Below are 57,671 nucleotides of genomic sequence, written 5' to 3'. Positions count from 1 at the left end.
GGAGGAATTCGAGATAACGGACTTGCCGAGCCGGATACTTCGGGTTCTCCCATTATCAGCGCCGCGTCATCCAATTGTCCCGCCGCACTGGAGTTATTGATTTCTTTTGGATACGATATTGACGAACTCCAGCCGGATTACGGATATTTGAAAACACAGCCCACTCCCAAAATGACACCGATCTTAGCGGCGATTCGAAACGGGGCCGTTGATTGTTATCGTCTTTTAAGGAAGAAAAATGCGAAGTTGAAAGCGGCGGATGGAATCAAACTGATTCGCTCTGAGATTGAACAGTACTATCCGAAACTTTTGAACAAAAAAGGAAAACTTTCCGAAGATGAACTTCGTTATAAGGAAATCTTCATCGATCTCATGGAATTCAAAAAGATCCAAGAAACTTCCAAGTGAGTCTTGGATCGAGGATCCGCTCTAAAGCCCAAAAATCAGAAAAGATTTCCGGTTTATAAAAATATAATGTTTTTTGTGTGAGTTCCTACGAATTACGTCGCGTCCGTTTTTTGTGAGAATTGGAATCTTTCTCTAAGATTGAAAAAAGTATGAGTTCCTACTTTTTCTACCTTTAGATAGGCCTATAAGACTGCAAAAAGCCCTCCTAAGGAAGCGCCTCGTCCGTAATCGTATTTCATTTATAGAATATAATAATAATTTTATAAACCAGAGCTCCCATTCTTGCTCGATTTTTTGGTTGAGATCAAACGATTCTTCTTGGTTGGATTTTAAATTTCCGGGGGTTGTCCTTTTATTTTCAAAAGTATGAGTTCCTACTTTTGAAAATAAAACGGGAGTCTTAGGTTGTCGGAAAGAAATCCGGTTCCAGAATTCTCGGGCAATACTGAAAGATCGCGCTGAGATAATGTCTCGCGATCGAATGAAAGATCCATTCTCCCGCGTTCTTGAGAGAATCTTTGAACTCCGGAATGGGATAACCTTTTCTTCGAAAGAGAGAATCCAGATCCCAGTCTTCTTCTCCGGGAATCACTTGGATCTTGAGCATCGCGTAGAAGGAATGATTTTCAGGATCGTAACGAAAGACGAGCGAACGGGACGCTAAAGGGTTTCGAATCGTAAAGGTCGCCCAACTTCCTTTAGGACCGGATTCTCCGCCGCTCAGAGAATAGAGTTCATATCCGTGTTCTTTTTCTTCTCCAAAGAATTCCTTAAACTCTGAGTAAAACGCCTCCGAAAATTCCTTTTGTAGTTTGCGATTGAGTTCGGAATCGTCGGACATATTTGGAAAGATTTTTTGCCCTCTCCTTTCTGGGAAGTCTTTTGGAAATGAAGGAGTTCCTACATTCGAAGAATTTCCGAAAAGCCGGCGTCCTTTTTTAAGAAAAGTATGAGTTCCTACTTTTGAAAGAAAACAAGGAAGAATCAAACCTCCTTTACGATCCATTCAGGGAGTTCCCACATTAAGAGAATCTAGTGAGAACAAAGACTTCTTCTTTCAAAGTATGAGTTCCTACTTTCGGATTGTTTTAGGAAGATTTTAGCGTTCTCAGTAAAAGTATGAGTTCCTACTTCCGGATTGTTTTAGGAAGATTTTAGCGTTCTCAGTAAAAGTATGAGTTCCTACTTCCGGATTGTTTTTAGGAAGATTTTAGCGTTCTCAGTAAAAGTATGAGTTCCTACTTTTTAGAGAAATGTCGAAAACAAACAACGGAGTTCCGACCTCTTGGTCGCAAAACAAGGTCCCTGTTTTCCATCCGCAAGGGACAGGAAGGCCTTGGTCTGGTAAAAAAAGAAGCGCCTTTCGTCTCTTAGAACGCCCTTTTACCAGACCGAGCGGGAATCCGCGAGGCCGGACTCGGCCCGGTCCGCCCTCTTAAGAACGCCTCTTCGTTTTCTCCGCGTTTGGCGGATGCGGCCAAAATTTATTTCTTTGTCTCCCCGAAGAAATCGGATAAAATTCTTGCTGATTTTCAAATCTCGGATTCCATCAAATCCGTCTTTTGAGAGGAAATTCATGAGTCAAAAAACCCACTTTCGTTCTTGCACCCTCTGCGAAGCTATGTGCGGCTTACGCATCGAAGTAGAAGACGGTAAAATTTCCGCGATCCGCGGCGACAAGGACGATCCTTTCAGTCGAGGTCATCTCTGCGCCAAAGGCCCCGAACTCAAAAATCTATACGAAGATCCCGATCGTCTTAAATTTCCTCTCAAACGAACCCCGAACGGTTGGATTCAAGTTTCCTGGGTGGAAGCCCTTTCGGAAACCGCTAAGGCGCTTTTTGAAATTCAAAATAAATACGGGAACGATTCAGTCGCCGTCTACAACGGAAATCCGAACGTTCACAACTACGGCTCCATGCTCTTCGGTCAGAGATTTTCCAATCGTCTTAAAACTAAAAATCATTATTCTGCGACTTCGGTGGATCAACTTCCTCATCAACTTCTTTCCTATCTTATGTTCGGTCATCAGCTCCTCATTCCGATTCCGGACATCGATCATACGAAATACTTTCTCATCTTAGGCGGAAATCCCTTCGCTTCGAACGGAAGTCTTATGACCGTTCCCGACGTAAAAAAAAGATTAAAAGAACTCCAGGAAAGAGGAGGAAAGTTCATCGTCATCGATCCGAGAAAAACGGAAACCGCAACCCACGCGGACGAACACGTTTTTATCCGCCCGGGCGCCGACGCTTTTTTTCTATTAGCAATCTTGCATGTTTTCTTTGAGAAGAATCTAGTAAAACCTTCTTCTCTTTTCGATTCGAAGGATCTTTCTTTCATTCACGATCTCGCTTCGAAATATTCTCCCTCGAAAGTGGAAAAGGCGACCGGTGTTCCCGCGTCGACCATAGAAAGAATCGCTCTGGATTTTTCCTCTTCCGAAAGCGCGGTCTGTTACGGAAGAATCGGAGTCTCCACCCAGGCCTTCGGCGCTCTTTCCCAGTGGCTCATCAATCTTGTGAACATTCTCACCGGTAATTTGGATAAGAAGGGAGGCGCAATGTTCACCCTCCCCGCCGTCGATCCGATCGATCCAAAAGGCGCGTTGAAAAGTTCTCCCGGAACATTCAACACGTTCCAAACAAGAGTGAGAAAACTTCCCGAGTTCAGCGACGAACTTCCGGTGGCCGCCCTCTCGGAAGAAATGCTCACTCCGGGAGAAGGACAAATCAAAGCCTTCGTAACTTCGGCGGGTAATCCGGTTCTCTCCACTCCGAACGGCGCCAAACTTGAAGAAGGTTTGAAAAATTTGGAATTTATGGTCTCCGTCGATTTTTACATCAACGAAACCACACAACACGCGAATTACATTCTCCCTCCGACTTCCGCTTTGGAACACGATCACTACGATATGATCTTCAATGTCTTTGCGGTTCGCAACACTACGAAATACGCGCAACCGATCTTTGATCCGGAGCCCGGGATGCTTCACGACTGGGAAATTTTTACCGATCTCACAAAAAGACTCGAACTTTTGAGAGCAGGAAAGCCGCTTCCCGATCAACTGATTACTACCAAACTCGGACCTTCGACGGTCATCGATTTCGCGCTTCGAACCGGACCTTACGGTGAAAAAGGAAAACACAATCGAATGCTCAACATTCAATTGTTAAAAGAAAACCCTCACGGAATCGATCTTGGTCCTCTCATGAGTTGTTTTCCGGAAAGACTTCTCACCGAAGACAAAAAGATCCGCCTTCTCCCCAAACCTGTGTTAGACGACCTTCCGAGACTCGCAAAAAAATTCGAAGAATGGTCCGAAGGCGAAAAAGGAAAAAACTTTCTCCTCATCGGGAGAAGACATCTTCGGAACAACAATTCCTGGATGCACAATATGCCGAAACTTATGACCGGAAAAAATCGTTGTACTCTTTTGATCCATCCGGACGACGCGAAGAATTTAGGAATATCCGAAGAGGAGGAAGTCCAAGTGGAATCCAGAGTGGGAAGAATTTTGATTCCTACCGAAATCACGGACGAGATTATGCCCGGGGTTGTAAGCATTCCGCACGGCTTCGGACACGGTAAGAACGGGGTTCGCCTGAACGTCGCCAAACAATTCGCGGGCGTAAGCATCAACGATCTTACGGACGAGGAATCTCTGGACGAACTTTCCGGGAACGCCGCGTTTACCGGGATTCCGGTAAACATTCAAAAAAAATAATATTCTAAATTTTAAGATTCTTATCTTTTTGGGAAGTTTTGAATCGGATTTCTCTTTGAGAATATAGTAAGAATCGGATCGGATTTTTATTTTTGGATTTTCCGGTAAAAAATCCGTTTTTATACGAATCGAATGCTTTTTTTGAAAACTTTCGTTTTTTGATTCGTAGGTCTTTACGGCTTCGCTCTTTGATGGTTCGAATGAAGTGTTTTCTTTTCGATATCGACGGAACTCTGATCCATTCCCATTCGGACCACAATCGATTCTATCGGGAGACGATCCGGGAAATTTTAGGTTTGGATCCGGAGAAAATTCCTTGGGAAATGTTTACGAACATTACGGACGACGGAGTCGTTCAGGACGTCCACAGACATCATTTCCAAAAAGAAATCGAAGACGAAAAATTCTCGATCTTCAAAGAAAGATTCACGGAAAAGATTCGAAGCTCGGTCGAAGAAAATTCTTCCCTTTATCCTGAAATTTCAGGCGCTAAAAAATTCTTAGAATCTCTGGAGATGAAAAAACTGCCTCTGGGAATCATCACGGGAAGTTGGCTGATTCCCGCTCGGGTGAAAACAAAGAACGCGAAGATTCCGATTGAAAGATTTCCGATCTCTTCCAGCGAGGATGCTCAGAACAGAAACGGAATCATTTTGAAAACTCTGCAGAAACTCAAAGCAGTTCATTCGGTCGAAGATTTTTCCGAAGTGGTTTATTTTGGAGACGGCCTCTGGGATTGGAGAGCGAGTCAAGAATTGGGTCTTAGATTTATCGGGATCAACAGTATGGAAAATGATCTCTTAAAGAAGAATGGAGTTCCGACCGTATTTCAGAATTACACGGCGCCGGAGAAAATCCTCCGGGAGATCGGTGTTCTTTGATTTTTTGTGTGAGTTCCTACTTTTTTCAACAAAGAATCGAGGGAGTTCCCGCGTTCTTTGGTAAAACAAATCATTCGTGAAGAAAAATGGCAACGACGCCCATCGTAAAATTCGTAAAAAAGTATGAGTTCCTACTTTTTCAACAAAAGCGCCCGTCCAAAAGAAGGGCAAACGCGGGAACTCCCCCTCTCGCGATCGTAATCATCCCGTCCGATTCGAAAAAAGTAGGAACTCATACTTTTCTCAAAAAACGTCCCTCAACCGGGAGGAAGAGGAATTCGATCCACTTCTCCGGGAACGACTGGAAAACGTTCTTCCTTCCATTCTAATTTTGCCCTTTCGATTCTTTCCAAGGAAGTCGAAACAAAATTCCACCAGAGATGACGTCTCTCGGGAAGAGGAACTCCTCCAAGAAGAATGGCGCGCACACCGTCCTTCGAGGAAAAAGAAACGGTTTCCCCCAAATCAAAGACGGCCATTTGTCCGACTTCGACCTTATTACCGTGAACTTCCAAACTCCCGCGAGAAACGTAAAGAGCGGATTCTTGATCGGAAGGAATCTTCCATTCTCCTTTTGCGCCGGCTTTTGCCTCTAAGTCTCCGTAAAAAAGAGAAGAATAAACTTTCACCGGAGAACGTTCTCCTAAAAACTCTCCCGCGGCAAGACGTAACTCCCAGAGATCACCGGAGAGAATCGGAATCTGTTCCCGATCTAAATGAAAAAATTCGGCGTCCACTTCTTCCGATGCTTTGGGAAGAGCGACCCAAGTTTGAATTCCTTCGAGAAAAGAAAAATGAGGATCCAACTGAGAACGTTCGCTGTGTGCGATCCCGGAACCCGCTGTCATCCAATTGACTTCGAAAGGACGAATAGGCACCTCGGTTCCGATGCTGTCCCGATGAAGAATCACTCCATCGTAAAGATAAGTGATCGTCGCAAGACCGATATGAGGATGCGCGCGAACTACAAGTTCCTTACCGGTAAGAATCGGAACAGGGCCCATGTGATCCACAAAAACAAAGGGGCCTACGTGACGCGCCTCGAAGGAGGGAAGAATTCTTCGAACTCGGAAATTATCGCCGAGGTCTTTGAGAACTGAGGAGATGATTTTCATAGATAGAACTTAGACTTTCTTATGAGAACATTTTGAAAAGGAGGATTTGAAAGAAAAAAGGAATTCCCCGCTCTTACCCGGAACGAAACTATTTCCTTACTTCCGCTTTTGCAAAATTGATTTCTTGCGAACAATAAAGATTCGCGTGCGCAAGTTCCGTTTCCGCCTGCGACTTCAGCCATTCCGCGTCCTTCTGAAACTTCTCGTTCACGAGATCGTAGATTCTTATATCTGTCGAATCCGAATGACTTACGACGTGATTTTCCTCCTTTCTGAATTCTTTTCTCCAATTGAGGACAAAGTCCGAAAGTTTGTTTTTACGAAAGGAAGAAAGGTTTTCTTTTGCGGTCTCGCAGTTTTGAATCAATTCTTCCACGGCGGCTTTTGCGATTTGATCCTCTTTTTTCTCCCGAATTTTTCGATAAGCGATCGTGATCAAACCCACGGTCAAAACCGTTTCCACGGCTCCCGGAATCGGAACGATCAGCGCGATCAAAACGGCCGCCACCAATTGTCTTTTGACCGAAGTGCTGTTTTTCTCCAGCTCCAATCCGTGTTTTTTAATCTCCTCGATTCGTCTATCAAAACGCTCCAGAAGAGGTCTGTGGACTTTTTCCTCGAAAAGATTGAGCTTCTCCTCCGCTTCCTTGTATTTCGTTTTCACTCCGATCTTGGAAGAAAAAACCTGGCCGTCCTGATTGATGTAACCCAAAAGAATTTTCTGATTCGGAGGAATCACGGACGGTTTCTCGCGGGGAAAAGTATAACATCCGCAAAAAAGAAACAAGGACAAAAAACAGAACGCCTCCGCCCTCGTTTTGAATATAAGTATATTCAAATTTAATAATTTTCGCATACTCTTTCTCCCGAGCGTAATCTATCCCCTAAATTCGAATCTAAGAATGGTGTTTTCTCAAAGATCCGACCGCGATCCAAAGACTCAGCGCGGTCAACGCGGTTCCCATCCAGAGAGGCGCCTCCGGAGAATAAAAAGGCGCGTTCTTTCCGGTAAAATACGAGAACAGTCCGGTCATCAACAGCGGACCGATGATCGCGGTGACGCTCGTCAAACTCGTAAGCGCCCCTTGTAATTCTCCTTGTTCGTTCTCCGGAACCTGAGAAGACATGATTCCCTGCAAAGGAGGCATCGCGATTCCTCCAAAACAATAAGGAATCAAAAACACGAACATCATCCAACTTTCCGTAGCAAGCGCAAATAACGCGTATCCGAGTCCGCTCAAAGTCAAACCCAAGTAGATGCTCCGATTCTGACCGAGCACCGGAAGAATCAATCGAATCAGCACTCCGAGAGTAAGCGCATAAACGAATCCCACTACGCCGAGGGAATACCCGACCATCTCTTCGTCCCACTGAAACTTTTCCATCGTATAATAATTCCAAGTTCCCTGAACTGCGTGGGCGGCCGTATTGATTAGGAAAAAAGCGGCCACCAATCCTAAGATCATAGGATAACGTTCTAGGCTGAGGAGAGAACCGATCGGATTCGATTTTGTCCATTCAAACTTCCTTCGATTCTCCTTGGATAAGGATTCCGGTAGAATAAAAAATCCGAAAAGCCAGTTGATCAGAGTCAGACCTGCGGCCGCCAAAAAAGGTGCCCTGGATCCGTACTGTCCTAGAAGGCCGCCGAGAACCGGACCGATGATAAAGCCGAGACCGAAGGCGGCTCCTAAGATTCCAAAATTAGCCGCCCGTTTTTCAGGCGGACTGATATCGGCGATGTATGCGTAACCGGTCGTAAAACTGGCGCCCATTACGCCTGCGATCACGCGCCCGACAAACAGCCAAAAGATGGAAGGAGCAAACGCCAAGAATAAATAATCCAAAGTAAATCCGAACAAGGAAGCAAGAAGAACCGGTCTTCTTCCAAATTGATCGCTCAGACTTCCCACAAAAGGCGCGCACACAAATTGAACGAGCGAATACGCAAACATCAGCATCCCGCCCGTAAGGGCGGCGTCGCTCAACGAACCGTGGGTCAATTCCTGAATCAATTTCGGAAGAACGGGAATGATGATTCCGAATCCGATCACGTCGATAAGAACGGTAACAAAGATAAAACCTAAAGCTGCGGGACGTTTGGCATTCATAAGGAACACTAAACAAATAATAAGCAAGCGATCAACAAAAAAATAAAAAAGTAGGCGGAAACCTAAAAATCGTTTTTCGTGAAAGCGCGCCGAACGAAAAAGAAGTTTCCGAAATCCGTTAAAAAGAAATTCAATTTTTTGAATTCGATGATTTCATCCTATGATCCGCACCTTTGACAAAGAAGAATTTTACAAGATCTGCGATCGTTTGTTTGAAATCGATTCGGATCTACATTCTATTTTTTTAAAATACGGTTATCCGCCTTTTTGGAGTCGAAAACCGAATTTCGAAACTCTGATCCATATCATCTTGGAACAACAGGTCTCGCTCGCTTCCGCAAAGGCCGCGTTGGACAAACTCAAAAAAAGAATCGGAAACGTAACCGCAAAAAAAATCGTTTTGTTAAGCGACGCGCAACTTCGGGAATGTTACTTCAGCAGACAAAAAACGCTCTACGCGAGAGAGCTCGCGAACGCGGTCCTTTCAAAACGGATCGTTCTATCTCATTTGGCCGACCTTCCGGACCAATCGATTCGGACACGGCTCACTTCCGTAAAGGGAATCGGAAACTGGACCGTGGACGTATTTCTTTTGATGTCCCTTCATCGGACCGATGTTTTTCCGATAGGAGATCTTGCGTTGCTTCAATCTCTAAAAAAAGTCAAACGACTTCCGGCGAAGACACCTTCGGAAAAGATAATAAAGCTCGGAGAAAAATGGGAGCCTTATCGTTCGATCGCAACGATGCTTTTCTGGCATTCTTATCTCGAGGAAAGAAAAAAGGTATAAAAAAAGATTTTCGATTTTTCGTAAAGCATGGTCGTCGATTGGTCCGATTTCTCATCCGCTGAATGTTTCCATTCTTATTTTTAAACATTCGAAGGATAAGAATTTTGTCCGCAGTCCATTGCGTTCTAAGGTGATCTCGAGAAATAAAATTTTATAAGGGATCTCATTCCCGCTTTGTGAAAGAATTTAGAAAATTCTCAAGTGAAACGTTGCCCGCTTCGGTGAAACCTTCGATTCTTAAAAGAATTTCTTGTTTTCCGTCGAGAACAAACACCGTAGGCAATCCGTTGATTTTCGCCTGATCATAACTCGAAGCAAGAGGATCGACTAACGTCTCGGTTTCTTTTTCCAATTTTAGAATTTTAGAATATTCTTTCCCGGTATCAAAATCGTCCCCCACAAAGACGATCCAAAGTTTCACCTTATGACCTCTTTGAGAAAGAAGATTGGCTTGTTTGGTAAGACGCTGCAGGATCGGAACCTGTTCTTTACAAGGTTTACAGGTAGAACCCGTAAAGTTAAGAATCAGCAAATCCTTTTTCGAAAATTCCCTGAGAGAATCGGAAAGAACGATTCTTTCCTTTTTGAGATTGTAAAATGCGAAATTAGAAAGGGGTTCGGACGACACGGTTCCCCAAGAAGTTAGGAAAAGAATTAGAATCGAGAGACTTTTTTTCGAAATCAAGAGACGCGGGCCTTTCCTTCCATCCGATTTTTTACCGTTCCAAAATGTCTTTTTATAGAAGAAAGTAAATCTCATTTTAGTAGATTCAAATAATTGTTTACTTTTCAAATTTTCGAAATCATTCTATACAAAAATAGGGTGATCAAGATGAGCTTATGGTTTCCTTTTCTGTTTCTTTTTTTATGGATGCCCTTCTCGATCTTTGCACAGGCGAAACCGTCTAAAATTTATGTCCATAAATTGACCTTGGAAGGAAATCTCAACGCCGGTTTGGAAAACCGTTTTAGAAACGGAATCATCAATTCAGTCCTCCACAACTTCGAAGGAAAATATACGATCGTGGACGACGAATCCATGATCATTCTTTACAAACAAGTCGAAGCTCTTCAAAAGATGGATTGCTCGGATGAGATTTGCATCAAACAGATCGCCGACGCGATCGACGCAAACGAAGTCATTTCCGGAACGATCTCCTCTAAAAACGGCCTGATCTATGTATCTCTTCGAAATCAAACGAGAGATTCTAAAACTTTGTCTTATTCCATCAAGTCCACGTTTCAGATGGAGTTTCCCGAGTTTCTTATGGATTACTACGCCGGAGAATCGGGAAGAAAACTTTTAGATCCGAAATACAATCCGGACTTCAATCAAATTCCTGCGTCCGCGAGCGGAAACATGAGCGTCGCGTTTCTAAAAATCAAACCGGTTCCAGGGACGAATCTCAATTCTATGGAATTTAAAACTTCCGATAAAATTTTAGAAGGAGTTCTGGAAGAAATAAAGGAAGAATTGGATCAGGCCGCAAAATACGCGCTTTCCAAGGACTATTCGGAATCTACCGAGATTTACTCGCGCATCTTACACGCGTTCGACGATCGACTCTCTGAAGAATCGCGCAAAAAATTAGGATCGTTTATCAGACAAATTCAAACGAGCATCACCAATAACTACAGTTTGGAATATAAGGAAAAGATAAACGACTTAGACCGGAATCTTTTCGAAAACAAAAAGCAAACTCCGGAAGATCTCGAAAAGCATCTAAACGCCTATGTCTTGTTAGCCGAAGAATACTCTTCAAAAGTGCCCGAAAAACACAGACAAATTCAAATCCAACAGAGCATCCAGGAAAGAAAGGATCAGGTGGAATCCGCTCTGTTTTCCTTAAAGGAAAAAGAAGCCGATCAGGCTTATTCGATTTTTGATTTTTCTCTCGCCTCCAAATTGTATGAAACACTTTTGAAGGATCTCTCTTCCAAAACGGGGAACCAGTACAAATCTTACAAAGAAATCATCCAGAAAAAAGCGGAGGTTTCGGAAAAAACCGGCCGGTCTCATCTTACGAATCGTTTGGATACTCTTTTTCTTCGAATCGAAAAGGAATTTACCGCGGAAGCATTGTCTTCCACGGAAAGGGAAAAGGAAGAACATCAAAACGCGATTCACGAAGCGTTTCGGGACGGAATCGTGACCTTGGCGAAGTCCGAATTCGCCGGTCTTTCTCAAATCGAAAGAATTAAAAAAGAAATCAGAAGAGTGAATCAAAAACTCAAAGAGCCGATTTCTCTTCAAGAACAATTGAATTCTCTTTTGCACGAAGGTTTAGAAACGCAGAATCCGACTCAGATCATCAACAGTCACCAGCTTGGCGCCGATTGGGAATCCAAGACAGGACTTTTCTGGGGTTCAGCAAAGTCCAAGTTAAAGGACATTTTAGAGACGGCGGTCAAACTTCCGAATCCGAACGGTGAATTCAAAAAACTCCTGAACATTCATTTTGTAGAAAACCAGACAACCCTCGGCTCGTCCGATCAAAAAACATTCAACTTATCGAATATTCCAACTTCAGAATTCGCTAAGAAGAAAACAAAAAGACAACCTTCTCAAAAGGAAACGTATTGGGAATCCGCGAGAGGAAGTTTTAACTGGTATCAAGCAAGTCAGATCTGTAGTTCGAGGGACCTTCGTCTTCCTACGATTGAAGAATTGGAAGATTCTTACGAAAGCGGAGAAACCGAATCCTGGACCTCTAACGACGAAGACAAACGATACTGGTCTTCGTCGATTTCGATGGGAGAAAACGGGGCCTATAATTTGGATGTTTTCAAAGGTGAGATTCGTTGGGACCATTTGAGCAATTACGCCGGGGTTCGTTGTTTGAAATAGGCCGATGACGTCCGATCTTTGTTTTGGACGAACTAAGAGACTTTTCGTTTTAAATTTCCTTTTCCCGCATTTCCCGGAAAGGGAAATGCGATTCGTTAGTCGGGAAACCAATCCCTGTAGTCTAATACGTAAAAAAGGGAGGCAGGATCGGTTTGAAGCCGACAAAATACCCGATTGTCAAGTAGATCGAGGTGGAGGATATAGCTGTAATATCTGTGAAAAGTGGGAGCTCCCGCATTCACAGTTTCCACGATAGAATCTCCAACTCCCAGCTCTTCCAACCAAAGCAGATAATTAAAGAGATAACAACGGGAAACCCCGTGAGCCTGAGCGAGCATTCCTAAAAAAGTCCAACTTCCGGCGCTCAAACGGATATTGACCCGTTTCATTTTTCCCTTTCCGGGGCTCGACTGATACAATGTCCTCCCCGCCTTTTCTCCAAGACGGTTCGTCGCAGTCAGATATTTTCCGTAAGTCCTCAACAAATAAGGAATCTTTTTCGGTAGAACCTTTGCGTTTTTTTCACACCAGCGATCCAAAGTGCTCTCAGGAATCAACAGAGTTACGGTTTCCATCCGATCCTCTTGGAGCCTAGAAGAGATCTCTTCGTCTTCTCTGAAAGTTAAATATCCCATATCCCTTACGGTTCCCAACTCCTTCCAGAGAACGCGCTTTCGGTCAATTTTTTTCAAAAATCCTATTATTTTCCAGAAATTCCTTCCCGACAAACCTTTCACGAGGAATTCCTTTTTCTCTTACAAAGACAGCGCCACGTTCGCCGTTCGAACAAAATCGTCTTGAATTTTCAAAACTTACGGACTTCCGACTTTTAATCTTTCGAAACGGATTCGACTAAGGCTCTGCCGCATCTTCAAAGTTCATCAGGCAAAAAATAAGGGAACCCTCTTCGCGCAAAAGAACATTCAAATAACTGCATATTCCTTCATCCAAAGGGGCGGAACCTGCAACCACTCGCTCGATCGACTCGGATCGGAATTCGCAAAATATCGACCTCGCCTAAAAAAGAGTCAGCTCACCCGGGCTCATTTTGATTTTTTCTTCGCGTGAGCGGGCTGAAGGGCGCGAAGCGTCCTCGAAGAGGACGAGCGGGAATCCGCGAGCCCGTAAGCGCGCGACTCGAAGCGCCTCCTTAAAAACAATATTCTAAATAAGGAATATTCCGCGAGAGGCACGCCCGAACTTATACCGAATATATCATTCTTTCCCGCATTCAAATTCGGTTAGAAAATTCCTTCTTATCGAATTGCCCAAAGCCCGTTTTAGACGGGCCCCGTTTCGATTTTTTTCTTTCATCGAGGAAAACTCAAATCCTGAGTTGTTTCGAAGTTCCTCGGCAAAATGTGATCCTTCTCGATGCAGATTTTTTTTGCGCCAATCTAAAGGAAGAATCTTTCATCGTTCTCAAAGCCTGCCGCAAGTTACTCGTTTCGATCGTTCTACAAACGCAAAAGAATCGGATAAAATAACCGTTTGACAGTCAGCTTTTCCGGTTTGAAATGGAATCGAGGCACAGAATTGGAGTCGAAAGAATCTTCTAAAAAAACATCGGGTTGGCTGCTTTATATCGCAGCCGGGATCCTCTTATTTTCCGCACTCATCTTTCTCATCAGCAAATTCAATCGAACCGGTCTGGAAGAAAAAATCGCCGCCGGCAAACCGATCTACTTTCTATTTCATGCCGTCGGCGATTCCGAAGAATACGAATTCGGAATCTTAGCGACCCTCTTTCCTTCGAACAATCGTTGCGCTCTCTATTTCATCCATCCGATCACTTCTTTCGACGACCCGGACGATTCTCTCGACCTCCTCAAATCGGGGGCAAAGTCTTCGGTAAAAAGCGCAGTCACCGATCTCATCGGAACCAAACCTCATTATACGATCAGCCTCTCCGCTTCGAATTGGATTCGAATCGTGGATCTCCTCGGCGGCTTGAGCATCTACATGGACAATAGGACCGTTCGAAATTCTTCCGAGTACAATCGCCAGGACGGGGTTTATACGATGTCGGGTCAGGACGTCTACGACTACGCTGTCACGATGGATAAAAAGGAGAATCTGGATTATCTGGATCGTATCAGCCGGGAAGAAAGCGTCGTCCTGACTCTTTACGAAACTCTAAATCAGAGAAAAGAATTCCTCACAAACCCTCTTCTGATCTTCGCGCATAGCCTCGTAGAAACCGACCTTTCCAAAGAAGATTTTATCAGCCTCGTCAAGTTCGTTAATTCCAGAAGAATTCAATTCGGCATCTCCGAACTTCCGGGCGAACCGCTCAATGACCCTAAGACAAAAAAAACTTATCTCAAAACCGATATCGCGAGAGCCAGAGTCGCCTTTCGTAAATTTTCAAAGGACATGAACTCGGACGTTTTCGCCGACGCGGAATTCGGAAGAACCGAAGTTTTGAACGGAACCGAAGTGGCCGGCCTTGCAAAAGACGTGCGTAGCATTCTTTCCGATAAAAGAATCAAAGTTTTGGCGGCCGACAACGCTTGGAAAAAAGGGTTTCCGAAAACCGTTGTGATAGACCGCTCGGGCAACACCGCGATCATGGATAGAATCTCTACCGTTTTGGAAAAAGCGGAAGTGCACCACGTATTGAGAAAGGATCAGGGCTTGGACGCTACCGTCGTCGTCGGCTCCGATTACGAACCGAGAAAATAATTTTCATGAATTCCGCTCCGAAACAAACACCCACTACCAAAGAAATTCTTCAGATCATCCACGACATCATGGTGGATAAAAAATGCGAAGAGATCAGCATACTCAACTTGGAAAGCGTCAACAGCTATCTGAGCTATTTTGTGATCTGCACCGTGAACTCCGCCGTTCAGGCAAACGCCGTCGCAAGAGAAGTAAGAAAAACATTAAAAGAATTTAAACTTTCCCACAAGGAAGCGGACAAAACCGGGACCTCTGCGACATCCGGCTGGACCCTGCTCGACTTCGGTGAAATCATCATTCATATCATGACTCCCGAAAAAAGGGAATACTACAATTTGGACAGACTCTGGCGAGACGCCAAGAGAATGGAACTCTAAAGGGGATTTCGTTCCTTCCGGATCGGTCGATCGAAAATGATTTTTAACTCCGCCGTCTTTATTTATTTTTTCCTGATCGTCTTAGCGGTCTGTTATTTTTTCGCCGCTAAAAAAACTTCGAGAAGAATTCAGAATATTTTTCTCCTAATCGCTTCCTATACTTTTTACGGATGGTGGGACTGGATCTTCCTGATTCTCATCATCTCCACTTCCGTTTCCAACTTTTACATCGCACTCCTCATCGAACAAAAAGAATCTCCCAAGATCCGGGGCTGGCTTTTGTTTTTGGCGGTCGTCATCGACATGGGAATGCTCGGATTCTTTAAATATTATAATTTCTTTATAGAGAACCTCGGTATCGCCGTCAAAACCTCCGCCGGACTTTTCGGAGTGGAAGATCCGACCCTTTTTCAAGACGCCACTTTTTTACAGATCATTCTTCCCGTAGGAATCAGCTTTTTTACGTTTCAAACCCTTTCTTACGTGATCGACGTCTACTTTCGTAAACTCAAGGCGGATACGAACCTAATCGATTTTTCCCTTTTTGTCTGCTTTTTTCCTCAGCTTGTCGCCGGACCGATCGAAAGAGCGGGAGACCTCCTTCCGCAGATCAAAGAGGACAGAAAGATCAATCTGGATCTTTTTTACAAAGGTTGTCTCTTACTCCTCGTTGGTTACTACATGAAAACCTATGTGGCGGACAACCTCGCGGAGCTGGTCAATCTCGTTTTCTTGGACAATCCTCTGATCTACAAGTCGAATCCGGATTTAGCCGGAGGCCATTCCGCGATCCATACGATCCTCGCTTTTATTGCGTTCTTTTTTCAGATCTATTGCGACTTCGCCGGTTATTCTTACATCGCGAGAGGCTCGGCGTTCCTACTCGGATTCAACCTGAGCGAAAACTTTATCACTCCGGAATTCAGCGTAAACTTCAGAGAACTCTTTCGGAGATGGCACGTTACGCTCAACCGCTGGTTCACTGACTACGTTTACATCCCGTTAGGCGGAAGCAAGGTAAGCAGGCTTTACAATTTTAGAAACCTCTTTATCATCTTCGGGCTTTCCGGAATCTGGCACGGAGCGAGTTGGAATTTCGCCTTCTGGGGTTTGTGCTGCGGACTTTATATCGTTCTCTACATGATTTTTCGTGAACCCTTCGACCGACTCAAACTTTTCGCAAAGACCAAATTGCCGGTCCTCAATCACGCGTTCTTTACTAATGGCTTTTTCTTCTGGTCCTGTTTTTTCACGACGTTTATGTTCGCGATGACTTCGATCTTTTTCAGGAGTTACGATGGAAATCACGCCAAAATTCTTTTCTTGGGAATTTTCGAAAACTTCTTCACTCTCAGGGGTCCGAACGATCAAATCAGCGTTTTAAATTATTTTACGGAAATTCTGAAAGTAATCGGGCCTCTCCTCGTCTGGGATTATTTCCATTTTAAGAAGAATTCTGTTTTCTTTATATTCGAAAAACCTGCTGTGATTCGGATTCTTACCTATTTATTTTTCTTCTACTGTATAGTTCTGAAAGGTGTGTTCGGCAAAAATGTCATTTACTTCGCTTTTTAAGAATAAAGTCGTTTTAACCGTTCTAACGATCGTAATCGGAGTGGAACTTCTTTCCCGATTCACAGATATCTATTTTTACGAACATACGGAAGTATTTTTAGTAAATAACGTTCGAAAAAAAATGGAATCCGGAACTTTGAACTTCAAAGGTCTTGTTTTCGGAGATTCCAGAAGTATGTCTTTGATCCCGTCCAAGGAATCGAACGTCTATAACTTCAGCCTTCCCGCCATGGGAGCGAGATACTACCCTCACTACCTCTCCAAGTATCTCCGGGCCGGAAATTCAAAACCCGAATTTATCCTCTTCGCATCCAGTCCCGGATTGATCGCCGCGGGTTACGGAAATCCGATCGTGGATCCTGCGCTTATCAAATACGTTCAACCGAACATGGGTCTTCCCGAATATTTAGAGACCCGTTTTGTTTCCGGTTTAACATATAAGAATTTCGTAATGGAAAGCGGTAAAGAAAGTATGCAGAAGACGGTTTCCGAAATCAATTGGAAATTCTTTTCGCATAGGATTCTTCATCTTTTTTCCATAGGAGAAATGTTCGATCAATACAAAGGACCGGAGTTACTCTACGTCCTTTCCGCTTCGATACCGAACATATTCTCCACGTATCGTTACAGAAAAGCGCTTCTCAACGTATTCTCCTTTGAAAATTACAAACCGGCCGAAACGACGATGAAACTCGACTGCGGCTGCGAAGAACTCTATACTCCTCAGTGTATGGCTCCGGAAAGCAACGTTCGCGACAATCGTTGGATCGCGGATAAAATCTCCTTTCAAAACGGGGGTTTGAATATTTCGGATCGTATCAAACCGCAACACGCCCTTCTCTACCAGATGAGTCAGGACAAACTCAAAGAAGAAATCCTCGCTCCCTATAAGGAAGAACCTCTATTCGATTTTTCGGCCTTTGAAGATTTTCTAAAATATACGCAGGCCCAAAACATTCAGGTGATTTATCTCGTGATGCCGTTTCCGGATTACATCGAAAATACGGGATACTTTCAAAAATTCTGGAAAGCCTTCGAACCTCTTAAGACGAAGTATCCTCATCTCAAAGTGATCGAATTCGAAAAACCTTTTTTAAAACCGGAGTTTTATTCCGATCAAATTCACTTGAATTGCCGGGGCGCGAAGGTTACGAACGAAATGTTTCGAAAACTTGGATATTGAAAAAGAAGAATCCGTTTGTTTCCACTTTTGAACCGGAGTAACCGGCGTTCCGCCTTTCGGAACACCCGATCCGAAAAGTAGGAACTCCTTCTTTTTCAACTCCACGGCAAAACCAAGTTCCCCGGCAGAATGCGGGAACTCCTTACTTCAGCTGTTTTTCCAGTTCTTCAACGGAACTTGCGGGGAGTTTGCAGGAAAAATTCTCGCAAACGTAAACAAGCGCCGAACCTCCGCTGTCCCGACCCGCAAAAAGAGAAGAAAGTTTTCCCGCCTCTTCCACTTCGTCCTCGTTGATCACCGCGATCGCGGCTCCCGGGAGGTATTTTTTTTGAAGCGCGGCCAAGAGTTCCTTCCCGGAAGCCGCGTCTTTACGAATTAAAACGATCTCCTGAGAATGATTCTTATACCTCCAATACGCGGAAAGCATATACGGATAACTGAGCGCATGCGTGGAAAGTTCTTTCGTGAAATACAAAAAGATCGACTCAGCGATTCCGCGATAACGATCCGAGTCGACTCCGAGCGAAGACAAACGAACCAGCGAATCCGCCAAAGAACTGTTAGCCGAAGGTTCAACTCCGTCGTAACCGTCCACACTTCTTCTCAAAAGATTTTCTCCGTCGTTTCCGGTATCGTAAAAAACCCCGGAAGGAGAACGAAACAAACGGATCGCATCTTCCATCCACTCCACGGCGAGTTTCAAATAACGAACCCCGCGTCCCGCCTCGAAAAGAGAAATCGAAGAGGAAATCATCTCCGAATAATCATTACTATATCCTAATATACCGGATTCTCCGTCTCGAAAACGACGCAAAATTCTTCCTTCTTTCGAGATAAGATTTTTTTCCAGAAAAGAAAACGTTTCTTCCGCGAGGGCCAGAAATTCTTCCTTCTGGAACGCGGTCCCCGCTTTTACGAGGGCCTTGACATACAATCCGTTCCAAGAAGTAAGAATCTTATCGTCCCTGAGAGGACGGATTCTTCCGCTTCTTCTTTCTAAAAGTTTTTTCCTTCCCCTTTGCAAAGCGGTTTCCACTTTTCTTTTTTGTTCTTCTGTGAAACTCGCGGTGCCGATCCGAAAACGTTCGTGCAGAATATTCTTCCCTTCGAAGTTTCCGCCTTCGGTGACATTCCAATATCTTTCCAGAAGATCCGAATCTTCTCCGCAGACTTCTCGAAATTCTTTCAGATCCCAAATATAAAAGAGACCTTCTTCCCCTTCCGAATCCGCGTCTTCCGCGCTGCAAATTCCTCCTCCAGGAATTCTCATATCACGATGCAAATACAAAATCACATCCGTCGCAAACGCCTCCGCGGGAATCTTGGATGATACTTGGGAACATTCCACGAGCGTTTCCAAAAACAAAGCATTGTCATAGAGCATCTTTTCAAAGTGCGGAACGAGCCAGTGATGATCGGTAGAATAACGGCAAAGACCTCCTCCGATCTGATCGGAGATTCCTCCTTGTTTCATCGCGAGAAGAGTATCTTCCGCCATTTCCAAAGCCTTTTTGTTTCCGGAAGAATGATGGTATTTCAGCAAAAACGAAAGTCCCATACTCGGCGGAAATTTGTTAGTATGATTCGTTTTGAATCCGCCGAAATCAGAATCGTAATATCCTTCATACAATGCAAACCCGGATTCAAAACAATTCTCGGAAGGAAGATCTCCTTCCGCTTCGGTTGCCGCGCGGGTTTCGCCGGATTCTTTTAGATACTGGGTCAACTCGGAAGAAGCAGCAATCAACTCTTCCCGTTTTTCTCCCCAGACCTTGTTTAAGATATTCAAAACTTCTAAAAAACTCTTTCTTCCGTATTTCGGCTCCGGAGGAAAATAAGTTCCGCCTGTGATCGGCTTTCCCTCGGGTGTCAAAAAAATATTGAGCGGCCATCCGCCTTGCTGATCCATCGCGTGCAAGGCGTCCATGTAGATTCGATCGATGTCGGGTCTTTCTTCTCTGTCTACTTTGATCGATACAAAATGAGAATTGAGAAAATCGGCTATAGTTTGATTTTCAAAGGATTCCCGTTCCATCACGTGACACCAATGACAAGTCGCATAACCTATCGATAAGAAAATCAGTCGGTTTTCTTCCTTTGCTTTTGCGAAGGCTTCCTCACCCCAAGCAAACCAGTCCACCGGATTGTACGCATGTTGTTGGAGATATGGACTTTTCTCTTTGATAAGTCTATTAGCGTTTCGCTGATTTAAATTCATTGAATTGTTCCCTTTTAAACTCCTAAAACTCATTTTTCGATTTGTAAAAAACTTCCTGAATTCAACCATGTCCATTAAGTAGGCACTTACATGGACCACAAAAAGGAAAGGACTCGCAGAAAATTCAGAAATATTCTCATCTCCGGAACCATCCTTTTTGCGGCGATTCAACCTGCTACTTCTCAGGAATTTAAAGCCGACGAAGCCTTCATGGAAGAAGAAAAAAAATCTTCCGAAGGGAACCTAAACGATTCTAGAAAGGTACTCCGTCTGACGCTCAAAGAAGCTGTCAATTACGTTTTGGAAAAGAACATTACGATTCAAAACGCAAAAATGGAATACGTAAAAGCCGATGGCGGCGAATTGAAAAACGAATCTCAATTCACTTGGAATTTAATCGGTGGAATTACGGTTTTCAAAACCACTCTTCCAAACAACCGAAATAACGTCTTCTTAGGAACCAAACAAAGTCAGGACAAAATCAGCGTCGGGATCGAAAAGAATTTCAAAACCGGAACCTACGCAAAATTAGAAGGAAGTACGACCCGTTTCGATACGAGCGCCTTTGAAGATCCTGCGTCCACACCCTCAAGTTTGTCTTCCTTGGCGATCCCTCCTCAGTACACGAGCGCGCTTACGATCACACTGAGCCAAGAACTCTTAAAATACGGATTTGGGAAAACTCAAAAAGACAAAGACGCAATCCTGAGACAAAATACCGTCATCAAAAGAGAAGAACTGATCTATACCCTTTCTCAACTGGTGGTTCAAACCCTGGTTCAATATTGGAGTTTGAACATCTACGATTCCAACGTAAAAACCTTGGAAGAATTGGAATCCAACACGAGAAACATCCGCGATTTGACCGCGAGAAAGCGGAATTTAGGCCTTTCCGAAGGATTTGAGGTCAATCTCTGGAGTTCCATTCTTTTCCAAACCGCGGGGAATTTGGACAAGGCAAAAGTTTCCAGAAGAGAAGCCGAAAGAACTTTGATCCGAATTCTAAACGCGGATCCTTCCTCTAAAATCGAGGGAGTTACCGATCTTCAGGAAACCGTTCCCGCGGATTTTAACGTAGAAAAAGATTATCTCTACGCGCTCGATCACAGAACCGATCTAAAAAATCTTCGCAAACAAAGAGAAATCGCGGAACTCAACCTAAGAATCAAAGAAGCGGAAGACATGCCTTCTTTGAAAGTTTCCGGAGCTTATTCCACAAGAGGACAAAATATCGTCGCTCCTCAGCAGAATATTACGGACACAAATCGAGGAATTGCTTCCTTCAAATATCCGGAAGCCTATGCTTCTTTTCAATTTTCTTATCCTCTTTGGGACAAAGGAATCAAAGCCGATATCCGAAACGCAAAACTGGACGTTGAGAATTTACAAAAAAAAGAAGCCGAACTCAAACTCTCCATCAAAGAAGAATTAGAAAATCGTTATGCTGCGATCGTTTCCGGAAAGGACATCTTCGAAGGCGCCAAAAAAAGAAGAGACGAAGCCAATCGATATTACAGAGGTCTTTCCGAACGTTTTAGACAAGGAAGATTCACCGCGGTCGCGGTTAAGACGGCTCTTGACAATTTGATTCAAGCGGAACTTCAAGTCGCTCAGACAAAAATTCAGTTGAACATCGATATTCTAAGATACGAACTCGCGAAAAATCATATCTTTGAAAAGTTCGGAGTGGATCCTCAGGAAATCATCGATCGTCTGATGAAGATGGCCGATTCCAAACAGGCGAATCTGGATACGACGGCTCCTACAAAGTGAGCCGATTGTTTCCGATCGTCTTTCAATTTTCATCTCCGAACAAAAATCATTTCCCTTCACCCGAAAATTAGTTTTTAAAGTATAGGTTTTGGCCCGTCTCCCCAATCCTCGAAATACAAGATTCGAAAGATTTGTCGGAACTACGACGGCTCTTCTGTAAAACTCGCCCCCGCCCGAATTTCGGGCGGAGGGAGGATGAGCGACTCACAGGGAGCGAATCATTGAGGTTCGGAGGCGGAAAAAACGGAGAGACTTTCTATATCACAGAATCTGAATACTCTCAAGAACAAATTTTGCAGCGATTCTTCTGTCGGAACTCCGACAAAAATCCAGAGTCAGATCCTATTGATTCCAAAGAGAATTTTCAAAACTCAGGTTTTAGGTTTTGAAACAGGTTCTTATTTGATCGCAGTTCCGAATATATGGGGTCGGATCGGCAAAAAGATCGTCGGCAACGTAAGACTTTCGATTTTCAAACTCGAAAAATCCGCGTTCCGAAGGGTTTGATCCGTATCTCTGTTCAGATGACAGCCTTCAAAAAACCAAAGCCATGGCCTAAATACAATTCTTTGAATCCGCTCGATCCAAGATCCCTGTTTCGCGGCAACGTGTTCCAAGAAGATCAACCTGCCTCCGACTCTTAAAACACGTTTGATCTCTTTCAAAACCTGATCCGGTTTTTCGACGGTACAAAGAACCAGACTGCATACGACCGCATCCACGGAAGAATCGGGAAACGGAAGTTTTTCAGCGGATAAATTCATCAGTTTCGTATGGATCGAATACTTCTCCGAATTCTTTTTCAAAAGAGAATGCATTCCCTCGTTCGGCTCCACCGCCAAAAGAGTTGTGCCGGGATTGAAATATCTTAGGTTCGAGCCGACCCCCGGACCCAACTCGACGATCGTATCCGGCAGATCTTCAAAAAGAATTCTTTTTATCTTCCGGTATTTGTAGTGCATATATCCCTGAAGAGTTTGAAAAAAGTAGGCGTTTACGAAACTAAGAGTCGGCGTTTTTTGGACACACATGACGGGCCCTCCCATCCATTTTAGAATATTATGATTTTATATTTCTTTTTGATTTTCCGGATTCCAGTTCCCGGGAACCATCCATAACGCCTCGGAATACGCCACACATTTGCGGTCCTCAATCCGATAGATCGCGGTCCCAGGCGTCCTCTGCCTGCGATTCCTTCCTATTTCCCAGGACAAAATCGCATACGGAACTTCCGTGAATAAACTCTCCAAAATTCTTCCGCGCAGTTTTACGAGAACGATCATCGTCGGATCCACGTAAGAGACCGCAAAACCTCCGGGACAATCCAACGCCGCCCACACGATTTCGTTTCGAATTTTTCCGTCCGCTCCGCCTAGATCCTTCCAAGGGTTCCAGAACGCGCCGTGAAGATGGCTGAAACCTTTTTGATCCGCGATCTTCGCGGCAAATATTCTCATACCGTCCTCGTGATTTCGTTTCGGACCGCATACGAAACAAGTAGGAAAAGGATGTCTCTGAAAACCCAGGTATTCCTCTTCCGGATTCCGAATGTCTTCCAAGATGGAAGAAGTCAACTCTGGAACATCCATAAAGAATTCAGGATCCTCCTGAGCTTCCGCGATGACCGCGTCGGTTTCTTTACTCAATAATTTAATTCCATTCGTGCCGGAATTTAGAGAGTAATACAAGGTTTCGTTCAACGGACCGGGCGATTTGATTTTAATAACCGCCGCGTCTTTCTGAATCGGATTCGCCGTAATTCCCGCGATGTATCCCCCGTTTCCGCTCTTAGGAGGGCCGCAGTATTTTTCGTTGATCTCGATAGTTTCAAAGTTAAAAGTGGATGAAGTTTGTTTCATAAGGATTTGTGTATATTTCGAACGGGATCGGTCAACGTAATTGATCGAAAGAAGAATCTCCGATGTCAGTATTTGCTTTTAGTACCAAGTATTTTTAGGAGTTCCGTCGTATGAGCGTACAACCCGAAAAAATCGTACACCTCCTCTCCGGTATTTCGGAAAGGATCTTTTTTAGTCTTTCTTTAAGTTACAAAAAGGAAGGATACAAAGACATAAGCCCGCCTCAAGGAGCCGTCCTCTGCGCGCTTCGCAATAAGATGCCGGAGTCTATGACTTCTATCTCGAAGAAAGTTTTCAGAGATCGATCGACCGTGACACAAATCGTAAAACGATTGGTCGCTAACGGTTATGTGGAACGGTTCAAAAATTTGGAGGATTCGCGGATTTCCGAAATCATCTTAACCGAAAAAGGAAAAGCCGCGAGGGCCGCGGTGATTCGTTCCTCCCGAAAGATGTTCGCGAGAATTTACAAACACACTACTTATGATGAAAGAAGAATCCTGATTTCACTTCTAGAAAAAATCGATTCCGGAAACTGACATCTCTTGAAAACGTTTTCTGAAATAAATTTCCAAATTAAAAAACGGATCGTTAAGCTGCTCGTTTCGATTCTTATCTAAGACCAGTCCCTAAATCCGGAAGGACCGAAAAAATCCAGTTTCTAAAAGTAAAATCCTTTGTATGAATCCCGCATTTTAGATTTCGCAAAACGCGCTCAACCCGATCCGAAAAACGACGTAGAAAATTCTAAGCTCTCGGAATCTTTGGCATCTCGAGAGGATGCGATTCCCCTTCTAAGGATTTTAAAAACTCGATCAGATCTTTTTTTTCTTCCTCGGTGATCGCCGCCGGTTTCAAAAGGGGATCCTCTATGGAACCTTTCGAACCTCCGCTCACAAAATGATTCACCACGTCTTCCAACTTTTTGAATTCACCGTTGTGCATGAATTCGTTCTTTTTACTGACGTCCCTCAAACTAGGAGTTCGAATCTTTTGTTTGATCCCTTTCAGTCCGGTAGTATGCCGAGTCGAATCCGAAAAATTCGGTCCGTTGTGGCACTGATTGCACTTTGCCTTATTCATAAAGACGTCCATCCCGCGTTTTTGAGAAGAGGTCAAAGCGGATTCTTCCCCCATCACGTAACGATCAAACTTGGAATTTTTCGAGATGATCGTTCTCTCAAACGCGGAGATCGCTTTTACGATACGATCCATGTTGATCCCGGGAGAACCGAAGGACTTTTCGAAAAGTTCCCTATATTCCGCCACTTGATTGAGTCTAGCGACGATCGTCTTCTCGTCTTTAAGCATCAACGCGGTGTGAACTCTTTCTTTTACGATTTCTTCCAGATCGTTCGCCTGCGGATCCGTAAAAACGTCCTTATACAGAGCAACGTTTGTCAAAGGAGGTGCGACGGATTTATGAATTTGATTTCTAGGAGCGGAACTTGTCTCCGAATTCTGTATTTCCACGGAATGACAGATCGCGCAGTTCGTATCGCCTTTGAGAGAAAGTCGCTTATCAAAATAGAGCAGCTTTCCCAATTCCACCTTGTCCTTGTTGTAAGGATTGTTGCTGGGATGAATTACGTTCTTTACCACGAAACCTTCCAGTTCCGCTTTTTGAACGGGTTCTTTGCAGGCCAGGAGCGCGAGCGACAAATAGATTCCGAAAAAAATGGACAAAATCCTAAACATGTTGGACCATCCTGGGTCAATGGTTTGAATCCCAAGCTCATCTGTCAATTCGAATTTAGAACAATTCTAATTACACATTCAGAAAAGGAAAATCGGCCGATTTTCTAAAGGAAGAATCTAAGAATCTCGTTTCGAAATTTTTTCTTTCCCGTCACGAACCGGCCTTGAAACGCGTCTTCCTTTTGAAACGGAGGCGGACATGTCGCAAACCCATAAAGTTTTGATCGCGGGAGGAGGTTACGCTGGAATCATCGCAGCCAACCGTCTTGCTAGAAAAAAACTTCCCTTGGAAATCACTTTGATTACCGCAAAAGAAGAGTTTCAGGAAAGAATCCGAAATCATCAAGCGCTCGCGGGAACTCTCAAGAAACAATATTCAGTACGTTCCCTGCTGCACGACAAAGTAAATCTGGTAATTTCTAAAATCGAAAAAATCGAAGTTCAAAAAAAACGGATCGTCTTAGAAAACGGGAAAACACATCCCTACGATTTTTTGATCTATTCCCTCGGGATTTCAGGATCGAAAGTTTCCAAATTTACGGAACAATACGTGCAACTCACGGAGCCGGACGATTGCGGCAGAATGTTCGGAATTCTTAAAAAAATGAAAACCGCGAACGTCACCGTTTTGGGAGCCGGACTCAGCGGAATCGAAGCAGCTTCCGAACTCGCGACACAATTCCCGGATATTCAAATCACGCTCGTCGACGCGGATATCCTCGGAAAAGGATTTTCTGCGGAAGCGATCGTTAAAATAAAAGAATTCTTTTTGAAAAACAAGGTTAGATTATTAGAAAATTCTAAAATTCTAAAATATGAAAAAGATCGGCTCGTTACGATCGAAGGAAAGACGATCCTCCACGACGTCTGCATATTGGCGAACGGATTCTCCGCCTCTCCGATAGGAACGGCCGCGGGTTTGAGAACCAATCCGATCGGTCAGGTTTACGTGAACTCGTTTTTGGAAGTGGAAAATCATCCCGAGATCCTCGGAGCCGGCGACTCTGTGCAGATCGTCTCTTCCGGTTACGATCACCTCAAGATGGCTTGTGCGACCGCGCTTCCGATGGGAATCTACGCCGCGGAAAGATTGTCCTATCGACTGGGAACAAAATCTAAAAAGGGAAAAGATTCGTTTTCCCTCGCTTACTTGGGTCGAAACGTGAGCTTGGGAAGAAAGGATGGAGTCATTCAAGAATCGGAACCTGACGATTCTCCGACTCGAAAAATTTGGACTTCCAGAAGCGCGGTCTGGATCAAAGAGTTGATTTGTAAATTTACCGTGTTGTCTTTTCGTTTGGAAAAAAGATTCGACTTTTATTTTTGGAAATCCTTTCCCACTATCAAAGAAGAGTTCCGCGCGGACGTTTTGGCGACTCCAACGGAGAAATGATCTTGGACAAACTCGGACAATTTTTAGAACACAAAACTCTCGTCTTCGGAATCGCTTATCGTATGACGGGAAGCGTCAGCGACGCGGAAGATATCGTCCAGGAATCCTTTCTTCGCTGGGAACGTTCCGGCAACGAAAACATTCGGTCTCCGAAAGCCTTTCTTTCCACGATCGCAACGAGACTTTCCTTGGACATGCTTCGAAAGGTAAAAAATAAACGGGAGACCTATATCGGCCCCTGGCTTCCGGAACCGATTCCTACGAGCTCGGATACGGAAGAACCGGATCCGGAAACCCTGGACCTCGCCTTTCTTCATCTATTAGAAAAATTGAATCCGATTGAAAGGGCCGTCTTCATTTTAAGAGAATCCTTCGATTTGGACTACAAGTTGATCTCCGAAGCCGTCGGGAAAACGCAGGACAACTGCAGACAAACGCTCAAACGCGCGAAGGATTCCCTCAAATCCGGAAGAAAAAAGTTTTCTCCCGATAAGGAGACGAAAAGAAAACTGCTCCATAGTTTTTTACTCGCTGCTTCGAAAGGCCAACCGGAACTACTGCTTCCGTTTCTAAAGGAAGATATCGAACTCTGGTCGGATGGAGGAGGAAAAGTACACGCCGCTAGGATTCCTCTTTTCGGGAAGGAAAGAATCGCGTCCTTTCTTATCCGCACTTCGAGAAATAGACTCTTCTCCAAAACGGAATTCTTCTTTACCGAAACGAACGGATCCGAAAGTATCATCGTCTATCATCGGGATCGGCCGGTTTATCTCAGAAGTTATCTGATGGATGAAAACGGAATCTCTTATATCTATACGATGATGAACGAGGACAAATTCTCCGCTTACAAAGATAAAAACGACCTGCTCGAAAGAGGAATACTGGTCCCTCTCGAATTCTTCCTTCTTTTTCCGAAGTCGGCTTCCGCAAATCGTCAACCGCCGGTTTGGACCAAACCTCTTTTGAAACTCGTTCACTGGGCGATCTCCCGAAAAAAGTAAATTAACATAGGATAATCGAATTCCTCCGTTTTGAAACTCTTCGAACCTTGACATTTTTTATTTCCCGATTCAGAATTCCTGAGTATGAAACTTCGAACTCAAATTTTTACGATCTTTTGGATCGGACTCGCGATGATCGTTTGTTCGGGAGGACAGGAAATGCAAACCGCCGCTACGGAAAAATCCACAATCCAATCGGAAGAAAAACCTTCCGGAATATTTCAGAGCAGACAAGGTTCCATCGCGTATTGGATCCGTGGAAAAGGAGAAACGTTGATTCTCCTTCACTCCGCAGGTCCCGGTCACGATCATAGGGACTTCGACGCGGTCGTTCCCAAGTTGTCCGAATCCTTTCGTGTGATCAGCGTGGATTGGCCCGGTCATGGAAGTTCCGGATTTCCGAATCCTGTAGATTCCGCCTCCGCGGTGTCTTACGCGGATATTCTTCCGGAACTCGTGGAACTTCTCGCTCCGAAAGGCGCTGTTCTGATCGGTAATTCCCTCGGAGGTTACGCCTCCATGAGAATTGCATTAGATAAGCCTAATTTAGTAAAAGGTTTAATTCTCGTGGATACCGGCGGGATGAACGATCCCGATTTCAAAACGAGAATGTTCGTCAAACTCATGAGTAGTCTTTGGTTTACGGGAGCGACTTGGAACGCATTTCCGAACTATTATATCAAAGTGGAGAATCCTTATACAAAATCGATTCTTACGAGAATCGAGGAACGGAAAAGAGTGGAAGGTTCTAAAAACGTCCGGGCCGCGATCTGGAAAAGTTTCTCCGATGAAAGACACGATCTCAGAGAAAAGGTAGCAAAGATCACGGCGCCGACTCTGATCGTCTGGGGAGAAATGGACCCTGTGATCGTGCCGGAGCTGGGAGAAAGGCTTCACGACAAGATCAAAGGTTCCCGGCTCGTTTTTTTAAAAACGGGACACGTTCCTTTTGCGGAGGATCCGGAGGGATTTCTCGAAGCTGCGATTCCTTTTCTGAAATCGATTCGTTAATAAGATTTGCCAAAAACTCCTTTCGAACTTCACTGAAGGGAGTGGCTGATTTTCAAATCAAAGAAAGCGATCCGGAATGGTGGATGATCTATGAAAGGGTCAATTCTATGTCTCCGATTCCAAAAGAAGTCTGGTCCCAATCCGGAATCGTATATTCTGTCCGTGAACTTTCTTACGGAGACTTTCTCGTCAAGCAGGGAAAAATTCCCACCGAATATGCGTTTGTTTTTTCCGGGGTTCTGAGGGAATACTATCTCACTCCGAACGGCGACGAGTACATAAAGAGTTTTAATTTTCCCGGAGAATTTACCGGTTCCTACTTCGATCTTCTTTCAAAACAACCGTCCACTTGCAACATAAGGGCCATCACGGATTGTAAACTTGCCGTCGCCGACTTTGAGAATCTGAATTCTCTTTTTGAAACTCATATCGCTTGGGAACGTCTCGGCAGGAAGGTTGCGGAAAATCTTTTTCTAAAAAAGGCGAAAAGGGAATACGAACTTCTCGCTTTGGACGCGGAAGCGAGATACAACATTTTAAAAGAAGCATATCCGAATATAGAAGATCTAGTTCCGCAGTATCATATCGCTTCTTATCTCGGAATCACAGCGGTTTCTTTGAGCAGAATCCGTTCCAAGTCGGGTAAAAACAAAAAGACAGATTCGAAATAGGTGGAATGTCGGAATTATATGAATCGAACGGAAAGACAAAATTCTAAAAATAGAATCTTAATTTGATATATTCTAAAATTTGAATGTTTTTTGCGGGAAGCTTTGATACGTCTCGCGCCGTGTGCGACTACGGCAATCGCGAAAAGCGAAACATCCATTCACGGGTTTGAAAGGCCTTTTTTGTAAGTGAGCGACTTTGTCCCAAGAAAAAAGGGGAAGAGTTTTAAAAGATATTCGTTTTGCGGTTTGTATAAAAAAGGCGCTCGATCTTTAGGACCGGCGCCTTGACTTCTTTGGAATAAAGTCCTACCTAACTTGTATCGAGTAGAACTTTATTCGAATCGAAGGTTTACTTCGCGGAAGCAGCCTCACGAATCACGTAAGCCGCAATCTCGTTTTTCTGAATCTGAGTCGTTCCTTCGAAAATACAAAGAATCTTCGCGTCTCTCATCAGTTTTTCAACTGGATATTCTTTCGTGTAACCGTAACCGCCGAAAATTTGAACGGCATCCAGAGCGCATTTCATTGCGGTTTCGGAAGCGTGAGCTTTTGCGATCGCGGAATATTTCGGAAGTCTCGGGTCTTCAGCGTCGGACATTCTCGCCGCGAGATAAGTCACTTGGCGGGAAGTTTCGAGACCGATGGACATATCGGCTAACATGTGTTGCACGGCTTGGAAACTGGAGATCTTGGAACCGAACTGTTCTCTTTGTCTCGCGTATTTGGAAGCGTAGTCGAGAGCCGCTTGAGCGACGCCGACGCCCATTGCCGCGACGTAAGGACGGGAAGCGTTCAGAGTTTGAAGAGCGTAAATAAAACCTAAATTTTCTTTTCCGATCATGTTCGCTTCTTCAACGGCACAATCTTCGAAGATGATCTGACGAGTATCGGAAGCGCGGATTCCGAGTTTGTCTTCTTTCTTACCGACGGTCAAACCCGGAGTGTCTCTCTTAACGTAGAAACAGCTGACTCCTCTGGTTCCTCTTCCTTTATCGGTATATGCAAATACGGTATAAGCTCCGGCGCTACCGCCTCCGGTGATCCATTGTTTTGTCCCGTTGATCACCCACTTGTCGCCTTTTTTAACGGCGGTGGTGCTCATTCCGGGAACGTCTGAACCTGCGCCAGGCTCGGAGAGGCAGAAGGAAACGCCGTATTCTCCGTCAACCACAGGCTGAAGCCATTTTTTCTTTTGCTCGTGAGAAGCGCCTTTGAGGATAGGAAGGATACCAAGACCGGTATATCCGAAACAAAGAGAGATACCTAAGCATCCTCTGGAGAGTTCTTCCGTAACGAGACACTGCTCTACGGAACCGAGTCCCCAACCGCCGTATTCTTCAGGGATCGTGAGACCGTTGACTCCCAATTCTCTTCTCATACGATTGATGAGTTCTTCGGGATGTTTATTTTCTTCGTCCCAGTGAATTGCCACTTCGTGAGTGATTTCTTTTTTCACGAAATTGCGGATCTGGTCTCTGATTTCAAGCTGCTGTTCGGTATATTCCTGGTACATCGATTTTTTCCCTTCTTACGAGAGTGTTCTGATCCTACTTTTTTTTTCACAGCGATTAGATCAAACCAAAATATGGGTTAAAAAACCGAGTTCATACTCGTTTTACGCGTTTTTAATAATTTCAAAGTAAGAATATATAAACCGATAATTCTCCCGTCCTTAAAAAAAGAAGAATCAACTCATAGCGCCATTCTTCCAAGAACGAACGTTCTGTTCCCGACCGTTCTTGGGGTTAGTTTGGAAAAATATTTTGATGTCCTCATTGTTTCAAACCGATTTCAGATTACTTTTTCCTTTTTCATCGTCTCGATTTCGTCTTGAGAATAACCGAGAGAATTATATATTTCGGAATTATGTTCCCCATGAGAAGGAGGATCCAAACGATACGTCACGGGCGTCGCAGAGAAAGGAAAAGGCGCTCCGAACTGAAAGTAATCCCCGAACTGAGGATGTTTTTTATCAAGGATCATACCCCGCTCTTTTAATACGGGATCCTTGCTAACTTCTTCCATGGTTTTCACCGGAGTCAAACAAGAGTCTTGATTTTCAAAAAGAGAATCCAGATCTGAATACGTTTTGGATTTGAAGAAGGAAGTAAGAATCTCCTTCCACTTGGAGAAGTTTTTTTCCTCCGCCGGAAATTCTTCCAGATGTTTGTCCAGGCCCGATTGACGTAAGAATGTTTTAAAAAACATATCTTCCAGCGCTCCGAGAGCGACCCATCTTCCTTCCTTGGTCTCATAAACATTATAATTCGGTAATTTACCGGAAAGAAGCTCGTTACCGCCCTCCGGATTTTTTCCGGTCGCGGCAAAAATTCCTCCGTATAGGGAAAGAAACGGAAGCGAAGAATCCATCATGGATATCGCAATCTTCTGTCCCTTCCCCGTTTTTTCTCTAGCATAAAGAGCCGCTAAGATAGAGGAAAGCGCGGTCATCGTACCCCCTCCGATATCTGCGAGTTGATATCCCGGAATCTGCGGAGTTTTCCCTGTTTGCGAAAGAACCCCCGAGAGAGAAAGATAATTTACGTCGTGCCCGGCAAAGTCCCTGTATTTGCCTTCCGTGCCGTATCCGTAGATGCCGCAATAGATCAAGCGGGGAAATTCTTCTTTGAGGTCTTCGTAACCCAGACCCATTTTGGAAAGACCGTCCGGACGAAATCCTTCCAAAAGTATATCAGCATTTTCTAATAATTTGAATAGAATCTCCTTAGATTTTTCCTTTTTTAAGTTGAGAGTGATCGCTTTTTTATTTCGATTGAGCATCAAAAATAAGGAAGGAGCTCCGTTCGCCTTCTTAAACATAACTCGAGTAGCGTCCATGGCTCGGGGATTTTCAATTTTGATTACGTCCGCGCCCATATCTCCCAAATACATGGAGCAAAGAGGACCGGGAAGCAGAAGACTCAAGTCGATTACCTTAACTCCGGAAAGTGGACCTTTGTTCATTTCAATCGTTCCTTCTAAGAAAATTCTATTCCCATATAAGAAAAAAGTTCCGAAAGAGAAACCCTTTTTTCTTTCTCATTTTTCTTTTCTATGGGAACCGAAAATCTCCGACTCACCTTTTAGAAAAAATTGCATTGCTCTAAAAAGAAACAAAATCCGCGTTTTGAATTGGAAATAAATTGCTGGAAACTAAGACGAATCCGTATATATTTGCAATCATCTTGGTAACTAAGATGTATAAAATTCTAATTCTCCTTCCTTTCATACTTTTCTGTTCCTCCGAATCCACATATAATCCGAGCGTTTTGATGAGCCGAGCCTGGTATGAATCCACATTCTTAGATTGTGTGCTCAAGGATTGTCTCGCGTGTAAACTCAAAGTTACGGGCAATCCGGTGGTGACGGTTTTCGCCGGAAACGGAACCGCCGCGAGCATCGACGGAAATTTGTCGGTCGCGTCGTTCAACACTCCCTTCGGAATCGAAGTGGATACTACCGGAAATATCTACGTTTCCGATCAAACCGCAAATCTGGTTCGAAAAATCGATTCCAGCGGAAACGTGACTACTTTGAATAGCGGCGGGTTCACGTTAGGCAACCCTTCCGGAATTAAATTCGATCCGATGACGGGCGATAAATACGTTACGTGTAAGAGCAATGGACAGATTTATAAGATCGATTCCAACGAACAATTCTCCTTATACGCCGGAAGTCCGACGGGAACGTCCGGAATTCAAAACGGAGATCGTTCGACGTCGCTCTTCAACGGCCCCTTTTTTATGGATTTCGATCGGGAAAGAAATTTATACGTGGGAGAATTAAGCAATCGTGATGTTCGAAAAATCAATTTGAATTTCGGAAACGTAAGTACTCTTTCGGGAGGAACCTTGGGATATCTGGACGGGAACGCCGCGACCGCACAATTCAAAGCTCCATTAGGAATCGCTTATGATCGAAACGACGACGTCCTCTTAGTCGCCGACTTGCAGGACCATCGGATTCGACAAGTGGATCTGAAAAATCAGATTGTTTCCACCTTGATGGGCACCGGAACCGGAGCCAGCGTGGACGGAGTTCGCACCAACGCTTCCTTCAACGCGCCCGCATTCATCTCCTTGGATAACGGAGGTTATATGTTCGTTTCCGATTCCGGCTCGAATCAAATCCGAATGGTGGATCCTACTTTCAAAGTTACTACGATCCCCTTTTCATTTATCGCCGTCGGCGCAGTTAAAGTGGATTGCCTTCGTCAAAGACTGCTCGTAGCGGACAGCAGCGCCAATAAAATCTATCAAGTGAAGTTTCAATGAGTTTGTTAAGCGAAGTCGAATGTTCCGAAATTTTTGACCCCGATCGGCTTCCGATAATCGCCCTCGATCGGAACAATCGGATAAAATATGAGAAACCGGGAACTTTCAGCCTGAAAGACGGCTCCGGTTCAGAGAATTCAACTTGAAACAATAAAAGAAGAATTTATACGCGATCAATAAAAGAAACCGTTATCAAGACTTAGCTTCGAACATATTCGCCGCACAAAGCCAAACACCGGCGAGAATGAGAACGATACCGGCCCATTGCGTCCAAGTCAGCCTTTCTTTGAATGCGAACGATGAAACTATCAAGACGATGATAAAACCGGCGCTTGTAAAAACCGGATAAGCGAGAGAAAGTTTAAGTCCTTTTCCCAAAACAAAACGATAACCGAGAAGAGCCAAACCGAAAGAAGCAAGACCGCCGATAAAAATGGGATTGAAGACGACTTGCAGAATCCCTTGAATTCCTTCCGGCTTCGAAGCCTCGTCGCCCAAAGAACTCGCCTTAATGAGAATATTGGCCAATGCGTTGAATGCGAGAGCGATGATAAAGACGAGAAGGACTTGAATCTGCATAGAAGGCTCCGGTTTTGACTTTACGAAAACCACTTCACCGCAGGAGTTGGAAAGATCAAGGTCAAATCTCTCCGACATGCTTAGAAAAACATTCTCCTTCCGAGGACTTACTCTTTCCTATATCGACACGGCTCCGAATTCTAAAACGAAGCAAACGATTCTTCTTTGTCACGCGAACGGATACAGCGCCCTCACTTATAAATTCTACATAGAAGCTCTTTCAAAAACGCATCGAGTCGTCGCGCTCGATTTCGCCGGACATGGAGAATCTCAATCGACCTTACGATTTAAGAACTGGTATTTTTTTAGAGATCAAATATTGGCTCTTATCGAGTCGGAAAATCTTTCCGATCTGATCGGAGTCGGACATTCTCTGGGAGGAGCTAGTTTACTTTTGGCTTCTTACAAATCGCCCGAGAGATTCAGGAAGATCGTAGCGAACGATCCGGTCGTATTAGATTATTTGAAAGTAACCTATGCCTGGATATTTCACAACCCACTTGCAAAAGTCGCGATCAAAAGAAGAAGGGAATTCAAAGACCTCGATACGGTTCGTAAGATCTACAAGAGAACGCCGTCCTTTTCTCGTTGGGACGACGCGATCTACGAAGACTATATTCAAAGTTGCTTTCGGATCGGACCCAAAGGGGAAGCTCTTCTTTGTTGTGTTCCCGAATTGGAAGCGAAAATTTTCGATTCGATCAGCTATCTCAGTTTGTTTCAGTATGGAAGAATCAAAACGGAAACTCATATTACCATTCCGGATCCGCACGAAGTCTGTTCACCGGAAGGCGCAAGAAGAATCGTTCGAGGAAATAAAAATTCCACTTTGGAAATATGGCCCGGAGCCACTCACTTTTTTCCCTTTGAGGAAAAAGAAAAAACCCTACAACGTATTGTAGGGTCCATATGATAACGATCGAAGACGGCCCGATTTCTTTAATCGAAACGTCTTGATTATTAATTTATTCTTATTTTCCGCCGAAATAGATCGTGTAATGAAAAGTCGTATTCACCGCTCTGCCGCCTAACGTTCCCGACACGTTTACGTTTTCTTTAAGAACGCCTTTAAACTTTCCGGGAGAATATTCCGTCTGATTGTATTCGGATTCCATTCTAGTGAATGTAATATCGAACGCCGGATACTTTTCGTCGTTCACGGCGTAATTGGAGGATTGGATCCGATCCGTTCCCGAAATCACGTTTTTCAGATTTGTTCCTGAAATGGTTTGAACCATTTTCATGTGATAAGAACGTATTAAGGTACCATTATATACAAAAGCGACCGGAATCGCGATTCCGTCCTTATCGACTGCCGCTCCTGCGGTATTCTCCTTACAATTATCGTAAGTCCAAGTCAGGTTGTCTCCGTCCGTAGATCCTCCGTTAGACGTAATCGTCCCTTCGATCGATTGTGTTCCTCCCAGTTGACAGGCTTGAGCAGTAGCGGCCGCAAATGGATTGTAGGAAGGATTTACGTCTTCAAGACTTCTCGCGGCGGAATTGGACGCATCCGCAGGAACCGGATAAAGTGCGGAAAATAATTTTTTGACTTGATCCTGGGTCTTTTGTTCAGCCCCTACGTGCAATAAAAGAGCGAGTGTCGTAATATCCTGTTTGTCATCTTTTTTTCCTTGGTTGCAGGAAACCGTTCCCATCAAAACTGCCGCAATCAAAATGAACTTAATACGATTCATAATCGTTTCTCCTGTAAATAATCTGTGAGTTACTACGGAGTTCGATTTTCACTTCGCCATTTTTTTTATTCGGAAGATTCCGAAGTTTTTTTGCAAAGACAAATCTTCCGAAATATGACTTCCCGGAACAATGATCAATGGCAGATAACGTTTAAAAAAAGAAGATGGCTTTTTGAAATAACACCGCGGAGCTGCGGTTACTGAAACTTCAAAAAGATAAAAGTGAAACCGAAACGGACATGAAGAGGAAAAAAGAATACGGCAATCCGGGAAGCAAACCGGAAATTCAGGAGCGAAAAAAGTAAACGCTACCGAAAATGAGAACCACGAGAATAATATAAATATTCATCGGGCTTAAGAGGAAGTTTTTTATAATCATGCACTAGACTACGTAATCTTCCCCCCGACTACGCCAACTTTTTTAAAAAGACCAGGTAACGGACAAAGAGGAAGATCGCCCGCCGTCCGAAGTCGAAAAACGAACGCTCTTCAGATCCCCGCCCAAAAGATTCGAGTTACTGAGATAAACGTCGATCGCAATCAGAGATAAAAAAGCGATTCCGTAAAATTCTCTCTGCGAGTAGAAGTCGGATTTTTCCATCAAGTGGTCTTTATTCGTAATCACGTAGTTATGTCCATCCATAAAAAGATATACGAGTCCCAGGCCGTTATTTGTCCTGACCCCAGCAATATAAGGGATATAACTTTCCTCGGAAATCCCGGAAGGCGGATTGAAGAATTGTTTCGGTTTAGCAAAGAACTCAAATCCTCGATATAAAACGTAAAGCTCGGAGAAGGCAAGAATTCCTCCCGCAATCTGCGTCTGACGTTCCTCCGCAAGCAACATGGGAGACCAACCCGGAACGAGAGCTTGTAAGGTGCGAGAGGTTTTGGATCGAAAAAACGGAGTTTCTTTCGGAGCAGTAACGATCGTATCTTCCTTTTTTTCCGGCTCCGGCAGAGGAAGAATAGGAGGAGGAGATGAAGATGGCGATGAAGAAGAAGGCGGATTCAAGTCTTCTAGAGGCTTGCTTTCCGTGGCAACTTCCACTTTCTGCGTTTCCTGTTTCTGTTTGGCTTTGGGTTTCTTCGGAGTTGAAAATTCAGGAAGAATCGAATCCACCTTTGAAAATTCAATGACTTTAGTCACAGACCCGACTCGGAATTCAACCAAATTGCCATTCTTCATCTTGACTCCACTGGCTCGGATACGTTGTCCGTCCTTAAGTACGAGAACATCCGATCTAATTTCGGAAATGAATATAAAATTGAATAGGAATAAACCGCATATAAGAGTCCGATGACTTTTTAATTTAAGGCAAAAAAGAAAAACTGTGGCGAACATCCATTCTCCATACGTAATATTTTTTAGAAGCGTTCCACTGCGAATGAGTGAAAGTTTAGACAACGTCGAATACCTTTACAAGAGTTATTATAATAAACTTAAGTTTTTCTTTCTTAAGTCTGGAATTACAACAGAGACCGCGGAAGAACTTTGCCAAGAAACTTTTATAAAGGTTTATAATCATCGAGAAAAGTTCGATCCGACCAAGGGATCGGAGAACACGTGGGTCTACGCGATTGCGAGAAACGAGCTGACCGATTTTTTCAGAAGGAATAACAAAGAGAAGAATATCGTCGAGTATTCTTCTTGGGAGAACTTGGTTTCTTCCTATGATACATCGGCGCATAAGAAGCAAGAGGAAAAAATTCTAATGGAGAAGCTGACAAATTCGATCCGCATGTTGAAAGAACCTGAAAAATCGATTGTTATTCTTCATTGTATTCACGGTAAATCGATCGCGGAAACCTCTCTTCAAACGGGGATCGCACAGAGAACCGTTAGTCGGCGATTGGTATCCGCGTTGAGTTTGTTAAAAGAGGAATTAAAGTCGCTTGGAATCGATAAAAGTTGGTTAGACGGGGTTCAAGGATGAAAGAAGATTCCAAACAAAATCTAACCAGAGCTCTGGATCCGAAAATTTCGAAAGAAGAATTCGCCGAACTGATGAAGGATCCCGCGCTGCAAAGGGAATATTTTGAAATCATCCGGATGAAAACGATTTTAAATTCTCTCAATCCAGACGATTTTCCCGTCCCGAAGAAAATTTCCTCAATTCCCTGGAAGAAAACCGGAGCGTTTTTAGTCGCGGCGGCCGGCGTTTTCATCGTATTCGGAATATTCTATTTTTATAAAGTACAAAAAAGCGATTTGACGGTGATTAGCAACCTAAAAGCAACTCACGGAATATGCGAGCAGAACACGTCTTCGGATCATCGGATCGGATTTCAAACCAAAGAAAACTCTTATTGCGACCTAACGTTGGAAGGAATGGGCGCTTTTTCGATCCGCATTTTTCCGAGCACTCGGTTGATCGTGGAAACAGATTCCGAAAAATTAAAATTCAATCTCATGGAAGGTTCGATTTTATTTTCCACGGTTCGGAAAAAAGAAGGAGTAACCGTCGAAACGAATAGCCCGCATATCCGTTCGGTTCTGCTTGGAACCTCGTTAATGATTACGGCAAACGCGGACAAGGAAAGAATTTTTTTGATCGAAGGATCCATCCAAGTGGAAGCGTTAGGCGTCACAGGAAATTCAAAACCGACTTTGATCAAAAGCGGATCCATCGCCGAAACCGCAAACTGGAACGAATCTTCGAAACCGGAAGAAATTCAGATCCGGATAAATTCTATTTCTCCAAAGGAAGAATCGATTCTGCAGTCGCAGTTTGAATCGATGAAACGAATCCAAAAAAGCAAGGATTTCATAGGATATAAGGCTGAGGATTTAAAGTCGATCGAAACGGTTCACGAAGGTGAGAAGTGGTCTAACCGTCCTTATGTTCAAATCAGATCCACGGATGGAAGCGTTCAAGAAGGATATTTGATCGAAATCGGAGACTTCTATTCGATTCAAACGATCGACGCCGGCTTGATTCGAATGCCGAAGACTTCCATCTCCGAAATCTCCACGATCCGAAAATAAACTTGTATCGCAAAGTTCCGGAAAAAGTTTCGTGATCCGTTAACGTTCGTTAGGTGGTATCCGGGACATTTTTTTTGCAAACGCCGCGTGTTCGACCGGATCGATGGGTCTGAATTTTATTTTCGTGCTCGCGGGGTATTTCCCGAGATAGTTATCGCCTTTCCAATTATTTTTGGGGCGAATCGGACGTGGTACGAAATTCCCTCCGCAATTCGGGCAAATCTCCGAGAGAAATTTCTCGTAACAAGAAACGCAAAAAGTGCACTCGAAAGAACAAATGACCGCTTCAGTCGATTCGGGTGGAAGCGGCTTTTCGCAGTTTTCGCAAATCGGTCTTAACTCTAACATACATTCAAATCCCGAGGGTCGAAAAGAAATATAAAGTTTTTTTTCGAATTTAGAATCAATAGCAAAGAATCCGGAACAAACAATTGTTAAACGACTTTGAATTTTAGAATTCGTTTTATTCGGAGTCTACCGAAATCTCTTGATCGATGACAACCAAAGAATCAGCAATTCGGCTCACGGCTTCATAGAACTCCTTTGTGACTCGAATCCCTTCAACATCCGTCCTCATTGCATCGATCGTATCTCCGATAAAGGAAAGGAGCGCGTATGGTTCCCTTTGATTTTCGATCAGACTTCGGATGAGTTCGATATTTTCTTCGTACATAGTTCCTTCCGTCTCCTTTTGGCCGATTTCATAGAGGTCGGCATCGCAAGTCTTCTCAAAGTTGAAATGAAATGTTTTTTTTAATTTTTAGTTTTCATAAAGAATGCCACTATTAATATTGGTTTATCATTAGCAATTATTCTAAACGATGTCGTACAATCGTCTGAAAGTCGGGATTCTTCTCATTTTGCTCATCGGCTGGGTGGGAAGAGAGATCCATACCCACTCCGAAAAAGAATTTCGCACCATAGCTTCGGATTCGAAATTCGAGTCTCAGGGGGACGTAAAACATTCTCCTTCTTGCCCGATTTGTCAGTTCCAAAGAAATATTTCCTCTTTGTGGAATCCCGATTTTCTGGTCAGGGAATCTTCCTTAATTTTCTCAAAAGAAGAATTCTCGTCAACAAACGGGCCGACCCGCTCATTTACGTTATCCGAAATTCAGCTCGGTCGAGCGCCTCCTCTTGGTTTCTCAATCTAATTTTTTTCGTTTGATTGAGGACTTTGTCCGGGAGCATCCGCTTGAAAAAGCCATTACATTATTATTTTAGAATATTCTTATTTATTATTTTTGTTTCTCCGTTTTCCGTCCATGCTTTGGACGTAATTTTGTCAGGAACCGTGAAAGACAAGGAAGGAAATCCGATTTCCAACGCAAGGATTCTGATTCAAGAATCCCGAAAGAGCGTCACGACCGACGAAAAGGGAGAATTCGTTTTGGATCACGTTACTCCGGGGAAATATACTTTTTCCGCAAGTGCGAGAGGATTTCAGTCGGAGACGATTTCAGTCACGATCGGAGAAAAAGACGAAAAAATTCAATTCACTCTGATCAAAAGTTCTCTGGATGATTTTTCGATCAACGTAACCGCAAAATCCACTATATCCGATTTTTTAACCTCGCCTCAGCCGATTACAGTCTTAACCGGAAGGCAATTGGACAGACAAAGAGGCGAAAACGCGATGTCCGCAATCAACAACACGCCCGGAGTTTCCAATCTTACGACCGGAGCCGGAACCTCCAAACCGATCATTCGAGGTTTGACCGGTCAACGCGTTTTGGTCATGACCGACGGGATTCGCCAGGAAGAGCAACAATTCGGAGACGATCACACAGTAGAATTAGATTCTTTTAATATTCAAAAAATTGAAATTATTCGAGGTCCCGGAAGTCTTTTGTACGGCTCGGACGCTCTCGGAGGCGTTGTAAACGTCATAAGAGACAAAGCTCCTCTTTCCGGAGAAGGAGTTCCGAAGATGGCGGGAATTTTTAACTCCAACAGCTATTCCAACAACAAACAAGACGCAGGCAATTTCGCCGTATTCGGTAATATTGACGGTTTCGGCTATCGTGCCAGCGCTAACACCCGTAAGGCGGGAAGAATAACGACTCCGAACGGAACGGTTCCGAACACGGGAATGGTGGAACAAAACAAAAGCGCCTCCGTCGGTTTGGACGGGAAATGGGGAAATTTCTACTTGGATTCCTTTCAAAGAGAACAAACGCAGGACCTGTTTGATAATCCGAACGAAAATCCCGGATCGACCGTCTACCAAAAGCTCAAACACGAAAAATCGCATTTCCATTCCTTTTTTATTTTGCCCGCGGGAAACATTGAACTCGATCTCTCCTATCAAAGAAACAATCGAAGGGAAATCGAATCCAAGAATAAGCTGCTTCCGATCAAAGATACGCTTTTTGACGATTCGGTCGACAACTTCGAAAAGGCCTTTCAGTATTATCAAGTCACAGCTCGAGATAAACATCAAGGGTTGAATCTATTTTTGGACACTGCGACCGCGGACGCCAAATTTCATCACAAACCTATGTTCGGAATTCTTAAGGGAACCGTGGGAGTTTCCGGATTGCAGCAAACAAACAGGACGATCGCCTCCGAAGCGTTGATCCCGTCCTACGGAATCGTAAACTTAGCGGGTTTCTTTTTGGAAGAATTGAAATTGGGATCCGTTACCTTAAGCGCGGGAGTGAGAGGAGATAAAAGATCGACCGATATAAAAAACAACGCTGCGTTAGGCGTCAATGAACAGACAAAGAATTATTATGCGACAACGGGTTCGACGGGACTTGTCTGGAGAATCAATAAATCTTTTTCTTCGATTCTCAATTACGGAAGAGGATTTAGGGCCCCCACTCCGTTCGAACTCTTTTCAAACGGAGTGCATGAAGGAACGGGAAGATTCGAAATCGGGAAGGACACGCTCAAACCAGAATATTCGAACAACCTGGACTTCTCTCTGAGATACGCCTCTTCTCGGATCCAGACCGAGATCAGCGTTTTCCAGAATCACATTCAAAATTTCATATATGCGGCGAGCATCGCCGAGATCGACTCGGAGTCCGGACTTCCGAAATACAAATATAAACAGGGAGACGCCGTTTTGAAAGGAGGGGAATTCTCCGTCCAAGCGGAATTGACGAAAAAAATAGTTCTCTCAGGCGGGATCGATATCGTTCATGCAAGAAATCAGAACGACACAAATCCGCTTCCTAAAACGACTCCGAACCGGGCGAGAGCGGGGCTTAGATGGACCGAAGATTCCTTACTTGGGATGAAGAATTTCTATTTTTCGATCAACGGAAGATTCTACGATTCTCAATACCGAGTGGATCCGAAAGAAACTCCTACAAAAGGCTACAATCTCACGGACATAGGATTGGGTTTCGAATTGCCTTATTTCGGAGACGGAACCTCAAAACCTACCGTCGATCTGAGCGTCCAAAACGTATTCAATGTTGCTTATGTAGATCATCTAAGCCGTTACAAAGAATACGCTCTGAATCCGGGCGTGAACGCGATACTAAAAATTTCTTTCCCTTTTACGGTCGTTCAATAGGAGAAAAATCATGAAAAAGTATATTCTAATATTCTTAATTATTCCGATTCTCTTTTGCCAAAAGGACAAGGAAGAACACGACAAAGACCAAACGATCCGCCTTCTTGCAAGCGCCTTGAACGAAACAAAAGCCGATTGTGTCTATTGCACCGATACCCAAGCCTTTCAGGGAAACTGCACCTGCTTTACTCAGATCCCAGTTTGGAGCTGCCAAGGTTACTCTCAAGGACGGCAAAAATCGAATTCGGTCAAAATATCCTGCGAGGATTTGACATCTAAGGGATTATGGACAAACGGAAAACCGGAAGGCCAGGAGGAAACAACGGAACCGATTCCCGCAAAATCCTGTACGTATTTAACCTGTCCTTTGGAGGCTTACAGAGCGGCTTTTACTTCGGACTCGCTCTAGAAAAAATATGTCCAAGGAGGGACTTGCGCCGAGTCCCTCCTTGGAAGGATCGATTTCATTTCTCGCGTTGAACTTGCAAATGCAAGAGGTTCAAAGGTTACCGTCTTTCGATCCGACTTCTTAAAACAAAAACGAACTTTTGTAAACGTTCAATTCTTTGAAACGGAACCGCTATCGTCAAAAGAGTTCGATTCTTCTTTTTATTCTTCATAGGATAAGAATTAAAACCCGGCTTCTTTGCAAAAGTTTGAAAACCGGTTTACAAATCCGAGTCGACTGAAGAAATGAAATCCGAATTTCAGAAGAAGGATTCAAACGTTATGCCTTATGTAAACTTGCAAGTCGCCGGTCCTCTGACTCGGAAACAAAAAGAGGAAATCGTAAAGGAATTTACCGAAACTCTCGAAAGAGTCGCCGGAAAACCGCCCGAAGTCACATACATCGTAATCGACGAGGTTTCGAGAGAAAACTGGGCGAAAGGCGGAAAACTTCTCGAGTAGAAATTCTACTACGTTCGCTTTCGTGTCGAAACGTATACGTTTCCGAATTTAATTTCCGAGTTTTTTAGAAGTAGCTCGATCTTTTTTGAAGAGGAGTGCGGGACTTCCGGTCCACGAAAAAATCTATGTCAACAATCCTATTCTCCATTTCCAAACTTGCAACGCTGGTATTGTTCCCGCTTCCTTTGACCTTGCTCGTTCTATTGTTCGCCGGGTTCAAACTCAAGAGATGGAAGGAAAAACTTTCGATCGTCTTACCCGTATTGTTTCTCTGGATTCTTTCCACAAGCACCGTCTCACAAAAGCTCATTCAATCTTTGGAAATTTATTATCCGCCGGTATCCGTAAGCGAAGTTCCGAAGGCCGACGTCATCTTGGTGTTAGGCGGAATGGTCTCCACTCTGAGCCGCCACGACGAACCCGTCGAACTCAACAACACCGCGGAAAGACTTACGGAAACGATTCGACTCTACCAGGCGAAGAAAGCTCCTAAGATTCTTTTTTCGGGCGGATCGGGAAATCTATTCTATCAGGAAGTTCCCGAGTCCGAACCCGCGGGAAGATTTTTGAGACAACTGGGAATTCCGGAATCTTCTTTGATCTTAGAATCCAAAAGCAGAAACACGGCGGAGAACGTCGCCTTTACGATGGAGTTACTGAAGGAACGCGGCTGGAAGTCTATCATCCTCGTTACCTCTTCCTTCCACATGAAACGTTCGGTCGAAAATTTTCAAAACAAGGGGATCGAGATCATACCTTTTCCCACGGACTTTCGAGCTCAAAAGGCCGTCCTTACCTTGGACAATTTCTTCCCGTCGACATTTTGTCTCGAAAATTCAACGATCTCAATCAAAGAATGGATCGGAATTTTCGTTCAAAAGATTCGAAACTCCTGAAAGAAGATTGGAATGAAGTAAAACGGGGATATTTCCACTTTTCTCCTTCCGTTGTCTTTGTTTTCATGGTCTAAAACAGAAACTAGATCGGAACTTTTAACGATGAACATCAAATTTACGGTCCTCGCCGGGATCATTCTTCTTTCCCTCGCTTCCATCGCATATTTCTCATCCAAGGAAACATCTTATACGCTTCTGGACGCTTCCGAGTTGGCGGCTTCTCCCGCTCGTTACCAAGACGACCTCTTGCGAGTCAGAGGATTTGTAAAGTTAGGCACCGTTGTCCGCGAAGGCAAAACGGCAAAATTTATCTTAGAATTCAATGATAAACAAATACCGGTTTTTTTCACCGGCGAAACTCTTCTTCCGGACGCGTTTAAAGAAGGCACAAGAGCGAGGGTCGACGGTTATATGAAAGACGGAGTTCTTGTTTCGGATCATGTGGAAGCGAAATGCGCGTCCAAATACGAAGCCGAATATTCGGAAGAAAATAAATAAATTTCTATCGCCCTAAAAGCGAAAGGACAACGGACTTTTTGATATGAACGATTTCGGCGCTCTTTGCTTAATCACTTCTTTTGCAATTCTTCTCTTTTCCATATTACAAACTTCTTATGGAATCTGGAAACAGGATCGCCAAGCGATCGAACTGGGAAGATACACTTTGATGGCGAACTCGGCCGTCATTCTCCTCGCGTTTATAGTTCTTTTGGTTCAACTTTTCAGAACGGACCTTTCCAATTATTACGTTGTGATGCATTCCAACGAACACCTTCCCTTGTTTTACAGACTCACGGGCATTTGGTCGGGATCGTCCGGTTCCCTTCTCTTTTGGAATCTTTTGCTTTCAATCTTTACGTTCATAGTCCTTTGGCAGACGAGAGAATTGGTCAACGATAGAATCCCCGTGATGAATCTAACGTTAACCGTCATTAGCGCCTTCTTTTCGTATCTCGCGGTTTTTTACTCCGACGCGCAGCCGTTTCGGGAATTCCAGCCTGCGGCCGTCGCGGGAAGAGGACTCAATCCTCTCTTGCAGCACTGGGCCATGGTCATCCATCCGCCGATTCTTTACGTCGGTTACGTCAGTTTTGCGATCCCGTTTTGTATCGCGACTTCAGCGCTCATCACGGGACATCTTTCCGAAAACTGGTTTCGATTTGTAAGAAGATGGACCATCTTCTCCTGGTTTTTTCTTGGAACTGGAATTCTTCTCGGATCAAAATGGGCGTACGAAGAATTGGGTTGGGGCGGTTATTGGGCATGGGACCCCGTTGAAAACGCTTCATTGATGCCCTGGCTTTTATCGACTGCGTTCCTTCATTCCATGATCATCCAGGAAAGAAGAGGAATGTTAAAGTTTTGGAATATGCTTTTGATCATCCTCGCTTTCCATTTTTGTTTGTTGGGAACCTGGATTACGCGAAGCGGGGTTTTGGAAGGTCCTCATAGTTTTTCCAAATCCACGATCGGAACTCCGTTTATCATCTTTATCGGACTCAGTTTCGCATTTTTTATCGGCTTTCTGATCTATCGAAGAGATGCGTTAAAACCGGAAAGAAATCTGGAAGCGATGACTTCAAAGGAAGGAAGTTTTCTGTTTAATAACTTTCTTCTCGTGATCGCGACTCTCGCGATTCTTCTCGGAGTATTTTCCCCTCTTCTATACGGAAGAGAATTTAAGGCTCCATGGTTCAATTCTTGGGGAGTTCCGTCCGGGATTCTTCTGATTCTACTTATGGGATCCGCGCCGCTGCTCGCTTGGAGGAAAGGAGCGGACAAAATTTTCTTTTCCACTCTCTTCAAACCGTTGTTAGTCGGAATTTTGGGAGCCGGGGCTTACATTCTTTTTTACACGCAGAATTTTACGATCAGCGATTACAGCCTTGGTGACGTGATCGGAGAAATTTATTCCGTGGTCGCGGTCGGTCTCGGAATTTTTACGATAGCCGGAATCGCGCAGGAATATCACAGAGGAATCGTCGCGAGAAAGACGACTTATCCTTCTGAAAATTATTTCTTTTCCGGATTTAGAATGCTCTTAAAAAACAAAAGGAGATACGGAGGATATCTCGTTCACTTGGCGATGGTGATTCTTTTTATCGGGTTTGCGGGGAACGCGTTCAAACAAAACACTTCGATTAAGTTTTTTTATTTTTTAAACGCGCCAGAGAACAACGAAATCGTATATTCCAGTCAAGACACGGGAGTCCTTGGAAACTATCAGATCTCGGCGAACACTCTCAAGATTAAACCTCTCGTGAACGGCGACGCGAACAACGGACTCAACATTCAGAACGTGATCGTATCTCACGAAGCAACCTTTCAAGTAAAACGTCATCTGAAAGATTTTTCGACGATGGTGACCGAGAGAAGATTTTATCCTCAGATCTCCCATCTCAGCGGAGATTTTGAGACTCATATTCCCACGAGCGAGCCCGCGATCGCGTCGACTCCGAAGGAGGATCTTTATATCCAACTGGGTGCGATCGAACATTCGGATCTTTCGGATGAAAATCCGGATCTTCCTCTCCTGTTTATGAATTATCTTTTTACGAACTCGAATCAACCAGTACGCAAACTGGAAAATTTCAATCGTTTCCCGAGACAGATCGTCGCCAACTTGGAAGTCTGGGTAAACCCTCTAGTTAAATTTATCTGGGCGGGCTCCTTACTCTTTTTCTTCTCCGGGCTTTTGATTCTTCTTCCCATAGGAGAATCCAGAAATTGAACGCAGTATTTTATAAAACTTTAATATTCTTTTCGATTGTAGTTCTGTTTGTTCTGAACGGCCAGGTTTTCGGAGATTCCACCTTCACCAATCTGAGCGAGCCGGACCAGATCAGAACGTTTCACGAAGTCACTTCCAGAATCCGGTGTATCTGTATTCCCTCGATCACGATCAAGAGTTGTTCGTTTAACAATTGTACGGTTTCTGCAAAGTTGAAAATTTTCATAGAAAATCGGATCGCAAAGGGAGAAAGCGCCGACGTAATCGTTGACAAGATGGTTCACGGATTCGGAGAAGAAGCGCTTCAGGATCCTGTGATCCGGAAATTCGTGGAAGCCGGAAACACGGGGATGGCGAACTCCGTGGTTTTCGGTTTTGGCGAAAACATCCTTGCTACTCCGGATTCCACTTGGATCAATTTGAGTTTGTGTCTTGCGGGCGTTCTTGGAATTCTTTTTATTTTCTTATACATAAAACGTAAGAATCCGAATTCTTCCAAAACGGCTGCGCCCGATTCTCCGAAACAGGAGACGGAAGCATTCAAACGATATCTTTCAGAAATTGAGGAGAAACAGAAATAATGGATCTTCTACTCGTTCCGTTTTATATCATCCTGGCCGGAATCGTCGTCCTTCCGTTTTTTTACGTTCGTTATTCTATCGATTTGAAATCGAAGGATTTAGAATCCGAAAAATTGGAACTGATCAATCGAAGAGAAGTGATTTTAGAAAATCTAAGAGACATCAAGATAGAATTCGATACCGGCAAACTCACCGAGGAAGAATTTCAATCCATCTCCAAAGGAATCGTGAAAGATTTGGAGGACTTCGACGAAAAGATACGAACGATCGCACAAAATATTCCAAGACAGAATCCGACCGCTCCTACTCCCAACGAAATTCTTACAAAGTATTGTCATGAATGCGGATTTAAGATCGAGATTTACGGAGCTAAATTTTGCCCATCCTGCGGAACCAAACTGATCGTCTGATAAGAATCTTTTCGAAAATAGTTTCGATTTTTATAATATTCTTGTGTACGATTTCGTTTTCGAACTGCCAAAGTAAAAATCTCAAACTCCAAGGCGACCTCGTCCGGTTAAACGAACTTCCTTTTTACGGAGCTGGCTTTTCCGTCTCCGCCTCGAAGGTGGACAAAGAGGATTTGGAAGGACTTCGAAAAGATCTGAAAAACGAGCTCTCATCCAGAGCTCCGAAAGACAGACTGGAACGATGGAAAGAAATTTCGGAGTTGAATGGTTCCGAGGGGATTTACATCCTTTTTCAGATCGTTCCGGAAACAAGAGTGTTACCCGAGTTTTTAGTCTTTCAATTTTTATTAAACGAACAACCTTCCGAAAGAATCTGGCCTTACTATCTACAAACCATCACCGCAAAAGTTAGGAACGCGCGCTTTTCCGCACTCCCCGCCTACGGCGCGGTTGGATATCCGTATTACGCGGTTCCGCCCGGAGTATATCCTTCCGGCGCCCTCCTCTACGATTCCGACGTAACGACGGACACGGAACATATCTATCGTTTTTTGGTTCGATTCCCTAAAAATTCATTTTATCGCGATTCCGATCGTAAAAATTTTTTCCAAGTAACAACACCCGCAAAGTCCATTCTCAAATTTGAATATTAGATTTTTAATATATTTTTCAAGAAATAATCTTTCTAAAATCCCTTCCTTGCTTTGAACTTTACTACAAAACCTAGAAAACTTCGAAGAATTTTGCCATGCCGATTTTAATCTTTGTGCGAGTTCCTACAAATTGAGTTACCTCCCGCGCTATGCGATTTCAAATCGTTCCCTATCATTCAAAATCGGCATGAGTTCCTACATTTTATGATTTCGGGACAAGCACGTAACTCAACATCCGATCCGAAGTAAAAAAAACCATTCCCGATTTTTCTTTCGCGAGCGAGGCCATAAACGTTCCATCTTTTTTAGGAAAGGTCATATCTTACCTAAAGTTTCTGAGAAAAAGGATTCCATTTTTGTAAAGTACAAACCGCGGAGAACAGTTTGTCGGAACAACTACAAACCGCGGAATTCCTACTTGTCATTATTTGTTTTTCTGATATGGCTGAATTTGCGGAAATTTCCCGCGAGCCCGCCTCCTCCACCCAAAACTCAGCGCGGCGCTCTCTACGGATCGCGCCGCAGGGTGGGGCCCGCGACTTTTACGGAGGACTTGTCGGAACTACGACGGTAACTCCGATTTTACAGGGCCGGCGCGCCGTTCTTTCCGAAATATTCCCGATCCAACTGTTTCTCTACGTCTTCCTTTTTCCAATCGGCATAGGAAAGTCCATAGAGCGTCTTTCGATAGGCGTCCACCGCGAAAGGATAACGAAAGTCTTCGGCAAATCTTGTCTTAAAATTTCCGCGTCCAAAAAACATAAAATCGAAAACGATCTTCCATCTCTCTCTGGTCCAAATCTCTTCTTCGCTTAACAATCGGACTTCGTAATAAAAACGATCGAGTTCTGAATTCTCCAACACGGAAGCCGTTTCCTCAATGTATTCTTTATAACCTCTCGGCAAAAGTCTTATGTAATGACCGGGAAAACCCTTTCCGGGTAATCTCGCCAGAAACGGGTCGGTGATTCCCAAAAGATCGATCCAGTGGATCTCCGGTCCTCCGTAAAAACCCGCCAAACCGACGTTAGTCGTAATCTCTACGTCCCGAGCGACGGAAAGCGTCTTTGTATCGAAAGTATCTCCCCCTCCTTTCTGAATTCTTGCCGCGCCTTTTTTCAAAAACTCTTTTAAGTCGCTACTCGTCCGAGAAATGCGGATCTTGATCGCATATTCTGCCCAAGGATGAGATTCAGGGCGAACCCCTCTCAAAAAATTCTTCAAGGAAACATTATCCTGATAGGACGCCCTCTCGTCCACGACGCCTTTTTCCACGCGCACTTCCTTTCTCTGATAAAAATAACGAAAAGGAGAATTCGGATGAACCAAAAAAAAGACAAAAACCGCAAAGCCGGAAACATATAATATTTTTATAATGCTTTCGGAATTCTTCTCGAAACGTTTCGACAAAAAGAGCGCTTGAGAATAGAGGGAGACGATCAGACAAGAACCTAAAAATCTTCCCGCCATAAAGTCTCCTCCTATCCAGAGGAGATATAAGAATACGGGCAAAACGCTTCCCATTCCAATAAAAAGAATTCGGTTTTCTTTTTTTTCGGAAATAGATTTTCTCCATATTCCGGGAATCGTTTCGAAAAAGATCATACAAAAATGCGAAAGAAAAACGAAACTCGCAATCGGATCCCATTTCAAGCTGACTCTTACGTAATTCCAACCCGCCGCGATCCTTTCCGAAAGAGGAGAGATCACATTTGTCTTCGCATAAAACGTGTTCGGAAATATGGATCCATAATATACGATCGAAAACAATAGAAAAAATAGCCAAGGCAGAAGTCCCAAAACTCCGTTGCTTAAAAACGAAATCCGTTCTTCTTTCGAAATTCTAAAAAAAAGAATCATCAGAGGAATCATCAAAAGAAGAATCAAATCCAATCGTGTCAGCAGAATGAGCGCGGTCGTAAAACCGATCCTCAGCCCGTCCATTCCGGAAATGCTTTTTTCGGAATTAAAATACAAAGAATAAAATCGATTTAAAAATAACAGAAGCAAAAGAAAAGAAAGAGGATTTTCCAACCCGGAAGTATTATAATCCACGAATATTCCCGAAGAGAAAAGAACCAAAAAAGAAACGGATACGATTCCGACATAAATTCTAAACCGAGAAAAGAAAAACACAAACGACGAAAGAAATAAAATTCCGCAGACATAGGAAAGTAGATACGCCGAAATCGAAATCTCACCGATCAAAGCCTGAATCGGAATCAGCAAAAACAACCATAGAGGATGTGTGTAAACCTGAACTCTCTCAAGCGGATTCCATCGAAGTCCGAATCCGTTCAGAAAATTGTCAACGACTCGAAACGTGATGAACGAATCGTCCGAAAGCCAGGCGCTCTCATAAAATAAAATCGTATAAAAGGAAATAAAGAGAAAAAGAAGAAAGGACCTCCGGGAAATTCTTTTTAAAAAAGCAACCCCCGGAAAATTCATTTTTTAAGAATGGCGTTTACGAAGTTCTTCCACGATGTCCTGCAAAGAAAGACCTTGCTCGACCAACAAAACCTGAAGGTGAAAAAGTAAATCCGCAGCTTCGTGCGTGAGTTCTTTTTTGTCCGCATTCTTAGCCGCGATGATCACCTCTCCGGCTTCTTCTCCGACTTTTTTAAGAATCCGGTCCACGCCTCCGCGAAACAAATCCGCGGTGTAGGATTTGTCAGGAAGTTCCTGTTTTCTTTTTTTAAGAATATTTTCCAACTGTAATAAAAATTCCATGAATCCAAGGCTTCCTTTGCGAAATCTGCCCCTAGTTTTCTCAGGCTCCGATTCTCCGACAACCGTATTTTTAAGTTTCCTCGCAAAGAAAACGCTCGCTAAAGCGTTCGTAAATCAGTCCTATGATAGAGAATGAAGAATTTATATTTCCCGATCTGCATCCTTCTTACGGTCCTCTTCCATTCTTCTCTTGGAGCCGAAATCCAATGGGAAAAATCCGTGAAGACAGCTTTCGAAAAGGCGAAAGCGAACGGCAAACCTATCTTTATAGACGTTTATGCGGATTGGTGCACATACTGCAAAACTCTCAAAAAAGAAATCTATCCGAAAAAGGAAGTTCAAAACGAACTCTCCAAGTTCGTGACTCTTTCTCTGGACGGAGACACGTTTCCAAATCTCAAAAGAAAATACGGAATAGAAGGTTATCCTTCGATGCTTTTCCTCGATCAAAACGGAAGCCTCATCGACAAGATTACCGGGATGCCCGACGCTAAGATGGTTCTTAAATATTTGAAGAATGCTTACGCAAGAAGAAATCTCGAAAAGGAATATCTTGAAAAACTAACAAAGGATCCCGAAGGAACCAAAACGAATTTTCAAGCGGGGGTCTACTACTTCGAAGCCAGAGAATACGGAAAAGCGATTCAATATTTCAAAAAGGCGATCGAGTCCAGCGACTCGAAGAACAACGATAAAAAACACGACGCGCTCTACAACCTCGGAATTTCCTATCTCGAAGTAGGAAACTTTAAGGCCTCGGTGGAGACGTTCGGTTCTTATCTGACGAAATATCCGAACGGAGATCTGGCATCCGCCTACTTCTACAGGGGAAACGCATACGAAGAATTAAACCGAAAGGAAGACGCGAAATCGGATTACAAAAAAGCGTTGGAACTCACGAGCGATTCGGAGGAAAAAAAGGACCTCCAGTCGAGAATCGATTCTCTAAATTAGAATATTCTAATTTTTTAAAAAATAGATTCCCCAATCCCGCACGTTTCCGGCGCCGAGTGTCACAAACTTATCGCCGGGTTTTAAAAAACGAGTCAGCTCTTTCACTCCTTCTCCGATATCTTTGGAAAGAATTTTCGCGGGATGGGTCATAGCGTCGGCAATGAGCTTCGTTTCCACGCCTTGGATTGGATCCTCTCCCGCAGTATAGATCGGCAAAAGATAAACCGTTTCTCCGGTGTTCAAACTCTCCGCAAATTCCTTGTATAAATTTTGAGTTCTCGTATATCGATGTGGCTGAAATAAAATCACGGCTCTTCCGTCTTTTTTAAGACCTTCCATCGATTGAATCACCGCCTTGATTTCGGTCGGGTGATGTCCGTAATCGTCGTAGACTTCGATTCCGTTTTTGCTTCCGAGATACTCGAGCCTTCTGCTGACACCGGAGTATTCAGGAATTCGTTCGACGAGTTCCTCCAGTTTCGCCCCCGCCTCGAAGCATGCAAGAATCGCCGCGAGAGCGTTTTTGAGATAGTGTTCGCCCGGATATTTTAGAGAAAACGAATATTCTTTTTCTTGAAAGTAGAATGTCAAAACTCCGGATTCTATCCTGTAAAGCGCAATTTCGGAATTACGATCTTGTTTGTATTCGCCGGTTTTCTCTTCCGCTTCGGATTTTATCTTTGCAAATCCTAAAATTTTAGAATGATCTCGAAACAACGAAAGCGCGTCCGTAATTCCGATATCGTCCAAATTCAAAATCAAGCGCTTCGAAGCGAGTTCCATATAACGTGCGAACGCTTTGAGAAGATTCTCTCTCGTCTGATAATAATCGAGATGATCTTCGTCCACGTTCGTGAGAATCCGAACTGCCGCGTTGTGGTTGTTGAAGGTTCCGTCGGATTCGTCCGATTCAAAAACCGCCCATTCTCCCTTTCCCCAAGATCCGCCCCTTCCGTTTAAAAACGCGACTTCTCCTCCCACCATCACTGAAGGAAAGAATCCGCATCGATCTAATAAGAACGCGGTCATCGCGGTGGTCGTGGTTTTTCCGTGAGAGCCCGCGACGGAGATCTGTTTTTTTTCGGACATTGTTTGATGAAGAAGTTCGGAACGGTGGACGATCGGAATTCCCTTCTCTTTAAATTTTTTGACTAAGGGATGAGAATCCAAACGAATCGCCGAAGAATAGATCGCAAGATCGTAATTCTCCGCCTCGAGCGTGGAAGACTTGTCTAAAACCGTCGCGCCGCGTTGTATCAGCTTCTCCACAACCGCGGAATGTTTTCCGTCGTATCCACTTACTTTCATTCCTTTTTCCAAAAGAAGAAAAGCGAGAGACGACATTCCGGAACCGCCGATTCCGAGAAAGAACGGCTTTTGAAAGGATTTCCAATCGGCTTGCATCTTAATCCAGTGAGAAAAAATACTTCGCCGTGTCTCTTGCGGCGTCGACATGAGAACACTGAAGCGATTTGATGGACATGTCGTTTAACAAAGAAACGTCGTTGGCGAGCTTGTCTAAAATTCTGAAAAGATGGGATTCGTCCTCGTCCTTCTGATCCAATACGACCGCGGCTCCGTTCAGTTCGAAATACTTCGCGTTCGCCATTTGATGATCGTCTTTTGCGTAAGGATACGGAATCAGAATCATTGGAAGAGCGAACGCCGCGCACTCGGATAAAACTCCGGAACCGGACCGCGCTATCACGAAGTTCGCCCACTCGTATTGCTCTTTCATATTGTCCGTATAAGAGATGAGTTCGGCGTCCTTTTTCGTTTTTTGCGAAACTTCCTCGTACAAAGCGGAGCCGGTTAATAAGCGAAATCGAAACTGAGTGTTGATTTCGTCGTGATCCATAAGACGAACTACGATATTGTTGATCTGTCTCGCGCCCTGACTTCCGCCCATTACGAGAACGTTAAACTGTTTCTTCTTTTTGCCGTCGTATTTTTCGGAGAACTTCAAGGACATCTTTGGAAGCGTTTTTTTACGGAGAGGATTTCCGATGATCGACCAATCGCAGGGAACCGAATGATTAATCGGAGGAAAACTAAACGCGGCCTTGTTTGCAAAACGGAAAAACAACCGGTTTACGTTTCCCGGAATACAATTCTGTTCGCAGAGATAGACTTTCTTTCCAAAAAGAACTCCGTATAAAATCGAAGAAACCGTGGAATAGCCTCCCATTCCCACGACTACGTCCACGTTGAGTCTGCGAAAGAGTAAAAACGTTTTTAGAATTTGATACGCGTAACGAAAGGGGAAAAGAAGAATATTACTGGAAAGCGGAGGAAGATTGTGCCAGAGAACGTTACACGGCGCTTGTTCCAAATCCGGATTGTTTCGATTTCTTTCGAGAGAATAAAGATATAAATTCTCATAGCCGATCTGTTCCTTTAAGTCTGTCAAAACCTCCGCGAGAGCCACTCCCGGCGATATATGTCCGCCGGTTCCGCCGGCAGCGATAACAATCGATCTCATAGGCCTAGGTTTTCCTTTCTCGTTATATTGACAAGAATTCCAAGAGAAATCAACACGATGAGAATGGAAGAACCTCCGTAACTCACGAACGGCAAACTGATTCCGGTGATCGGAAAGATTCCGGTGACGACGAACATGTTGATGATGAATTGTGTTCCCAAGATGATCAAAATTCCCGCACCCAAATAAAAACCGAACGGATCCTTCACCTTCTGCACCAGATAAAAAGCTCGGAACAGAAGTATTAGGATTAGAAAGATAAAAATCATAAATCCCACAAAACCGAAATCCTCGACAAAGGTTGCTAATACGAAGTCGGTATGGCTGTAAGTCAAATAACGATGGGCGTAACCGGCAGCCAATTTGTTTCCGAACCAACCGCCGTCTAAAAACGCTCGGAACGAAGTCACGAGCTGATGTCCCTCGTCGAAACGGTACCGATACGGATCCAACCAGACCTCAACCCTTTTTTTACGATAACCGACCCGATCGATCAGAATGTAAATCAGAGGAAGGGATACGATACCTACGACGAGCAAATTTCGAAAAGGAAATCCGAATAAAAAAATAAAACCCAAAATTACAAAAAGAATTTCTAATGTGGTTCCGAACGCCGGTTCTACAAGAATCAAAACGATCACCGTAAGCAGTAAAACCGAAGGTACCAAAAGTTTTTTGTAATCGGGAGCGGATTCTAATTTTAACTTTTTAAAAAGAGAGGCGAGATAGATCAAAACGGCGACCTTGGCCACTTCCGAAGGCTGGAGTTGATACGGACCCAGCGCGATCCATCTGTGAAAGTTTCTTCCGTAATACGTGGAAACCGATTTTCCGACGCCGGGAATAAAAACAAGAATCAGGAGACCGATGGCGACTAACATTCCCAAGGCGGCGAGCTTTTCGAGCTTTTGGTACGGAAAGATCGAGAAAAAAAAGAAAAACAAAAGACTTACACAAATCCAGATCGCCTGTTTTTTGAGGAAGTATTCGGAATCCTTAAATTCCCTCCAGGCGGTAATACTCGAAGAAGAATACATAACGCAGAGTCCGAGAAAAAGAAGAACGAAAATCGTAACGATGAGAAGAACGTCCAAGGAGGCCTTTCCCGGCCTCCAGAATTCTTTCCATTTCCTTCCTATGGAATCGATCATTGAATTTTGAGAGTGGATAAGGAGATGATCGCGAGGATGACCGCGATGATCCAAAATCGAATGACGATCTTCGTTTCTTTCAACCCTCCCAATTCGAAGTGATGGTGCAACGGAGCCATCTTGAAGATTCTTTTTCCCGTAAGTTTAAAAGATCCGACTTGAAGAATCACCGAAAGCGCTTCGCTTACAAAGATCGCTCCCAGGATCAAAAGAAGGATTTCCTTTTTCAGAAGAATCACTACCATACCCAGAGTCGCTCCTAAAAAAAGAGAACCGGTGTCCCCCATAAAAATCTGAGCCGGGTGCGCGTTGAACCAGAGAAATCCGAGAAGAGCCCCTGCGAGCGCCGATAAGAACACCGAATATTCGTGGGCACCGGGAAGATAAGGAATGTTGAGATAGTTCGCGACGATCGGGGTTCCGGAAAAGTATGCGATGATGCCTAACGTGACGACTGCGATCGCGACCGTTCCAGTCGCGAGTCCGTCGAGTCCGTCCGTCAGATTCACCGCGTGGGAGGAGCCGATGATCACGATGATCGAAAAAGGAATCGCAAAAATTCCGAGAGCGAAAACGGGACCCTTTACGAAGGGGAAAAACAGATCCGTCAGTTGAAACGGAATTTTACCGGAATGTCCCGCCGGAGTGAGACCCGTATAATAAAAGAATAATATACAAAACCCGAGAGAAATCAGAATGGAAAGAACGAACTTGGTTCGCGCGCGCATCCCGCCCTTGATTTTTTTAACCGACTTCATGTAATCGTCGGCGAAACCGAGGCCGGAGAAAAAAAGAGAAAAGACCGCGAGCATTACGATGTTCGGATTTTTTAGATTTCCCCAAAGGAGAACCGAAAGAAGAAGAGAACCGATGATCAAAAGACCTCCCATCGTAGGCGTTCCCTTTTTTGCTTCGTGCGATTTCGGACCGTCGTCCCGAACCGATTCTCTAAATTTGAGACCGTATAAAAAGTCGATCACACGATGACCGAACCAGAACGTGACCAACATCGAAGTCAGGCCCGCCATCAGAGCGCGAAACGTAACGTAGCTAAAAATACGGAGAGAATCCAGATGGTTGAAGTAGAGATCGTAGAGATAATAAAACATGTACCCGTCCTAGTTTCAAAAAAAAGGAGTGTTCTTTATTTGTATCGGAGAATTTTAAAAAAGACCGAAGGCTTTTTGAACCTGCTCGACGTCGCTGAAGTGACGTTTTTCCTTACCGATGATCTGATATTCTTCGTGGCCCTTTCCGGCGACGAGAAGACAACCGCCTTCGGGTAAAACCGCAACGCCTTCCGCGATCGCTTTGGCCCGATCCGCTTCCCGGAGAAGAGGACGAAATCCTTTGGAAAATCCGGATTGGATCTCGTCCAGGATCGATTCCGCTTCTTCCGTACGAGGGTTATCGGAGGTAAGAATCACTTGGTCGGAAAGTTCTTCCGCAATCCGGGCCATCTTAGGACGTTTGGAGCGGTCCCGATCTCCTCCGCAACCGAAGAGAGTGATCAAACGTTTCGGTTTAGAATCCCTCACACTTCGTATAATATTTTCAAGAGCGTCCGGAGTATGAGCGTAGTCGACGACCGCCATTCTGGAACGGTCCTTGCTGTAGACGATTTGGAAACGTCCCGGAATCTGAGGAATTCTTTCCAAAGAAGAAAGCATCTTTTGCGGATCCAAACCGATCCCGATTCCGGTGATCCAAGCGAGCGCCGTATTACGAACGTTAAACGAACCGAGAAGATTGGTATGGATCGAACGACTCGCGCCTTCC

54 protein-coding genes (1 of these 54 running past the window's edge) are annotated in these 57,671 nt (G+C 44.1%); 30 read left to right on the top strand and 24 right to left on the bottom strand.

Annotated elements, in window-relative coordinates; all coding sequences use genetic code 11:
- Positions 1 to 408, top strand: partial view of an ankyrin repeat domain-containing protein gene (locus CH376_RS08925; RefSeq protein WP_100788052.1) — the 3' end only. It extends 498 nt beyond the left edge of the window; 408 of the gene's 906 nt are visible here — the last part of the coding sequence; its start codon lies off the left edge, out of view; the stop codon is at positions 406 to 408.
- A gap of 400 nt (positions 409 to 808) precedes the next feature.
- Here CH376_RS08925 and CH376_RS08920 read toward each other — a convergent pair whose 3' ends face one another.
- Complete coding sequence (locus CH376_RS08920; protein ID WP_100787214.1) at positions 809 to 1,249, bottom strand: hypothetical protein; 441 nt, start codon at positions 1,247 to 1,249, stop codon at positions 809 to 811.
- A 780-nt stretch (positions 1,250 to 2,029) separates the two neighbouring features.
- Here CH376_RS08920 and CH376_RS08910 point away from each other — a divergent pair.
- Positions 2,030 to 4,135, top strand: coding sequence for a molybdopterin-dependent oxidoreductase (locus CH376_RS08910; RefSeq protein ID WP_243394808.1), 2,106 nt, complete (start codon positions 2,030 to 2,032; stop codon positions 4,133 to 4,135).
- A 92-nt stretch (positions 4,136 to 4,227) separates the two neighbouring features.
- Positions 4,228 to 5,016, top strand: a complete 789-nt coding sequence (locus CH376_RS08905; RefSeq protein ID WP_100787179.1) for an HAD family hydrolase — start codon at positions 4,228 to 4,230, stop codon at positions 5,014 to 5,016.
- A 257-nt stretch (positions 5,017 to 5,273) separates the two neighbouring features.
- Here the strand turns inward: CH376_RS08905 and CH376_RS08900 are convergent, their stop codons facing one another.
- The 3 genes from CH376_RS08900 to CH376_RS08890 all read right to left on the bottom strand — a co-directional run bounded on the left by CH376_RS08900 (position 5,274) and on the right by CH376_RS08890 (position 8,242).
- On the bottom strand, positions 5,274 to 6,131 hold the full coding sequence (locus CH376_RS08900) for a pirin family protein (RefSeq protein WP_100787178.1): 858 nt from the start codon (positions 6,129 to 6,131) through the stop codon (positions 5,274 to 5,276).
- 88 nt (positions 6,132 to 6,219) lie between these two features.
- Positions 6,220 to 6,987: a hypothetical protein gene (locus CH376_RS24550; RefSeq protein ID WP_243394805.1), complete on the bottom strand. Its 768-nt coding sequence runs from the start codon at positions 6,985 to 6,987 to the stop codon at positions 6,220 to 6,222.
- 40 nt (positions 6,988 to 7,027) lie between these two features.
- Positions 7,028 to 8,242, bottom strand: a complete 1,215-nt coding sequence (locus tag CH376_RS08890; protein ID WP_100787177.1) for a TCR/Tet family MFS transporter — start codon at positions 8,240 to 8,242, stop codon at positions 7,028 to 7,030.
- A gap of 160 nt (positions 8,243 to 8,402) precedes the next feature.
- On the opposite strand from CH376_RS08890, the gene CH376_RS08885 reads away from it, so the two are divergent.
- Positions 8,403 to 9,032 (top strand): DNA-3-methyladenine glycosylase family protein, encoded by a 630-nt coding sequence (locus tag CH376_RS08885; RefSeq protein WP_100787176.1) that lies wholly within the window; start codon positions 8,403 to 8,405, stop codon positions 9,030 to 9,032.
- Between the two features lie 163 nt (positions 9,033 to 9,195).
- Here CH376_RS08885 and CH376_RS08880 read toward each other — a convergent pair whose 3' ends face one another.
- Positions 9,196 to 9,717, bottom strand: a complete 522-nt coding sequence (locus tag CH376_RS08880) for a TlpA family protein disulfide reductase (RefSeq protein WP_420843540.1) — start codon at positions 9,715 to 9,717, stop codon at positions 9,196 to 9,198.
- A gap of 147 nt (positions 9,718 to 9,864) precedes the next feature.
- Between CH376_RS08880 and CH376_RS08875 the strand changes: the two genes are divergently transcribed.
- Positions 9,865 to 11,880 (top strand): cag pathogenicity island protein CagA, encoded by a 2,016-nt coding sequence (locus CH376_RS08875; protein ID WP_100787213.1) that lies wholly within the window; start codon positions 9,865 to 9,867, stop codon positions 11,878 to 11,880.
- Positions 11,881 to 11,975: 95 nt separating this feature from the next.
- Here CH376_RS08875 and CH376_RS08870 read toward each other — a convergent pair whose 3' ends face one another.
- On the bottom strand, positions 11,976 to 12,515 hold the full coding sequence (locus tag CH376_RS08870) for a DUF1564 domain-containing protein (RefSeq protein ID WP_100787212.1): 540 nt from the start codon (positions 12,513 to 12,515) through the stop codon (positions 11,976 to 11,978).
- Positions 12,516 to 13,371: 856 nt separating this feature from the next.
- Here CH376_RS08870 and CH376_RS08855 point away from each other — a divergent pair.
- Genes CH376_RS08855 through CH376_RS08840 form a run of 4 tightly spaced genes read left to right on the top strand, consistent with a single transcriptional unit; the run spans position 13,372 to position 17,700 of the window.
- A complete protein-coding gene (locus tag CH376_RS08855) occupies positions 13,372 to 14,565 on the top strand; it encodes an LCP family protein (RefSeq protein ID WP_165781811.1) in 1,194 nt (397 codons plus the stop codon).
- 5 nt (positions 14,566 to 14,570) lie between these two features.
- Complete coding sequence (gene rsfS / locus CH376_RS08850; RefSeq protein ID WP_100787172.1) at positions 14,571 to 14,942, top strand: ribosome silencing factor; 372 nt, start codon at positions 14,571 to 14,573, stop codon at positions 14,940 to 14,942.
- A 36-nt stretch (positions 14,943 to 14,978) separates the two neighbouring features.
- Positions 14,979 to 16,517 carry an MBOAT family O-acyltransferase gene (locus tag CH376_RS08845; RefSeq protein WP_100787171.1) on the top strand — a complete coding sequence of 513 codons (1,539 nt, stop codon included), beginning with the start codon at positions 14,979 to 14,981 and terminating at the stop codon, positions 16,515 to 16,517.
- Positions 16,495 to 17,700: a hypothetical protein gene (locus CH376_RS08840; RefSeq protein WP_100787170.1), complete on the top strand. Its 1,206-nt coding sequence runs from the start codon at positions 16,495 to 16,497 to the stop codon at positions 17,698 to 17,700. The genes CH376_RS08845 and CH376_RS08840 overlap by 23 nt, the downstream gene beginning before the upstream one ends.
- Before the next feature lie 142 nt (positions 17,701 to 17,842).
- Here CH376_RS08840 and CH376_RS08835 read toward each other — a convergent pair whose 3' ends face one another.
- Entirely contained in the window at positions 17,843 to 19,993 is a 2,151-nt protein-coding gene (locus CH376_RS08835; RefSeq protein WP_100787169.1) for a thioredoxin domain-containing protein, read from the bottom strand.
- 15 nt (positions 19,994 to 20,008) lie between these two features.
- Between CH376_RS08835 and CH376_RS08830 the strand changes: the two genes are divergently transcribed.
- Positions 20,009 to 21,691: a TolC family protein gene (locus CH376_RS08830; protein ID WP_100787168.1), complete on the top strand. Its 1,683-nt coding sequence runs from the start codon at positions 20,009 to 20,011 to the stop codon at positions 21,689 to 21,691.
- A gap of 398 nt (positions 21,692 to 22,089) precedes the next feature.
- On the opposite strand, the gene CH376_RS08825 is transcribed toward CH376_RS08830, so the two are convergent.
- Complete coding sequence (locus CH376_RS08825) at positions 22,090 to 22,722, bottom strand: class I SAM-dependent methyltransferase (protein ID WP_165781810.1); 633 nt, start codon at positions 22,720 to 22,722, stop codon at positions 22,090 to 22,092.
- A gap of 36 nt (positions 22,723 to 22,758) precedes the next feature.
- Positions 22,759 to 23,550: a hypothetical protein gene (locus CH376_RS08820; RefSeq protein ID WP_100787166.1), complete on the bottom strand. Its 792-nt coding sequence runs from the start codon at positions 23,548 to 23,550 to the stop codon at positions 22,759 to 22,761.
- Between the two features lie 110 nt (positions 23,551 to 23,660).
- On the opposite strand from CH376_RS08820, the gene CH376_RS08815 reads away from it, so the two are divergent.
- Positions 23,661 to 24,089, top strand: coding sequence for a MarR family winged helix-turn-helix transcriptional regulator (locus tag CH376_RS08815; protein WP_100787165.1), 429 nt, complete (start codon positions 23,661 to 23,663; stop codon positions 24,087 to 24,089).
- A 208-nt stretch (positions 24,090 to 24,297) separates the two neighbouring features.
- Here the strand turns inward: CH376_RS08815 and CH376_RS08810 are convergent, their stop codons facing one another.
- Positions 24,298 to 25,248, bottom strand: a complete 951-nt coding sequence (locus CH376_RS08810; RefSeq protein ID WP_100787164.1) for a cytochrome-c peroxidase — start codon at positions 25,246 to 25,248, stop codon at positions 24,298 to 24,300.
- 199 nt (positions 25,249 to 25,447) lie between these two features.
- On the opposite strand from CH376_RS08810, the gene CH376_RS08805 reads away from it, so the two are divergent.
- The 4 genes from CH376_RS08805 to CH376_RS08790 all read left to right on the top strand — a co-directional run bounded on the left by CH376_RS08805 (position 25,448) and on the right by CH376_RS08790 (position 29,324).
- Positions 25,448 to 26,641 (top strand): NAD(P)/FAD-dependent oxidoreductase, encoded by a 1,194-nt coding sequence (locus CH376_RS08805; protein WP_100787163.1) that lies wholly within the window; start codon positions 25,448 to 25,450, stop codon positions 26,639 to 26,641.
- Between the two features lie 2 nt (positions 26,642 to 26,643).
- A complete protein-coding gene (locus CH376_RS08800) occupies positions 26,644 to 27,642 on the top strand; it encodes a sigma-70 family RNA polymerase sigma factor (protein WP_207767204.1) in 999 nt (332 codons plus the stop codon).
- Between the two features lie 159 nt (positions 27,643 to 27,801).
- Positions 27,802 to 28,653, top strand: coding sequence for an alpha/beta fold hydrolase (locus tag CH376_RS08795; protein WP_420843539.1), 852 nt, complete (start codon positions 27,802 to 27,804; stop codon positions 28,651 to 28,653).
- A gap of 83 nt (positions 28,654 to 28,736) precedes the next feature.
- Positions 28,737 to 29,324, top strand: coding sequence for a Crp/Fnr family transcriptional regulator (locus tag CH376_RS08790; protein WP_100787210.1), 588 nt, complete (start codon positions 28,737 to 28,739; stop codon positions 29,322 to 29,324).
- A 349-nt stretch (positions 29,325 to 29,673) separates the two neighbouring features.
- Here the strand turns inward: CH376_RS08790 and CH376_RS08785 are convergent, their stop codons facing one another.
- A complete protein-coding gene (locus CH376_RS08785; RefSeq protein ID WP_100787160.1) occupies positions 29,674 to 30,837 on the bottom strand; it encodes an acyl-CoA dehydrogenase family protein in 1,164 nt (387 codons plus the stop codon).
- Between the two features lie 278 nt (positions 30,838 to 31,115).
- On the bottom strand, positions 31,116 to 32,288 hold the full coding sequence (locus CH376_RS08780; RefSeq protein WP_100787159.1) for a CaiB/BaiF CoA transferase family protein: 1,173 nt from the start codon (positions 32,286 to 32,288) through the stop codon (positions 31,116 to 31,118).
- A gap of 233 nt (positions 32,289 to 32,521) precedes the next feature.
- Here CH376_RS08780 and CH376_RS08770 point away from each other — a divergent pair, with 233 nt between their 5' ends.
- On the top strand, positions 32,522 to 33,598 hold the full coding sequence (locus CH376_RS08770) for an NHL repeat-containing protein (RefSeq protein ID WP_100787209.1): 1,077 nt from the start codon (positions 32,522 to 32,524) through the stop codon (positions 33,596 to 33,598).
- Between the two features lie 192 nt (positions 33,599 to 33,790).
- Here the strand turns inward: CH376_RS08770 and CH376_RS08765 are convergent, their stop codons facing one another.
- Entirely contained in the window at positions 33,791 to 34,177 is a 387-nt protein-coding gene (locus tag CH376_RS08765; RefSeq protein WP_100787208.1) for a DMT family transporter, read from the bottom strand.
- Between the two features lie 76 nt (positions 34,178 to 34,253).
- On the opposite strand from CH376_RS08765, the gene CH376_RS08760 reads away from it, so the two are divergent.
- Entirely contained in the window at positions 34,254 to 35,090 is an 837-nt protein-coding gene (locus CH376_RS08760) for an alpha/beta fold hydrolase (RefSeq protein WP_100787157.1), read from the top strand.
- Between the two features lie 58 nt (positions 35,091 to 35,148).
- On the opposite strand, the gene srp is transcribed toward CH376_RS08760, so the two are convergent.
- The gene (srp, locus tag CH376_RS08755) at positions 35,149 to 35,874 is read right to left on the bottom strand and encodes a sigma factor SigX-regulated lipoprotein (protein ID WP_100787156.1); all 726 of its coding nucleotides are present in this window, start codon (positions 35,872 to 35,874) and stop codon (positions 35,149 to 35,151) included.
- Positions 35,875 to 36,295: 421 nt separating this feature from the next.
- Positions 36,296 to 37,024 carry a hypothetical protein gene (locus tag CH376_RS08745; protein WP_100788049.1) on the bottom strand — a complete coding sequence of 243 codons (729 nt, stop codon included), beginning with the start codon at positions 37,022 to 37,024 and terminating at the stop codon, positions 36,296 to 36,298.
- Positions 37,025 to 37,262: 238 nt separating this feature from the next.
- On the opposite strand from CH376_RS08745, the gene CH376_RS08740 reads away from it, so the two are divergent.
- Both CH376_RS08740 and rsx read left to right on the top strand, forming a co-directional pair.
- Positions 37,263 to 37,811: an RNA polymerase sigma factor gene (locus CH376_RS08740; RefSeq protein ID WP_100787154.1), complete on the top strand. Its 549-nt coding sequence runs from the start codon at positions 37,263 to 37,265 to the stop codon at positions 37,809 to 37,811.
- Positions 37,808 to 38,863, top strand: a complete 1,056-nt coding sequence (gene rsx / locus CH376_RS08735; RefSeq protein WP_100787153.1) for an LIMLP_03685 family anti-sigma factor — start codon at positions 37,808 to 37,810, stop codon at positions 38,861 to 38,863. The genes CH376_RS08740 and rsx overlap by 4 nt, the downstream gene beginning before the upstream one ends.
- Positions 38,864 to 38,902: 39 nt before the next feature.
- On the opposite strand, the gene CH376_RS08730 is transcribed toward rsx, so the two are convergent.
- Both CH376_RS08730 and CH376_RS08725 read right to left on the bottom strand, forming a co-directional pair.
- Entirely contained in the window at positions 38,903 to 39,211 is a 309-nt protein-coding gene (locus CH376_RS08730) for a DUF1272 domain-containing protein (protein WP_100787152.1), read from the bottom strand.
- Positions 39,212 to 39,326: 115 nt separating this feature from the next.
- Positions 39,327 to 39,536: a hypothetical protein gene (locus tag CH376_RS08725; RefSeq protein WP_100787151.1), complete on the bottom strand. Its 210-nt coding sequence runs from the start codon at positions 39,534 to 39,536 to the stop codon at positions 39,327 to 39,329.
- Positions 39,537 to 39,684: 148 nt separating this feature from the next.
- Between CH376_RS08725 and CH376_RS24835 the strand changes: the two genes are divergently transcribed.
- From CH376_RS24835 to CH376_RS08675, 10 genes are all read left to right on the top strand, one after another.
- Positions 39,685 to 40,017 (top strand): LIC10965 family protein, encoded by a 333-nt coding sequence (locus CH376_RS24835; protein ID WP_100787150.1) that lies wholly within the window; start codon positions 39,685 to 39,687, stop codon positions 40,015 to 40,017.
- Positions 40,018 to 40,058: 41 nt separating this feature from the next.
- On the top strand, positions 40,059 to 42,392 hold the full coding sequence (locus CH376_RS08715; RefSeq protein WP_100787149.1) for a TonB-dependent receptor domain-containing protein: 2,334 nt from the start codon (positions 40,059 to 40,061) through the stop codon (positions 42,390 to 42,392).
- Positions 42,393 to 42,402: 10 nt separating this feature from the next.
- Complete coding sequence (locus tag CH376_RS08710; RefSeq protein WP_100787148.1) at positions 42,403 to 42,801, top strand: hypothetical protein; 399 nt, start codon at positions 42,403 to 42,405, stop codon at positions 42,799 to 42,801.
- A gap of 284 nt (positions 42,802 to 43,085) precedes the next feature.
- Positions 43,086 to 43,301 (top strand): tautomerase family protein, encoded by a 216-nt coding sequence (locus tag CH376_RS08705; protein WP_243394803.1) that lies wholly within the window; start codon positions 43,086 to 43,088, stop codon positions 43,299 to 43,301.
- Between the two features lie 125 nt (positions 43,302 to 43,426).
- A complete protein-coding gene (locus CH376_RS08700) occupies positions 43,427 to 44,197 on the top strand; it encodes a YdcF family protein (protein ID WP_100787147.1) in 771 nt (256 codons plus the stop codon).
- Positions 44,198 to 44,299: 102 nt separating this feature from the next.
- Entirely contained in the window at positions 44,300 to 44,695 is a 396-nt protein-coding gene (locus CH376_RS08695) for a cytochrome c maturation protein CcmE domain-containing protein (RefSeq protein WP_100787146.1), read from the top strand.
- A gap of 43 nt (positions 44,696 to 44,738) precedes the next feature.
- The gene (locus tag CH376_RS08690; protein WP_100787145.1) at positions 44,739 to 46,928 is read left to right on the top strand and encodes a heme lyase CcmF/NrfE family subunit; all 2,190 of its coding nucleotides are present in this window, start codon (positions 44,739 to 44,741) and stop codon (positions 46,926 to 46,928) included.
- On the top strand, positions 46,925 to 47,509 hold the full coding sequence (locus tag CH376_RS08685; RefSeq protein ID WP_100787144.1) for a cytochrome c-type biogenesis protein: 585 nt from the start codon (positions 46,925 to 46,927) through the stop codon (positions 47,507 to 47,509). Before CH376_RS08690 ends, CH376_RS08685 begins: the two co-directional genes overlap by 4 nt.
- Complete coding sequence (locus CH376_RS08680; protein ID WP_100787143.1) at positions 47,509 to 47,919, top strand: zinc ribbon domain-containing protein; 411 nt, start codon at positions 47,509 to 47,511, stop codon at positions 47,917 to 47,919. Before CH376_RS08685 ends, CH376_RS08680 begins: the two co-directional genes overlap by 1 nt.
- Positions 47,895 to 48,572, top strand: a complete 678-nt coding sequence (locus CH376_RS08675) for a hypothetical protein (RefSeq protein ID WP_165781812.1) — start codon at positions 47,895 to 47,897, stop codon at positions 48,570 to 48,572. The genes CH376_RS08680 and CH376_RS08675 overlap by 25 nt, the downstream gene beginning before the upstream one ends.
- Before the next feature lie 582 nt (positions 48,573 to 49,154).
- On the opposite strand, the gene CH376_RS08670 is transcribed toward CH376_RS08675, so the two are convergent.
- The gene (locus tag CH376_RS08670; protein ID WP_100787141.1) at positions 49,155 to 51,023 is read right to left on the bottom strand and encodes a hypothetical protein; all 1,869 of its coding nucleotides are present in this window, start codon (positions 51,021 to 51,023) and stop codon (positions 49,155 to 49,157) included.
- 3 nt (positions 51,024 to 51,026) lie between these two features.
- Positions 51,027 to 51,305, bottom strand: coding sequence for a phosphoribosyl-ATP diphosphatase (gene hisE / locus CH376_RS08665; protein ID WP_100787140.1), 279 nt, complete (start codon positions 51,303 to 51,305; stop codon positions 51,027 to 51,029).
- Between the two features lie 132 nt (positions 51,306 to 51,437).
- Between hisE and CH376_RS08660 the strand changes: the two genes are divergently transcribed.
- Positions 51,438 to 52,259 (top strand): tetratricopeptide repeat protein, encoded by an 822-nt coding sequence (locus CH376_RS08660; protein ID WP_100787139.1) that lies wholly within the window; start codon positions 51,438 to 51,440, stop codon positions 52,257 to 52,259.
- A 6-nt stretch (positions 52,260 to 52,265) separates the two neighbouring features.
- On the opposite strand, the gene murC is transcribed toward CH376_RS08660, so the two are convergent.
- The 5 genes from murC to CH376_RS08635 all read right to left on the bottom strand — a co-directional run.
- A complete protein-coding gene (murC, locus tag CH376_RS08655; RefSeq protein WP_100787138.1) occupies positions 52,266 to 53,663 on the bottom strand; it encodes a UDP-N-acetylmuramate--L-alanine ligase in 1,398 nt (465 codons plus the stop codon).
- Position 53,664: 1 nt separating this feature from the next.
- Complete coding sequence (locus tag CH376_RS08650) at positions 53,665 to 54,741, bottom strand: UDP-N-acetylglucosamine--N-acetylmuramyl-(pentapeptide) pyrophosphoryl-undecaprenol N-acetylglucosamine transferase (protein ID WP_100787137.1); 1,077 nt, start codon at positions 54,739 to 54,741, stop codon at positions 53,665 to 53,667.
- Positions 54,738 to 55,892 carry an FtsW/RodA/SpoVE family cell cycle protein gene (locus CH376_RS08645; protein ID WP_100787136.1) on the bottom strand — a complete coding sequence of 385 codons (1,155 nt, stop codon included), beginning with the start codon at positions 55,890 to 55,892 and terminating at the stop codon, positions 54,738 to 54,740. Before CH376_RS08645 ends, CH376_RS08650 begins: the two co-directional genes overlap by 4 nt.
- The gene (gene mraY / locus CH376_RS08640; RefSeq protein ID WP_100787135.1) at positions 55,889 to 57,001 is read right to left on the bottom strand and encodes a phospho-N-acetylmuramoyl-pentapeptide-transferase; all 1,113 of its coding nucleotides are present in this window, start codon (positions 56,999 to 57,001) and stop codon (positions 55,889 to 55,891) included. Before mraY ends, CH376_RS08645 begins: the two co-directional genes overlap by 4 nt.
- A gap of 54 nt (positions 57,002 to 57,055) precedes the next feature.
- The coding region (locus CH376_RS08635) for a Mur ligase family protein (RefSeq protein ID WP_276329218.1) at positions 57,056 to 57,671 on the bottom strand (616 nt) is incomplete at its 5' end.

The sequence above is a fragment of the Leptospira adleri genome, from assembly GCF_002811985.1.
GTDB lineage: Bacteria > Spirochaetota > Leptospiria > Leptospirales > Leptospiraceae > Leptospira > Leptospira adleri.
Note: the sequence above shows the minus strand (reverse complement) of the source record. Positions and strands in the feature narration are given on the sequence as shown.

Bases quoted from the DNA above. Each gene is read 5' to 3' on its own strand.
- CH376_RS08920 (WP_100787214.1), bottom strand. From the start codon at position 1,249: ATGTCCGACGATTCCGAACTCAATCGCAAACTACAAAAGGAATTTTCG.
- CH376_RS08910 (WP_243394808.1), top strand. From the start codon at position 2,030: ATGTGCGGCTTACGCATCGAAGTAGAAGACGGTAAAATTTCCGCGATC.
- CH376_RS08900 (WP_100787178.1), bottom strand. From the start codon at position 6,131: ATGAAAATCATCTCCTCAGTTCTCAAAGACCTCGGCGATAATTTCCGA.
- CH376_RS24550 (WP_243394805.1), bottom strand. From the start codon at position 6,987: ATGCGAAAATTATTAAATTTGAATATACTTATATTCAAAACGAGGGCG.
- CH376_RS08890 (WP_100787177.1), bottom strand. From the start codon at position 8,242: ATGAATGCCAAACGTCCCGCAGCTTTAGGTTTTATCTTTGTTACCGTT.
- CH376_RS08885 (WP_100787176.1), top strand. From the start codon at position 8,403: ATGATCCGCACCTTTGACAAAGAAGAATTTTACAAGATCTGCGATCGT.
- CH376_RS08875 (WP_100787213.1), top strand. From the start codon at position 9,865: ATGAGCTTATGGTTTCCTTTTCTGTTTCTTTTTTTATGGATGCCCTTC.
- CH376_RS08870 (WP_100787212.1), bottom strand. From the start codon at position 12,515: ATGGGATATTTAACTTTCAGAGAAGACGAAGAGATCTCTTCTAGGCTC.
- rsfS (WP_100787172.1), top strand. From the start codon at position 14,571: ATGAATTCCGCTCCGAAACAAACACCCACTACCAAAGAAATTCTTCAG.
- CH376_RS08845 (WP_100787171.1), top strand. From the start codon at position 14,979: ATGATTTTTAACTCCGCCGTCTTTATTTATTTTTTCCTGATCGTCTTA.
- CH376_RS08840 (WP_100787170.1), top strand. From the start codon at position 16,495: ATGTCATTTACTTCGCTTTTTAAGAATAAAGTCGTTTTAACCGTTCTA.
- CH376_RS08835 (WP_100787169.1), bottom strand. From the start codon at position 19,993: ATGGACATGGTTGAATTCAGGAAGTTTTTTACAAATCGAAAAATGAGT.
- CH376_RS08830 (WP_100787168.1), top strand. From the start codon at position 20,009: ATGGACCACAAAAAGGAAAGGACTCGCAGAAAATTCAGAAATATTCTC.
- CH376_RS08825 (WP_165781810.1), bottom strand. From the start codon at position 22,722: ATGTGTGTCCAAAAAACGCCGACTCTTAGTTTCGTAAACGCCTACTTT.
- CH376_RS08820 (WP_100787166.1), bottom strand. From the start codon at position 23,550: ATGAAACAAACTTCATCCACTTTTAACTTTGAAACTATCGAGATCAAC.
- CH376_RS08815 (WP_100787165.1), top strand. From the start codon at position 23,661: ATGAGCGTACAACCCGAAAAAATCGTACACCTCCTCTCCGGTATTTCG.
- CH376_RS08810 (WP_100787164.1), bottom strand. From the start codon at position 25,248: ATGTTTAGGATTTTGTCCATTTTTTTCGGAATCTATTTGTCGCTCGCG.
- CH376_RS08805 (WP_100787163.1), top strand. From the start codon at position 25,448: ATGTCGCAAACCCATAAAGTTTTGATCGCGGGAGGAGGTTACGCTGGA.
- CH376_RS08795 (WP_420843539.1), top strand. From the start codon at position 27,802: ATGCAAACCGCCGCTACGGAAAAATCCACAATCCAATCGGAAGAAAAA.
- CH376_RS08790 (WP_100787210.1), top strand. From the start codon at position 28,737: ATGATCTATGAAAGGGTCAATTCTATGTCTCCGATTCCAAAAGAAGTC.
- CH376_RS08785 (WP_100787160.1), bottom strand. From the start codon at position 30,837: ATGTACCAGGAATATACCGAACAGCAGCTTGAAATCAGAGACCAGATC.
- CH376_RS08780 (WP_100787159.1), bottom strand. From the start codon at position 32,288: ATGAACAAAGGTCCACTTTCCGGAGTTAAGGTAATCGACTTGAGTCTT.
- CH376_RS08770 (WP_100787209.1), top strand. From the start codon at position 32,522: ATGTATAAAATTCTAATTCTCCTTCCTTTCATACTTTTCTGTTCCTCC.
- CH376_RS08765 (WP_100787208.1), bottom strand. From the start codon at position 34,177: ATGCAGATTCAAGTCCTTCTCGTCTTTATCATCGCTCTCGCATTCAAC.
- CH376_RS08760 (WP_100787157.1), top strand. From the start codon at position 34,254: ATGCTTAGAAAAACATTCTCCTTCCGAGGACTTACTCTTTCCTATATC.
- srp (WP_100787156.1), bottom strand. From the start codon at position 35,874: ATGAATCGTATTAAGTTCATTTTGATTGCGGCAGTTTTGATGGGAACG.
- CH376_RS08740 (WP_100787154.1), top strand. From the start codon at position 37,263: ATGAGTGAAAGTTTAGACAACGTCGAATACCTTTACAAGAGTTATTAT.
- rsx (WP_100787153.1), top strand. From the start codon at position 37,808: ATGAAAGAAGATTCCAAACAAAATCTAACCAGAGCTCTGGATCCGAAA.
- CH376_RS08730 (WP_100787152.1), bottom strand. From the start codon at position 39,211: ATGTTAGAGTTAAGACCGATTTGCGAAAACTGCGAAAAGCCGCTTCCA.
- CH376_RS08725 (WP_100787151.1), bottom strand. From the start codon at position 39,536: ATGTACGAAGAAAATATCGAACTCATCCGAAGTCTGATCGAAAATCAA.
- CH376_RS24835 (WP_100787150.1), top strand. From the start codon at position 39,685: ATGTCGTACAATCGTCTGAAAGTCGGGATTCTTCTCATTTTGCTCATC.
- CH376_RS08710 (WP_100787148.1), top strand. From the start codon at position 42,403: ATGAAAAAGTATATTCTAATATTCTTAATTATTCCGATTCTCTTTTGC.
- CH376_RS08705 (WP_243394803.1), top strand. From the start codon at position 43,086: ATGAAATCCGAATTTCAGAAGAAGGATTCAAACGTTATGCCTTATGTA.
- CH376_RS08700 (WP_100787147.1), top strand. From the start codon at position 43,427: ATGTCAACAATCCTATTCTCCATTTCCAAACTTGCAACGCTGGTATTG.
- CH376_RS08695 (WP_100787146.1), top strand. From the start codon at position 44,300: ATGAACATCAAATTTACGGTCCTCGCCGGGATCATTCTTCTTTCCCTC.
- CH376_RS08690 (WP_100787145.1), top strand. From the start codon at position 44,739: ATGAACGATTTCGGCGCTCTTTGCTTAATCACTTCTTTTGCAATTCTT.
- CH376_RS08680 (WP_100787143.1), top strand. From the start codon at position 47,509: ATGGATCTTCTACTCGTTCCGTTTTATATCATCCTGGCCGGAATCGTC.
- CH376_RS08670 (WP_100787141.1), bottom strand. From the start codon at position 51,023: ATGAATTTTCCGGGGGTTGCTTTTTTAAAAAGAATTTCCCGGAGGTCC.
- hisE (WP_100787140.1), bottom strand. From the start codon at position 51,305: ATGGAATTTTTATTACAGTTGGAAAATATTCTTAAAAAAAGAAAACAG.
- CH376_RS08660 (WP_100787139.1), top strand. From the start codon at position 51,438: ATGAAGAATTTATATTTCCCGATCTGCATCCTTCTTACGGTCCTCTTC.
- murC (WP_100787138.1), bottom strand. From the start codon at position 53,663: ATGCAAGCCGATTGGAAATCCTTTCAAAAGCCGTTCTTTCTCGGAATC.
- CH376_RS08650 (WP_100787137.1), bottom strand. From the start codon at position 54,741: ATGAGATCGATTGTTATCGCTGCCGGCGGAACCGGCGGACATATATCG.
- CH376_RS08645 (WP_100787136.1), bottom strand. From the start codon at position 55,892: ATGATCGATTCCATAGGAAGGAAATGGAAAGAATTCTGGAGGCCGGGA.
- mraY (WP_100787135.1), bottom strand. From the start codon at position 57,001: ATGTTTTATTATCTCTACGATCTCTACTTCAACCATCTGGATTCTCTC.